We start from the raw sequence: 57671 nt of genomic DNA, 5'->3' as shown, positions 1-57671 counted from the left end.
TCGCGAGCCTCAACTGGATTAATAACATACTTCTTAATCGCAGCAATATCAGCGTCACTCAAGTCACCCTCGAGCGCGTAGATACGAGCCGAACGCACAAGCGGACGCTCACCCTGAGAAATAAGCTGAATACACTCACTCGCAGAGTCGGCACGCTGATCAAACTGGCCCGGCAAAAACTCAACGGCGAACAGATGAGCGTCACCAAAGTCAGGCAGCTCAGTGCTGACCGTATCGACCTGCGGCTCACTCAGCACAGTCGGCACAATGCGTTCGAACAGCTCAGCAGAAATGCCGTCGACATCATAGCGGTTGAGCATGCGCACATTCGTCAGCGCGTCAATGCTAAGGATTGTTTTCAATTCATGAGTGAGCTGCTGCGCCTCAACATCAAAACCGGGACGCTTTTGCACATGCACACGAAAAACCATGTGTAGTTCTCTCTTTGTAACTCGGTGGTTGGTAACTCGTACGTTGACTAATCGGGTTAGGGGATGGGAACTGCATGACTGCAGGGAACGAACTCATCGATGCTGAGCTTAGGAACGCTCAATGCCTTCGACTTCGGCAAGCTGCTCCAGGCGTTCAAGAATCTGTTCGTATGCAGGAATAATGTCGCCCAAATCGCGGCGGAACAAATCCTTGTCGAGATGCTCAACAGTCTGACCATCGTCGGCAATATGCCACAGACGGCACGTATCTGGCGTAATCTCGTCGGCGAGCAGAATGTGGCCTTGGCTGTCGCGACCTTCTTCAATTTTGAAGTCGACAAGCTGAATGCCGATTTTCGAGAAGATATCGAGCAGGGCAGCGTTCACGGCACGAGCTTGCGCGGAAATCTCAGCGAGCTCGTCTTCGGTAACAATGTCAAGCGCGAGCAGACCATCGTTATTAATAAACGGATCGCCAAGCGCATCGTCTTTTACACAGAACTCGAGAATCGGCTGCTTAAGCGGCGTACCCTCGGTCACGCCGTAACGCTTGGCGAATGAGCCAGCAGCCGTGTTACGCATAATGATCTCCAGCGGGAACATATCCATACGGCGCACGAGCTGCTCAGTTTCAGAAACTGGCTTAATAAAATGCGAGTCCACGCCACGAGCCTTGAGCAGATCAAAAATCACAGCAGTTATGCGATTATTGAGGCTACCTTTACCACTAATTTGTGCCTTCTTAGCACCATTACCTGCGGTTGCCTGGTTCATATATTCAACCCAGAGCACGTCAGGATCATCAGTTGCGAACAGTTTCTTGGCCTTGCCCTCGTAGAGCTTCTCGAGTTTCTGCATGGACGTTGGATCTCACCTTCTATCAATGCCGAATCTAGCGATTACTAGCAGTACAAAGTGGGGCTGGCCGTGGAGTTCGGTGTGCGGCAAACCCCGGTTGACAACCCCCAGCGTAACAATTTCTTCTCCCAAGGGGGAGTAGAAAACGGCCGTTTTCCCACTATGTGTCAGATTCGGTAATTATTCGGTATTTTTCAGTATTTTTCGTCAAATTAGTGAAGTCTCAGAAGCGTTGTGTAGGTGGCGCCATATCTTTACACCACTTCAATATCAAGTGATTGCACAACTTGAGCTGCACTGACTCGAGCTTCATCGGAGTTTGCGCCAGTTGCCAGTGCTACAGCCATACGACGATGCCCATTGACTTCTGGCTTCGCAAAAATACGCAAGTCGGTATTAGCAGCTGAGAGCGCGACGTCCAAATTATTGAACAGTGCTTGACCGCGCCCCTCAACAACAATGGCGTGACTTGCAGCTGCCGTATGTGGCGGAATCTGCAGTGCCACATGATCAGCCGTAATTGGCAATCCCAAAATGGCTCGCGCATGTAAATCGAATTCGCTCAAACGCTGACTCATCATCGTGACCATGCCTGTATCGTGCGGACGCGGCGACACTTCGTTAAACAGCACCGTGCCATCGCCAAGCACAAACAGCTCCACGCCATACACGCCCCAGCCGTGTTCGCCATGTTCTTGTGAAACAGCGACCAAACCTTGCACCACTTGCATAGCAAGGCGTCGAGCCTCCTCAAGTACAGCCGACTGCGTATCAGCAGGCTGCCAAGACTCACGATAATCGCCATGTTCCTGGCGCTGTCCAATCGGCTCACACGTCACGATTCCTGCCGACGATGCCACAGTCAGCATCGTCAACTCAGCTGCTAAATCGACGAGTTTTTCAACAATGACGCGGCTTGTATCACCCTCACCAGCCGCACGACGACCGACCTGGGCTTCTCGCCAAGCAGCTTCAATCTGCTCAGCCTCTCGTACGACCGACTGTCCGTGACCCGACGAGCTCATCACAGGCTTGACTACACAAGGGAATCCGATTCGCTTGGCCGCCGCCTTGAGTTCATCCAACGTTCCAGCAAATTCATACGGCGTCGTCGGCAGTCCCAGATCCTGCGCTGCGAGCGTGCGCAGCTGTTCTCGATCCATACAGATTTGTGCAACTCGAGCGCTCGGCACCACCTGAATACCGCGCTCAGCTGCTGCGCTCAACTCGCTCGTCGCAATCGCCTCAATTTCCGGCACAATAATATCCGGATTTATTTCTGCAATAAGCGACCTGAGCTGCGAGGCATTGGCCATATCAACAACCATGTTTCTATGAGCAACTTGGTGTGCTGGTGCTCCCGTGTATGAGTCGACAGCAACAACGTACACGCCTAAACGTTGCAGGGCGATGGTGACTTCTTTGCCTAATTCTCCTGAACCCAACAACAGCACGCGGGTGGCATGCGTACCCAGTGGTGCGCCTACGGTTCGGTTGGCTTTGAACCCTACGTTTTGCTCTGTTGGTGATACTGTGTTTGGTCCTGTTTGTGGCTCTATTTGGTGACGAGTCGATTCAGTCATGCGCTTTAGTGTAACGAAGCGAAAAGGGGAATGTGCTCAAATGATTACTATGGGAATCATGACTGAAGTATCACAGGCCTCTGCAGCTACCAATCCGCGACCATTAACGATTGTGCTTGTACTTGATGCCGCAGGTAATCGTGGCAATGGTACTTCAAATTCAGCATTGCAATGGGCTGCAGCATTAAAGCAGCAAGGACATCATGTTCGTCTTGTTGGTATTGGTGCACCAAACTATCCAGCACAAGAAAATCTGATTCCATTTGTTTCTTGGATTGCACGTAAGCAGCAAATGCATTTTGCGAAGCCATCTGATGCACTATTCCGTCGCGCATTTGAAGGTGCTGATGTAGTGCATTTGTATATGCCATTTAGCTTCTGCCGCCATGCCATGCGTGTGGCTCAGTCAATGGGCATTCCAGTAACAGCTGGCTACCATGTACAGCCAGAAAACATAACGTACTCCGCAGGTCCGCTGCGTCATATTCCTGGCATTGATTCGTTTATTTATCGTTTATTCCGCCATTGGATCTTTGACCACGTGAATGCAATTCATGTGCCAACACAGCTTGGTGCAACGCTATTGCGTAAGCACCATTATCATGAGCCGATTTACGTTATTTCCAATGGCTATGAACCACGTTTTACACCAAGTGTTAAGCCAGATTTCACTGCGCTTGCTGCAGCGACAGCTGCTCAAGAGTCCGACAGCGCAGTGCCAATTCCTACGCCGTTGAGCAATGAACTCACTAACGCGATGATTAATACGGCCAGCCTAATGGCTGCACAGGCAGCACCAGAAGCTGACTTGCCTTGGTCTCCAGAACATCCAATGCACATCATTGCATCTGGTCGTTTGACCAATGAGAAGAACCACACGATGCTCATCGAAGCAATCGCTCAGAGTCGTCACGCAGACTCGATTAAGCTCACGATTGCAGGCACCGGTCCACTGGCAAAGAAGCTGCGTAAGCAAGCTCAAACCTCACTGCCAATTCCAGCAGAAATAGGATTCCATAAGAATTCTGATATGCCAGCATTACTGCGTTCAGGTGATATTTTGGTACATCCATCTATTGCAGACCTCGAATCAATCTCCGTACTCGAAGGTATGGCATGTGGACTCGTGCCAATCATTGCAGATTCACCGCTAAGTGCCGCAGGCCAATTCTCGCTTGATGAGCACTGCTCATTCCCAGTCGACAGCGTCGAAACATTGACAGAACGCATCGATTGGTGGTTCGAGCATCCAACACAAATTGCTCAATGGAGTGGCATTTACGCCGCATATACCAAAGAGCATTATTCAGTAGCAGAATCCGTCAAGGAATTTGCCGACATGGAGTACAACGTCATTGCCTCTGCATAGTTGCATCCGACTTTGGAAGGTTGGAATTGACGTTCCTCAGGGCACTTAAGCCGTTCGGCCAAGCTCACGCCTGAGTAGCGTCAATCCCAACCTTTTTATATGCACGGATTGGCTGCTATACGGCAAATCCTCGCCGCAGAAGAGTCTTCGTGTGCAATTTCATCAGGTATGCGGTAGATCTGCACTTGAACGATACCTTTGCGTGCAATTTAGACGGGTAACCGAAAATTCTGCACTTAAAGCGTTGAAATCCTCAGTTTTTGATGCTTCGTGTGCCGTTTGAACGGATACCTGTCAGAACTGCACTTGAACGATACCTTTGTGTGCAATTCTGTCGGGTACCCGGCAAATCTGCACTTGAAGCTATGAAATTAAGGATTTTTACCCCTTCTCGTGCATTTCTACCAGGTATGCGACGGAATTGCACTCGAAGGTGGTCTTCGCGTGCTGTTTTACCGGGTAACCGACAATTCTGCACTTGAACAGCACTGAGCTAACAAGTATTGAGGTTTATGCCTAGCTTCTCGCATTTGCTGGCGTGATTCTTTCTACAATGAACGTCAGAAGAAGAAAGAAGCACTGTATGGTGGACAAATATACGAACGGATGTAATAGGTTCTATGGCAAGCGAACCGCAGGATTTACTGCAGGTAAGAGCGTAACGAGTGATCTGCCGCTTAAGGGCAAGCGGGAATTCCTGAACTGTACGGTTAGCTTGGAAGCACAGCCAAATAAAAACTTGAAGCCGCATGCTGTTGTGCGTGATCCAGAAGGCAAAGTCATTTTAGATGTTGGTGCTCGCTCATCATCGTTGTATCCAGAACTGAAGGATTTGGCTGGAGAAACCATTGCTTCGCTGCAGTGGAAGAGGGAAGTAGGATATTCTGACGATCCATACTTCTCGGTCACCATTCAAGAGCAGATGAGTTCAGCAAACCATCTCAAAACAATTCCACAGGTATTTCTTGACACAGAAACCACTGGTCTAAATCCATATGAAGATGAAATTCTGCAAGTTGGCATGATCGATGGTGATGGCAATGTGCTGTTTAGCAGGAAGTTCAAGCCACAACATGTGAAGGCATGGAGTGAAGCACAACGTATTCACCGTATTACAAAGCATGATGTTGCCAACTGTGGTCCAATTGAAGATTCGTTGGCTGAGATGCAGCAAATCCTCGATAGTGCAGAAGCTATTTACGCATTCAATGCACCATTTGATTTTGGATTCCTCGGCATGATTGGTCTTCATGCAGAAGAACATCGCACTCATGACACGATGCGCTTATATGCAAAGAAGTTCCACAACCGCCAGTACATCAAGCTCACTGTTGCTGCTCAAGAATCGGGCTATTATTACAAGCCTCATGATGCATTAGCTGATTGCCTTGCTACGTTGCAGGTTCAACGGCGAGTAGATGGTTTGGAATCACTGCGTCTTAAGCATCCAATTTCTCCAACCATGCAGCATAGTAAAGCAACACTTGTTGCAGGAGCAATGAAGGCAGAAGAAGCTATTGGTAATTCTGCTCACCTCAGTGGCCTGCAGAAGTATATGTTCCAACTGCACAAGGGCGCTCCACATCGTGCCCTGGCAGTTTGGACACTGTGTCTAGGAATCTTCGCCATTCTTGGCATTCTAGCCTCGTTTGGTGATGCAAGCACCGTGCCAGGAACACTGTTCGCAATCATCGTATTCCTAGTGCTCTTCGCTGTACTGCACTTCAAACTCAAGCGCGACGCAGCATTCGAAGATCCAGAATCCCCAGAAGAGGCACTCGAATAATCGCCTTACGTGTGTGGATAGATAAATGAAAGCGCTCGCAATCAGAACAGCTGATAAGCGTATAAATCGCACAGATGGATGCGCGCGAACGAAAGGTGAGTATCCGCGAACGTAAGTGATGCAATAAAAAGGGTTTGGGATTATCCAATCTCGAGCGTTAGCTTGGCCGAACGGCCTTGAGTGTCTCGAGGTTGGATAATCCCAAACCCGCCCACGTTGCAGAATGCGAAGTATGGAGTAGGGCTCACAGCAGAGCGATGAGCGCATCCACCTGCTCATCAGTAGTTGCCCAGCTTGTGCAAATCCTCAGTACGACGTGATCCTTATCCAGTCGCTCAATAAAGCTCAGTCGTACTTGCTTGATCAGTGCATCAGCCTGCTCATTCGTCACCGTAATCATGATCTGATTGGTTGGTGAATCAAACGTCAGCGTATAGCCCTTGCTCAGCAGTGCAGTGCGAATACGTTCTGCTGCATCATCGGCATGCTTGGCCAGCCTGAAGTAGAGGTTATCGGTAAACAACGTATCGAACTGCAGACCGAGCAAGAAGCCTTTGGCAAGTAGTGCGCCATGCTGCTTAATGAGTGTTAAGAAATGGCTTGGCGTATTGTGCTTCGTAAATACAACGGCTTCGCCAAACAGTGCACCTTGTTTCGTGCCACCAATCGTAAATACATCGGCGATCATGGCCATATCGGCTAACGTCATATCGCATTCAGAGGATTCGAGTGCATAGCCGAGACGAGCACCATCGACATAAAGTGGCATGCCATGGTCATGTGCAACCTGAGCTAAAGCAGCAAGTTCATCACGTGAATACACAGTGCCGTATTCCGTAGATTGCGATACATACACCGAGCCTGGATACACCATGTGCGTATGGTTAGCATCGCCTTCGAACTGGCTGCAATAATCGTCAACGTCAGCGGCAACCAGCTTTCCGTTCTTACCTGGGATAGTAAGAACCTTATGGCCAGTAGCTTCTACGGCACCAGCTTCGTGCACATTAATATGGCCGCTATCGGCACAGACAATACCGGCATAAGCTGGCGTAATCGTATCCAGTACCGTGGCATTGGTCTGTGTGCCACCAGTTAAGAACCAAACATCAGCCTCTGGATTCTGACAAGCTTGGCGAATCTTCTCAGTTGCCATCTGGCAGTATTGATCCGATCCATAACCAGGATGCTGTTCAGCAGCAATGTGCTGTAAACGATCAAGAATTTGTGGAGCAGCAGCGCTCGAATAGTCATTTTCAAAAGACAACATGGTGTAAATCCTACAGTCGTATGAACAGAAATAACAAAGAATGAAAAACGGTACTGAAGCGGTGAACTTCAGTACCGTAGGAACGCAACGTCAGTGGTGAGTAGACGTGCCCTTGTTATCAACGCTCTTGGAGAGTGGATGCTCACGAATGAACAGCGTCAAGATCGTTGCGAACGCAAGCATTGGCACGAACACACGGAAGATTGGCGTCAGTGCCTGTGCGTAATCCTGAGCAACAATCGTGTGCAGTGCGGCAGGCAACTTGTTGAGCATCTGTGGCGTCATATCGTTCAGGTTGACGTGCACGCCAGCTGGAACGCTCGACGAAACCTGTGAAACCAGACGCGACGTGAAGACGCTGCCGACTACTGCGGTGCCGAGCGTCATGCCAATCTGGCGGAAGAAGTTGTTGGAAGCTGTTGCTGTACCAACGATGCGGTGAGGGAACTCGTTCTGCACAATCAGCACGAGGATCTGCGTGCCCAAGCCTTGACCGAAGCCAATGATGAAGAAGTAGAACATGAGCAGCATAATTGGCGTGCTGACACCGATGCTGGCAAGCAGCACATAGCCGCCCGTCAACACAGCGCACATGGCGATTGGCATCCACTTGTAACGGCCCGTGATGGTGGCGAGGAAACCGGTGACTGTTGATGTGATCAGAGCACCGGCCATCATTGGAGTCATCATAAGGCCTGCAATAGTAGGCGACTTATCGTCAACAATCTGCAGGAACGTTGGCAGATAATTCATGGCACCAGACATCGCGCCGTACACGAGCATGCCGGCAATCGTAACGAGCACAAAGTTACGGTTGGCAAACAAGCGCAGTGGAATAATTGGTTCGTCGGCCTTGTGCTCGGCGTAGACGAACAGGCCTGCGGCGACAAGAGCGAGAATAAACAGGCAGATAATTTCCCAAGAATCCCAAGCGTAGGTGTTGCCACCCCACGATGCGGCGAGGACGATCGAGACCGTGAAAATGGTGGCGAATGCCAGACCCCAGTAATCAACGGTGTGAGTCTTGTCGGTGTGCGCATCGTGACGTAGGAAGATGCCGGTCAGAATAATAGCGATAACGTCCAGTGGAATCGTGCACCAGAAGATCATGCGCCAACCGAAGTCCTGCACAATCCAACCACCCAGCACAGGGCCGAGAATTGTAGAGACGGCGAACACAGCGCCAATAGCACCCATGTACTTACCACGGGCACGAGCGGAAACGACATCAGCCAAAATTGCCTGCGACAGAATAATGACGCCGCCACCGCCGAGGCCAGAAATACCGCGGCCCGTCAGCAGCAGGGCCATATTTGGTGCGAGTGCGCAAATAATCTTGCCGAGTGCATAGAGGCCCATAGCAACAAGCACCAGATACTTACGACCAATGCGATCGCCGAGGCGGCCGTACAGTGGCATAACCACAGTGCTCGTCAGAATATACATGGTGGAAACCCACTGCATGATTTCAACGCCGCCCAAATCACCAACAATGGTTGGTAGGGCAGTAGCAGCAATGGTTTCTGACAGCGAGCCAACGAACATGGCCAAGGCCAGTGCAATGAAGACGAGTGCGAGCTTGGCACCATGCATTGCGCCATCATGTGGTGGCGTCGTCGGTTGTGCGGTTTTATGATGAGCCGATTTATGTACGGCTTGAGAAGCGGTTGTGGAGGCAGAGCCGTCTACAGCTGCAGTAGAGGATTCTGAAGATGCGTTCATAGGGCACACTGTATGACGCAAACTTAAAGGTATGCGAACAGTGAAAAAGCCGCTCTACTGCCGTAGAAAACGGCGGAATAGAGCGGCTTATGAGGTCTTGTAAAGCGCCTTTGGAGACATGTGTGAGCGGAGTTTCCTGAGAATTTCGTCAGCAATCTGTTGGCAATTAGCTAGAGGCGTAGGCCGTCAGCTGGTGCTCAGTGCTCAGTGCTCAGTGCAGCGCGTTCGGAAATCAGTACTCAGAATTCTGCACGTGGCACTTAGTCGAGTGGAAGCTCCGGCGTCATCTCATCGAGCCAATCGCGAAGATCCTCTTCAGTGTTGGTTTCGGTGAAGCGACGGCCCTTGTGCCACAGCGCATTTGGAGCACTGCGGTGCAAACGATGACCATCGGAACCACGCGTTGACGAGCTCGACGTTACGAAGTTAGCAACGTGTACGCCTTCAAAATCCTGCGATTCAAGGAACGTGCGGATAATGCGTGGCGCAGTTTCCCACCATAATGGGTAACCAATGAACACGGTGCTGTATCCCGTCGTATCAATTGGCTGAGCCATAGCAGGACGCGTTGCCTCATTCGTTTTCTCAATGCTGGAGCGGCTTTCTGGATTCGTCCAATCCAGATCCTCTTTGGTATAAGGCACTGCAGGCTTGATCTCGACAAGATCAGCGCCAGTTATGCGAGCAAGCTTCTCAGCTACACGACGCGTATGCCCAGTCAGGCTAAAGTAAGCGACGAGTGTGTTGGCCATAAATAGTGGTCCTTTCAACGACTGCCACTTACTTTACCTGACTATTCACGACCGAAACAGGGCAAAGCCTGACAATCGTCCGAAGGAATATCGCTAAATCCCACATAAATGTTGGCATTCCATTGCACATGGGAGTCCTCAGGGTGCCAGCAAGTAGTGCGGAGCGGAATACCTCCTTCAACGGTGGTGTCATCAAAGTATTCGGTGCAATTGCCATCGCAAGCGCGCGGATATGTGTCATCAAAAATGTCGCTGTTGATGGTGTTTATATTGCTGAGAGTATTGCTATCGTCTTGAGTTTCGTCGTACTGTTCGCCCTGTACTTCGTTGTACGGTTCGTTGACGTACGGATCGTTGGTGTACTGGTCACAGTCGTCGTAAGCGTCGTTGCGTACGGCAGGACTGTTGTCACAGATGAAGCTGTTATGCTCTACGATCGCGGTTCCTGTTGCACGGTCAAGCCGGAGCGGATCGCAATCTTCCACTAATACAAACGTATTGTGATGGATCCAAGCATCAGGATTTTTTGGAATATCAATAGCGCCCATATGATCGCCAACGGCAGTGTTATAGGCGAATTCAGAGTGCACGGCTTTGTCTTCGCAGAACATCACTGTGCCGCCTGAGTTACCGCATGAGTAGTTGTAGCGGTAGAGCGTGCCATCGCCGAAATCAGCATCCCAGGCTTGCCCGTCGCCATTGCCGCAGTCTGCATTTAAGGTGTCATAGGCTTCGTTGTATTCGAATAATGCGTTCTTGCATCGCCATGGCCAAATTGCAGCGGCAACACGATCATTCGTTGTTTCGCAATACAAATCCGAACGAATATACTGTGCTGCTCGTCGCGATACATTGTGGTCCACATACGGCTTCAGCGCATACATAACTGTTATGGCATCACCGCCCGCATCTTCCACAATATTGTGATCAATGCGCACATTCGTAGCACCATATTGTTGCAGCACAGCATCGGCAATAGAGCCGTCGCCATAGTTGAATGTATTCGTCCAATGACCCTGTGCATCGCGCTTGCCTCGATCAATAACATTGAGCCAAGCCGTGTAGCCGACGGCAATACCCCAACGGCGCGTGCGCTGCACAAAGCATTCAGTAATACGAATGTCATTGAATCGGGAAACAGGAACTTCAGCAGGCAGCTTGGTCAGAGCGCCAGTTTTAGTAACGGTTGCAGTGCCAGCTTTGGTACCAGCTTTTGTACCAGCTTTAACACCATTCCGTCCGCTACGATTCACCGCTCCATCGCGCAATTGCGTTGGCATATGCGCAAGAATCTGAATACCGCCATTGGCCATGTGCTTGTTATAAATATTGCCTTCCACATCATGAATATTGAGTTGCTGTAACACAATGTGATTCACGGTGCCAGCATCTTGTGCAATCACAGCCACACCGGTGCGATCCATAGCCGCAAGACTATTGAAGGCGCATCCTTGAGCATCAAGTCCGTTGTCATCTTCAATGCGACGATTTGTAATTTCAAGATTGCTGACCTCTACATAAGACATATCCATCAGCAGCAGTGCCGTAGAAACAGGACCTGAATTCTTGTGTGGCGCACCGCCAATAGGAGCGCCGTAGTCTTGCTGCCAGACGCCATAACCGTTGACGGCAATACAAGGTAATGGCAATGATTCATCGCCATAGCAGCTAATGCGAATTGGATGGCCCTCTGAGCCAGAGCCATGAAGATGGAGGAACTCGTTTTCGAACACTGATCCGCGCTGTAGCAGCACTGCATCATCAGGCCCGAGTGTGAGCTCGTTTATACGTAACAGACTAGAAAAGGGCGTTTGTTCTGAGAGCCCATCTGCAGCGCCATTGCTGCGCGTATTCGCAACGTAATAGATGGTCATGCTGTTTATTGTAATGTACGTTTACGAATAAGCGTATTACCAATGAATTAACTGAGGAAATACACTCAAAAATCGTTGATATTACAAGCGACACACTATATTGTAAACTAAGTTGACATAAAGTTTCACAATTTCTACACTTGTCATAGTTACCACAACGATGTGGTAGCAATTCACGAGGAGAAAAGCACATGGTTTCACTGAACAAGCGCATCTTCGCAAGTGTGGCCGCAGTAGCAGCCCTATCTATGGGGTTAGCCGGTTGTGGCTCTTCTGGATCTGACAGTAATGCTTCGTCTGATCCAAACGAAAAGGTCGAGATCACGTACATGCATCGTCTTCCAGACAATGCGGGCATGACCACGGTCGATTCCATCGTTAAGCAGTGGAATAAAGAACATCCAAATATTCACGTCAAGGCCACGAAGTTCAACGGCAACGCCTCTGACATGATCAAGAAGCTCGAAACTGACGTCAAGTCGGGCAATGCTCCAGATCTCGCTCAGGTTGGCTACTCCGAGCTGCCAGAGGTCTACACGAAGGGCATGCTCGAGGACGTCACGCAGTACGCCGAGCAGTATAAGAGTGACTTCGCATCCGGCCCATTCAACCTGATGCAGGTTGGTGGCAAGTACTACGGCCTGCCACAGGATACGGGCCCACTCGTTTACTTCTACAACAAGAAGGCATTCGACGATCTCGGTATTAGCGTGCCAAAGACGCAGTCTGAGCTGCTCGATGCAGCAAAGAAGGCTGCTGCTGCAGGCAAGTACATTATGTCGTTCCAGGCTGATGAAGCCGGCAACATGCTGACTGGTCTGGCTGGCGCTTCGGGCGAGTGGTACACGATTAAGGATGACGCTTGGGTTGTGAACACGATGACCAAGGGCTCCAAGTCGGTCGCTAAGGTCTTCCAGGATCTGCTCGATTCGAAGGCTGTTGCAACGAACCCACGTTGGGATCCTTCGTTCGATGCTTCACTGCAGAAGGAACAGCTTATCGGCACCGTTGGTGCAGCATGGGAAGCTCCACTGCTCATGCAGTCCATTGGTGAATCCGGCAAGGGCAACTGGGCAGTCGCTCAGCTCGGCGATTGGTTCGACAACGCTGGCAAGACTGGCCCTGACGGTGGTTCCGGTGTAGCCGTGCTCAAGGGTTGCAAGCATAGCAAGGAAGCTATGGAGTTCCTCGACTGGTTCAACACTCAGGTCGACGCACTGATCAGCCAGGGCCTTGTCGTCGCAGCCAACAGCAAGGATGCCAAGACTCCTGAAGAATGGAAGACCTACTACGACGGTCAGGACATTATGCAGGAGTTCATCAAGGCCAACGAGAACATGGGTCAGTTCACCTACATCCCAGGCTTCTCGGCAGTTGCTACGGCAATGACCGATGCTGCATCGAAGGCTTCGACCGGATCGCAGAGCATGCTCAGCATTTTCGAAGCTGCTCAATCAACGTCGATTGACACGCTCAAGGATTACGGCCTCTCGATCGCAGAGTAAATCCACACTGCAGTAGTTGCACAGTACTGCAGCTTCGTGAGCCTCATTTCACGACATTCGTTCCCTGTGCACCCTCGGAATCGGTAAGGCTGGAGCACCCCAGACTTCTCTCCAGCCTTACTGGTTTCACTCCCACGATTTGACTACTTTTTCGGGGCTACACAAGGTGGCTTAGCCTCGCTATACCCAAAATCAAGTCTTATGACCCCTGCTCATAGCCGAACCAACGTGGCATATACACAGCAGAAAGGTTGATCCCATGTCAGCTACAACACAAACCGCGGTAAAGAGGCGCGGCTCATCTACGAAGCGGTCGAAAGCCTTCCGGCGCGAGGAGCGTACTGGCTGGGCATTTATGGCACCGTTCTGCATCCTCTTCCTAGTCGTTTTCGTCATCCCAATTATTTGGGCAATTTATCAAAGCTTCTTCCAGCAGGTTGCCACAGGCGGTGGTGCATACGGCGGCGGCTCTCTGGAAAATAAGTTCGTCGGTTTCGCGAATTTCCAGTATGTAGTGACGTCGAGTGCGTTCTGGCAAGGCATCGGCCGCGTCCTGATTTATACCGTTATTCAGGTGCCGCTGATGATTATTGTTGCGTTGGCCTTGGCTATGCTGCTCGACTCACTGATCGTCAAACATGTGTCTGGTTTTAGGCTTCTTTATTTCTTGCCATACGCAATTCCAGGCGTCGTTGCTTCGATCATCTGGGTCTTCCTGTACAACGATCAAATCTCACCAATTGTTAAATTCCTCGAGATGTTCGGCGTACATCCAGACTTCTTCGCCAGCAACGCAGTTATCGCCTCTATGGCCAACATCACGACTTGGACGTTCACGGGCTATAACATGCTGATCTTCCTGGCAGCACTGCAGGCCATTCCTCACGAGCTCTATGAAGCAGCACGCATCGATGGCGCTAACGGTTGGCAAATTGCTTGGCGTATCAAGCTGCCAAACGTGCGCGGTGCTGCACTGCTCGCCATGCTGCTCTCGATTGTTGGCACGATCCAGCTGTTCAACGAGCCACAGGTTATGCAAACGGCCGATCCAAGTATTTCTGATTCGTTCACACCAATGATGATGGCCCTGAACACTTCGCGTGGATCGCTGACACCAAAGGGTGACGGCCCAGCTTCGGCAATCGCCATTGTTATGGCACTGATCGCAGGTTTGCTTGCAGCAGCCTACGCCATTGTGGAAAGGAAGGTGAACGAATCATGACCTCGGAACTCGCATCAGTAGACCGTCGTCTTATTCGTGCCCAGCAGCGCAAAGCCGATAAGATGCGCGAAAAGGCCGCTAATGATTTGCCACCATCGCTGCAGCCAAAGAAGCCAGTCAAAGTCCTGACGATTATTGTGCTCGTCCTTGCAGCAATTTACTTCATGTTCCCAATTTATTGGGCACTGATTGCATCGACGAAGTCACCATCGCAGCTCACCGATAGCAATGGCGTATGGTTCGCTGTTGGTCTCGATAAGTTGCCAGATGCAATTGCTGCAAACTATGCAACACTGCTTGGCTGGACCAAGGGCTACTTCTGGCGCTGGGTGCTGAACTCGCTGATCTACTCCGGTGTTTCTGCCATTATCGGCACGGTTGTTGCTGTTATGGCTGGTTATGCAACAGCTAAGTTCCAGTTCCGCGGCAAGGGCGTTGCCATTGGCATTGTTATGGGATCCATGCTGATGCCAGCAGCACTGCTGACCATTCCTCAGTACTCGATTTTCAACGCCATCGGTATGGATAACACGATGCTCTCGGTTATCATCCCGTGCTGCGTATCGCCATTCGGCTTCTTCCTGGGCAGTGTCTATGCACAGAACTCTGTGCCAGATGAGCTGCTCGAAGCTGCGCGTATTGATGGTGCAGGGGAAGCACGAATCTTCTTTACGATTGTGCTGCGCATTCTGGCTCCAGCAATGGTCACGATTTTCCTGTTCCTGTTCGTGGCCACCTGGAACAACTTCCTGCTGCCATTGATGATGCTGTCGAGCACCGATCTGCAACCAGTGACACTGGGCCTGTATGGCATGGTTTCGCTTGCAACATTCACCGATCGTGGTGCTCTGATGATGGGCGCACTACTTGGCGTGCTGCCAGTAATTGTGCTGTTCCTGTTCTTGCAGCGCTACTGGAAGGCCGGACTGGCCGCAGGTGCTGTCAAGGGCTGACAGCACACAACAAGCACGGAGTTGCACTGCTGGCCTCTTGCCGCACATAAGCCAGTTGCAACTGCAATATCTACACAGAGTTACGTTGTGGCTTCCAACGGCGAAGCTGCCATGGAAGCCACAACAGAACTCAATACATCTTTGAAACCCCTCTGTTGAAGAAAGAGAACGAAATGACGACGCAAGGACGATTCACCCTGCCAAGCGAAGAAAACTTTGCTGCACAGACCGCACGTCTCGCAGAACTGTGGGGCGCCGATGCTATTCGTAACTCGGACGGCACGCACCTTGATGAAGAAGTCAAAGCACTTGGCAAGCGTATCTATAGCGCGTATTTCCCAAGCCGAGCACACAACGAGTGGATCAGCCAGCATATGGACGAGACGCCACAGGTGTATTTGCTGACGCAACGCGTGCTGGCACAAGGTGATCCGATAAGCCCGGAAGACGTCACCATTGATCTGATGGCTTCGTTCTATGCAGAGCAGTTGCAGCCAAATTGGGATGCTGATCCAAAGCGCTACTGGGAAGTCGTCGATCGTACAACAGGTGATGTTGTTGATCCAGCAGTCTGGGACTTCAATAAGGATGCAGGAACTGTAACCGTGCATAACGCAGCATTTATGCATGAATATACAGTGTCGTTCTTGGCCTACATTATTTGGGATCCCGTCGAAATGTACAACCATTTGACGAACGACTGGGGTGACAAAGAGCACGAAATCCCATTCGATATTTATCACGAGCGCACACGCGAATTCGTCATGAATACGTTTCGCCAGTGGCTGCTCGACAATCCAGAAACCGATGTCGTTCGTTTCACAACGTTCTTCTACCAGTTCACGCTGCTGTTCGATCAGAAGCATCGCGAGAAGGTTGTCGACTGGTTCGGCAGCGGTTGCGCAGTAAGCCCACAGGCTCTGGATGATTTCGAGAAGGTCTACGGATACCGTCTGCGTCCAGAAGATTTCGTGGATGGCGGTTGCTACAACTCGGCCTGGCGCGTACCTCGTCAAGCACAGCGCGACTGGATTGACTTCCTCTCAACATTCGTGCGCCGCAACGTCAAGAAGATGGTTGATATGACGCACGAGGCAGGCAAAGAAGCCATGATGTTCCTCGGCGATCAGTGGATCGGCACCGAACCATATAAGGAAGGCTTCGGCGATCTTGGTCTTGATGCTGTTGTCGGTTCGATTGGCGACGGTACGACCACGCGCATGATTAGCGATATTCCTGGTGTTAAGTACACCGAAGGTCGCTTCCTGCCATACTTCTTCCCAGATACGTTCTATGAGGGCAATGATCCAAGCATTGAAGCATGGGATAACTGGCGTAAGGCAAGGCGTGCAATTCTGCGCAGCCCAGTAGCTCGTATGGGTTATGGCGGCTACCTGTCGCTGGCTGCAAAGTTCCCAAAGTTCGTAGATGCAGTCACACAAATTGCTGATCAGTTCCGTGAGCTGCACGACAAGACGGATGGCAAGGGAGCAGAAGGCAAGCTCAATGTGGCTGTGCTCAATTGCTGGGGTCGTATGCGCTCGTGGATGGCATACACCGTGGCACATGCTCTGCCAAACCAGCAGACAGCACAGTATTACGGCATTCTTGAAGCACTGTCGGGCATGCGTGTCAACGTACGCTTCATTAGCTTCGATGATGTGCTCGAACACGGCATCGACGACGATCTCGATGTCATTATTACGGGCGGCCCAGTGGATACGGCCTTCTCGGGCGGTGACGTGTGGAATGATCCAAAGCTTGTCGCAACTATTCGCGCCTGGGTACGCGATGGCGGTGGCTTAATCGGCGTGGGCGAACCAGCAGCAGTAGCCCGTCGTGGCGATCGCTTCATGCAGATTGCCGACATTTTCGGTGTTGATGAAGAGCGCTTCCAGACGCTGTCGGTGGATAAGTACTTCCCAGCAGTAACTACAAAGCACTTCATTACTGATGATGTGCCAGCAGGGGAGTCGATTGACTTCGGTGAACCAATTGAGAACACATACCCGCTGAACGAACAGGTCACGTTGTTGAGTGCTAAGCACGGCATGGTGCAGCTCGCTACCAACGATTATGGCGAAGGTCGCGGCATTTATGTGTCTGGCCTGCCATACTCGGCAGCCAATGCACGACTGCTCGAACGTGCACTGTTCTATGCAAGCCATCGCGAAGACGATTACGCAGCATTCAGCTCCACTAACCCAGAGTGCGAAGTGGCTTGCTTCCCAGAAACCGGCTGGTACTGCGTTATTAACAACACTGATCGCGAGCAGAGCACCGTCGTCACGCTGTCCGATGGCACCACGCGTGAATTCGCGCTGGCAGCCAGCGGTATTGCATGGCAGCAACTCTAAATTTCGGTTGACTATTGGAAGGAGATGCTATGGCCAGCCCAGCCATGCAAGCAGCCTCGCTGTTCCAACTCGACGGGCATATCCAGTCAGTTGAGCCCTATGGCGACGGACACATCAACACCACGTATCTGATCACCACCGATCAAGCACGCTACATTCTGCAGCACATGAATACACATGTGTTCCCAGATACGCGTGCACTGATGCGCAATATTGAACTCGTCACTCAGTTCCTGCGCGATCGCGGCCAGGAGACGCTTGACCTCGTGCCAACGCAAGAAGGTACAAGCTATGCCGAGCTCAACGGTCACCCATGGCGCGTGTACCGCTTCATCGAAGGTACGCGTTCCTACAATCTGACCGATGATCCCGCAATTTTCGGCGCAACAGGAGAGGCCTTTGGTAAGTTCCAGCGTGATCTCGCCGAGTTCGACGCCAGCCAATTAACCGAAACTATTTCTGACTTCCATAACACACCAAAGCGTTTTGCCGACTTCAAACAGTCCGTAGAACTCGACCGTGCTGGTCGTGCCGCTCAAGTGCAATCAGAAATTGAGTTCTACTTAAGTCGCGAAGCCGACGCTCCGATTATTGTGGACGCGCTCGCCGAAGGTACCGTGCCGTTACGTGTGACTCATAACGACACGAAGCTCAACAACATTTTGATGGACGCCGAGACCGGTGCAGCCCGCGCTGTTATCGATCTTGACACCGTTATGCCAGGCAGTATGCTCTACGATTTCGGTGATTCGATCCGCTTTGGTGCGTCCACGGCTCTTGAAGACGAGCCTGACGTCAGCAAAGTTGCATTTAGCCCGCTGCTGTTCACTGCATATGCTCAAGGATTTCTGAAACCACTTCGCAATAGTGTGACACCTGCCGAAGTGGAACTGTTCGCTCGAGGCGCTCGCATGATGACGTTCGAATGCGGTATGCGATTCCTTGCGGACTACTTAGACGGCGATACCTATTTCGCCACGAAGTATCCAGAGCACAACTTGGTACGTGCGCATACGCAAATTGCATTACTTGCCGATATGGAACGACACCAGGCATTTATGCAAGACACCGTTGCTCAGATTGTCAATCAAAGGATGTGACAAGATGATCCAGCACAACGAATCAGTAAGCGCCAGCATTGACGCATTCATAACCTATGCGCGTCAGCACCTCTATCTCGATGCATCCGATGAAGACTACACGCGTAATCGCCTCATCGAACTCATCGGCTTCTCTGGCTATATCCCATCATCTGCACGTACAGCAGACATGGGTGATGCGAGTACTCCCGCACGTAAGGCAGGCACAGCGTACCCTGCATCTTCCGCACATAAGGTAGATGCAACGAATAATGTATTTCCCGCACGTAAGGAAGATGCACAGAAGCCTAGTGATAGTGCAGTTGCTTGTAAGCATGGGGCACAGTGCCATAGTGATGCTGGTAATGATGTTGATGCGTTGCTGCGCAATGCCATTACGTCAATTCGTTGTGCTGGATTAGCGGAACATTATGACGATGCGGCGCTCGCTGATGCATTGTTGAACACTGTAAGCCCTGTGCCATCGCGTGTGCAGCAGCTGTTTGCTGAACAAGAGCAGCAGCATTCTGCTATGGAGGCCATGCATTGGTTGTATGACTTCGGTTTACACAACGGTTATGTGCATGGTGGCCAGTTGGCGAAGAATCCTCGCTTTGGATCGCATGGGCTGATTGTGACAATTAATGCCGCAAAGCCTGAATTCAAAACAATGGCTAGTGCCGGTCAAGGCAATAGTGTGCAAGGTGGATATCCCGCATGCACGATTTGCCATGCCAATGAAGGCTTTGCTGCACGCAATAAGCGCACGCTGCGCACGATTCCTGTTGAGCTCGATGGTGAACCATGGTTCTGGCAGTACTCGCCATATGGGTATTTCCATGAGCATGGTATTTGCGTCAATATGCAGCACACGCCAATGCATGTTGATCGTTCAACGTTCAGAAAGCTGCTTGATTTTGTTGATCGATTCCCAGATTTCTTCTTGGGATGCAATGCAGCATTGCCTCGTATTGGCGGCTCCGTACTTGCGCATGACCATTACCAAGGTGGCGGCGAACAGATGCCAATGCACCATGCGGCAGCAGTTCATGAACGTGCATCAGCCGTTGATTCGCGAGTCTCGATTGCTGTACTGGATTGGCCTGGAACGGCTATGCGATTGACCTCAACGGATCGTGATGCACTCGTTGCTATTGCTGATCGTATTCGTTTGGCTTGGGAACAGTATGATAACGCAGCCCTGCATATTGCAAGCCATGATGCACAGGGCAATCGTCAATCCGCTGTCTCGCCAACGGTAATCGCCACCGATCATGGGTATGAACTGAGTTTGATTCTGCGTAATAACGCGGTTTCTGAGGAACATCCGCAAGGCATTTTCCATGCACATGAAGAGTTCTGGCCAATTAAGCAAGAGCCAATTGGCTTAATTGAGGCACAAGGATTATTCGTGTTGCCAGGCCGACTTATTACGCAACTTGGTGAACTGGAACAAGCGCTGTGTCAAGGTGCAGCACTACCACAGCATTTGGCTGAATTCCATATGGTTTTTGAAGAAACACAACAACTCCTTCAGGGTGCAACTGATGAGCAATCGGTGCGCGTTGCCATGCGTGACGAGCTCGGTTCCATCTGCACACGCATTCTGCGCAACACAGCCGTGTTCCCAGATGTGCGTGAAACTGAGGCGTTCCTACAACAAGCGGAGGTGTAATGATGCAATCACAGCAATACAACTCAGCAGCAAACGCAAACCCTACGCAGCGCTACATGATTGGCGTTGATGTTGGCGGCACCAAAATAGAAGCCGTATTACTTGACGACGCGGCACAAGTGCTGGCCATAGCACGCGTGCCTGCACGCAGGGGAGCGGATCTTGTTGTAGAAGATATTGCAACATTGGCACGCACCGTTGGCGCCGATCACTGGGACGACGTTGCGCAAGTGGGCATCGGTATTCCAGGACAAGTCGACTGGAAAACCGGTCAGGTCGGACACGTTGTCAACTTAGACATTGTTGAACTTGATTTAGCCGACCAAGTCAGCGCACAACTTGGCGGCATTCCAGTGCACGTAGAAAACGATGTGAACGCTGCAGCAGTTGGAGCGGCGGCAGTTTTGCACGAGGATGAAGAAGCCATTGCTTTCTTGAACCTCGGCACGGGACTGGCTGTTGGACTTATTAATAACGGTCGTATTATGCACGGCGCAAGCGGATCAGCTGGAGAAATTGGCCATATTCCAATCGATCCAAACCGCTTCGAATGCCCATGCGGTCAGCGTGGCTGCCTTGAAACAGTGTGCTCGGGATCGGCTGTAGCACAACTGTGGCCAACCGACGATGGCCGACCACCAATGCCAGACCTGATTGCGCGTGCTCGAGCAGGAGAACCTGCAGCACAACGCGTACTCGCCAAAGTAAAGCATGCTTTGGGCGATGCGGTACAAATTGTGGCCCAAGCCGTTGATCCGAACACGATTATTGTGGGCGGTGGCATGGCACGAACGGGTCAACCATTACTTGACGCCATGAGTGAGGAATTAAGTGCGCGTGCGGCGAATTGTGCATTCCTCGAAAGTCTGCAGTTACCAGCGCGACTGAAGCTCGCACCTGCAGACGAACCAACTGGTGCCATAGGAGCAGCACTGGCTGCTCGAGTCTAGAAAGGAGAAGTACAGTAAGCAGAGTTGCTTAATCCTGTGCAAGGTCAACAACCAAGTTGGGCGTACACCTCGGTGATGAGATGTACGCCCAACTGCTGTTTGTAACGAAGTGTTGTATGAGTGCACTGTTTATGAGTGCGTTATGGCATTACTGCACTGCTGCATTAATACATTGCTGTATTAGTGCACAATATATGCGCGAACGGCTTCAATGGCGGCACCGCGCAAGCTGATATCGGCACCGAGCTGGCAGCGACGAATTACAGTGCGTGCATGGAACTGCGAACGAGCCATAGCGTCGAACTGTTCCTGCGCAGTCTCGAGGAACGTGGTGTTAATAATGTCGGCTGGGCCATACACGCATACATCGCTAATATCGAGCAAACCAATTGGCATAGCCAGCGCCGATGCGAATTGGCGGCCAGCATCAGCAACAATTTGCGTGCGCTGCTGAATCGAATCGAGATCGTGCAATTGCTCACGTAATGCACTTGCCGAGAGCAGCATCTCCATACAGCCACGCTTACCACAAGGGCAGAGTGGACCATTGACAGGATCAAGCGAAATATGGCCAATCTCACCAGCGGCATGATTATCGCCAATAACGGCTTCATCATTAATAAGCACCGCTGAGCCAATACCTTTGTCATTCTTAACGAACAGCAAATTAGGTCCAGCTTGGCCGAAATAGCGTTCAGCCGTCATAGCAGCAACCGAATCGTTCACCAGTGTTACTGGAATATGGAAACGGCTCTCCAGCAACGCTGCTAAATCAACGTTTTTCCAACCTAGCTGCGTTGACTCGAGCACAACGCCATCCTTGAGGGCACCAGGGCAGGCAACACCAATGCCGATAATGTCATGATCATCAGGCAGCTCAGCGCGCATTTGCTCAACGAGCTGCACAATCGCATCAAGGTTGACTTTGTTATCAGGGCCAAGCGTGACTTCCATGCGATGAGAAGGACGACCCAGAATGTCAGTCGCAGCACATTGAATGAGCTGATCTTGCGATAAATCAATGCTGATTGTGCGCGTGCGCGTGGTATCCAGCACTAACAGTGTGGCTGGCTTACCCTTACCGGAAGCGCTGCTTTCGGTGCCACCTTCTACAACAAGACCCTCATCAATCATGTCACTAATCACGTCAGAAACAGCAACACGACTCAATCCAGTTAAGCGACCGAGCTCAGCTCGCGAATACTGATGATCAGGGAAGAGCAATGAAAAAATAAGTGCACGATTCTTGCGACGAACATCCGAGGGACTGGCCTTCACTGCATTGCTCATCACAATTGGCAGTGACGCGCGTGGAGCTAGTGCGGACATAGATTCCCCTTTACCTAGAACGATAACGTACTTTTCATTATAGGGTATGACTATGTCTTAGGGTGTATCAAAACGCCGAAAAGTGGCGCTAATCTATTTATGTAAGTATTATTAACAAATAGAGCGAATGTAAGGCGATGGAGCCTTGGAATTCGCATAATACAAGCGCACTAACAACGACGTGAGTCTTGCGCAGCAGCCGCAGAAGCTGCATTGCATTGCATACCAATTGCATACGAAAGGACCGGCTATGACCGAAGTCATTATTGTCCAAAATGAGCACGAGGCTGCACAAATCTACGCCAACTGTGTGGCCCAGCTTATTGCACGCAAACCAGATGCAGTTTTAGGTTTGGCAACGGGTTCGAGCCCATTGGCTGCCTATGGTGCACTCGCTGAGCGTGTTCGCGAGCAGCAGCTCGATATGAGCCAAGTGCAAGGCTTTGCTCTGGATGAATATATCGGTTTGCCACTCGATCATCCAGAGTCGTATCACAGCACGATCCACCGCACGGTAACTGAGCCGCTCGGACTTGATCCTGCCAAGGTGCATGTGCCGGGGGATGTACTGCATGGCATGGCCTTGAATGATAACGGCGAAGCTATGGCTGCAGCCGGCCCTAACTATGACCAGATGATTGCCGATGCTGGTGGTATTGATGTGCAAATTCTTGGCATCGGTACCGACGGTCATGTTGGTTTTAATGAGCCAGGTTCAAGCTTGGTTAGTGGCACTCGTATTAAAACGCTTGCCGAGCAAACGCGTATCGATAACGCGCGCTTCTTCAATAACGATGTTGAACAAGTGCCAACGCATTGCATTACGCAGGGTATTGGCACCATTCTTAAAGCGCGCCATCTGATTCTGTTGGCATTCGGCGATGCCAAGGCTGAAGCGATTGAAGAAACCGTTGAACGTGGTGTCTCGTCGTTCTGCCCAGCATCGGCACTGCAAATGCATCCGCATGCCACGGTTATTGTTGACGAAGCCGCTGCTTCGAGGCTGCGTCACAAGGATTACTACCGCTATGCATTCGAGCACAAGCCAGCATGGCAGGGAATCTGAGGTGCATAATGACTGAGCAATATCAGGCAGAGTCACCGGCAGCAATTCTGGCACAGCGTCAACAGCTCGCCCAGGCTATTGATCACACCTTGCAAGAAGAGGCACAGCCGTTTGCCATAGTCAATGCGCGCAAAATCGATGCCAATGGCGTCACGGATCACGCATGGCTCGTCAGCGATGGTACTTCGATTACGGCTGTTGGCACACTGAACGAACAGGCGAGTGCTGAAACAACAGTGGAGCGCATGATCGCCGCCGATCACGAGCTTGCAGTCGCTATTGCAACAGCACATGTTCAGCCAGATCAGATTATTGATGCTCAGATGCGCATTATGACGCCTGGCTACATCGATATTCATGCGCATGGCTCATGGGGTAACTCGTTTGATGATGGTGATCAAGGCATTGTTATGGCCCGTGCAGGCCATATGGTGCATGGCACAACGCGCCAGGTACTGAGCCTGATTACGAATCCGCTCGACGTTATGTGCCGCAATCTGCAAACCGTGCACAGCGTAATGCAGCGCCGTGCTGATGTGCTTGGCTCGCATTTGGAAGGCCCATTCCTGGCGCTGTCGCGTAAGGGTGCGCATGATCCAAACTGCTTAATTGATTCCACGCCAGAAGCCGTGCAAAAGCTGCTCGACGCCGCGCAGGGGAGCCTGCGTCAGATCACTATTGCGCCAGAGTTACCACATGGCTTGCTTGCTATTTATCAGCTTGCTAATGCCGGTGTTGTGCCAGCCGTGGGCCACTGTGACGCCGATTATGCAACTGCTGTACGCGCATTCGACGCCGGCGCCCGCATTATGACGCACATGTTCGATGCTATGAACGGCATTCATCATCGCGAACCTGGGCCAATTCCTGCGGCCGTTGAAGATGAACGCGTTTCAATTGAGCTCATTAACGACGGCTTCCACGTGCAAAATCCTGTGATCCGCATGGGCTGGAATTTCGCGCCGCATCGCATCGTATTCGTCACTGACGCTATGGCTGCCACGGATTGCCCAGACGGCCAGTACAAGCTCGGCGAGCTCGACGTCAACGTTGTAGACGGTCATGCCCGACTTGTATCGAACGGTGCAATTGCCGGTTCGACATTGTTACTTGAGCATGCCGTGCAACGAGCCGTGCTTGAGCTTGGTTTCAACGCTGCGCATGCTGTGGAGGCGGCCACGCTCGCTCCTGCACGTGCGCTGGGCCTTGATAAGCCGAACAGTATTACGAAGCAGCCGCTGGGTTTGCTGCGTCCTTCATACGCTGCGGACGTGCTACTGCTGAATGCTGCCACGTGGCAGGTTGAACAAGTGTGGTGCGCGGGTCACTCCATACCGCGCGCCTAATAATCGCGGGCGCAAGCTGTTATGTGGTTGACTTGCGTCCGCGGGGTTCTACAGATCGGGCTGCAGAATATCTAACAATTGTTGGGTGTTCTGCAGTCCGTTTCTTTTTTCGAAATATTGATCTGCAGTAGTAGAGGATTTGTATTTCTGCTCTTGCGATCTGAAGAAAAGAACAACAACAGTGGGTTCACCATACTGTGTCTAGATACAACAAAACCCGCTTTAACAGCGGGTTTTCGATGGGGTGGATAACGCGGCTCGAACGCGCGACCTCCTGAACCACAATCAGGTGCTCTACCAACTGAGCTATATCCACCATGTGTTTCAAATCATTGCTGACTTGCGACAACAAACGATGACTATACACCACTTCTTGCGTACGTGTGTCATCGGCGTGTCGCGTACGGGGGTTTATTTCTCAGGTGTTCGATGGTTTAGCAATAAGTAGGGGGTATAGAGCAAAACCTGTTCATGTGAACATGAAATGTGCTCATTAGTGCGGAATCTCAAGAAAAATGATGCGTGTTGTTATTTGGCATATGGTTTGAAGTGGTTATACTAGGGGGTGTAGAGCAAAGGCGCATTACATAAAGGCTCACCATGTGGGTGAGGGAATTAATAAGTAGTAATACCGAAGTTGAGCTGTGAGGTAGCTCACAATAGAAGTGAAATAGCAATAATCGAACAGGTTATGTAATGCAACGCATCCACAGGTGGTGGTTAATCAATGTGTGCATGATGTGGATGCGATAGAAAAAGATAGTGATGGAGCGGATGAATGATGTAGCTGCACAACAGCAGCTAGCTAGCGTCAGTTGCTAGATATCAACTCAGGGGGACTGGTAGATCATAAACATCCCTCAAATAATTCAAGAGGTTTCTTATAGAGGCAATCGTGCGGCGGCAATTACCTCTTGAAGAAACTGCTACAGCAGAAGCTGATGAGAGACGAGGTTGGAAGGGCGCTATTTGAAGAATTGAATTATGTGAATGGTGAATTCAAATAGCGCGCTCCCCGAGGCAGGTAGTCCGAGGAGAGTAAGACGAGAGGGCGATCCGGAACATCCTAGACACTCCGGATCGCCCTCTTTTTATGCAACGAACTAATTTTTAGTAAGAACGACTAGTATTAACGATGACAATGACTGGTCATTACAGCAGCAATAGCGCTGCATAGAGCGGAAGGCATTATGGCACGCAGGCAAATTTCTCAGGCAACGCTCTCAGAACACAACCGTTCTCGTGTATTGCATTACCTATTCCGTAATGGCACTGTGTCACGCGCCAATATTGCAAAAGCTCTTGAATTAACGCCTGCAGCCATTACCAAAATTACTGCCAAGCTTCTTGAATCTGGTCTGATTGAAGAAACAGGCGATCTTGAAGGTAAGGATCGTCGCCGTTCAATTGGTATTCGTCTGAATACGCATGCATTCCATATTGCTAGCGTTAAATTCGCACGTACGCTTATTCGTATTGGTTTGTTTGATCTGGCTGGCAATGAACTCGAGATGTCAGAAATAACAGCTATCGATCACCGACAGATCCCAGAAGCGGTGGAATCAGTGCGTGCCAAGCTCAACGCCATGATTCGCGCCGATGCTCGTATTGCTGCAATCGGCATGGCAGTGCCAGGTCCATATCTACGTCGAACGGGTCGCACGGCTATGGTCTCGTCCATGCAGGAATGGCGTTCGGTGAACTTCATTGATGAGTTCTCGCATGCATTCCGTGTACCAGTCGTCATTGAACAGGACGCTCGTGCTGGCGCATTAGCCTTCCGTCTGTTTGATTCCGAGCATACGAACCGTCATCTTGCGTACTACCTGATCGGCGAAGGTGTTGGCCTCGGCGTTATTGATGGCGATGACACGATTAATGGCGAGCTCGGTGCTGCAACCGAAATTGGTCACGTCAGCATTGATTACGATGGTCCGCTGTGTGAATGCGGTAACCATGGTTGCCTCGAGTGCTATTGCTCAGCAGTTGCTATTCATAATGAAGTGAACAAGCTTGGTCTTATTGAGGATTCTGAGAATCTGACACATCGTGCTGTATGTGAAATGCTGTTCCACCTGGCATTCTCGGGTAATAGTGAGGCCATTGATTTAGTGCAGCGTATTGGTACGTATGTGGGCTATGGCGCTGTTTCGATTATTAATGCATTCAATCCTAAGCGCATTATGATCGGCGACATTGTGGCCGGTGGTGGTGATTTATTGCTATCCGCTGTACAGAAGGTAGTCAATGAACGTGTTCTACCGGAATTAGCTGCAGCCACAGAAATCCAAATAACTGGTCCAGAGAACGATGCAACCGCAAGAGGCGCCGCTGCAGTGGCCATAGAACAGCTACTTTCCAACCCTTCTGAGTTTGTGGACGTCCTGTAGTTTTTGAAACCAACGACTTGACGACACGCCGTTTCTTACGTTAATGCATTAACGGTGTTAATGTATGAATTAACTTAACGAAACCACACAAGGAGGTGCGGTCCATTGATGAACCAAGCTGAAACCCCACAGAACGCAGCAGATGCTACCCAAACTTCTACAGACTGCAAATGCGAAACTGCTGAGCACACGCCAAACGTGCTGGCTCTCGGCGAGCTGCTCTGGGACATGCTGCCATCGGGCAAGCGTGCTGGTGGTGCTCCAGTAAACTTCGCATACCACGCCATGAAGAACGGCACGAAGTCGACGGCAATTAGTGCAGTCGGCGAGGACGAGCTCGGTGATGAGCTGGTGTGCCGCGCAAAGAATGCTGGCATTCACACGATTGTGCAGCGCAACGCATGGCCAACCGGCACGGTGGAAGTGGCCCTCAAGGAAGGTATTCCTGAGTACACGATCGTGCGCGGCGTAGCTTGGGATCATCTGCTGTACACGAAGGAACTGATTAACGCTGTGCGCGAGGCAGATGCCATTTGCTACGGCACGCTCGCACTGCGTTCCCCAGAATCGCACGACACGATTGTTGAGCTGCTCAAGCAGTCCAAGGAAACGGCAATGCGCTTCTTCGATATCAACCTGCGTGGTGATCACTACTCGAAGGAACTGATTGAAGAGCTGCTGGGCTACGCAACCGTGTTCAAGATTAATGATGCTGAGCTGCTGTTGCTGCGCGATCTGTTCAACATTCGTAACGCTTCGGATGCTGAGGCTTGCAACTGGTTCATGAAGCAGTACGACCTTGACTACGTCATTCTGACGGCAGGTGCTTCGTTCTCGACGATCTTCTCGCGTTCGGGCGAGACTTCAACACTGAAGACCCCTCACGTTGAAGTTGCTGATACGGTCGGCGCAGGAGATTCGTTCTCGGGTACGTTCACAGCACGTACGCTGCTCGGCGACTCGCTTGCCGAAGCTCACGCTAAGGCAGTGAACACCGCAGCTTATGTCTGCACGCAGAATGGCGCCTGGCCTGCATACCCAACCGAGATCCCAAACTACTTGGCTGAGTAACACAAGACTTACCCTCGTGCAAACTTGCGTCAGCTTTTCCGTCCCTCTTGGCTGGCGCAAGTTTCTCCTCAACTTTTATCAATCAGTTCAGTTTCAGGTTCGGAACTGAACAACCACAACTGCATACTTCATTCCTATAACTTCATACTTCATTGTTGAACATCGATGAATACATCAAAGGAGATTGACATCATGAGTACAAGTTCGCAAGAGCCTGTAGCTGCCGCCTCATCGGCAAAGTCGAAGATGAGCCTGGCACGCATTGCACCAGTTATGCTGGCCTTCTTCGTTATGGGCTTCGTTGACCTCGTTGGTACGGCAACGAACTACGTGCAAGGCGAGTTCAGCCTTTCTAACGGAACGGCCAACTTGTTCACCACAATGGTGTTCTTCTGGTTCCTGATTCTGTCAGTGCCAACGGGCGTGCTCATGAACAAGATCGGTCGTCGTCGTACCGTTCTGATTTCTATTCTTGTCACGCTTGTGGCAATGGCACTGCCAATTATTGGCTACACGCTGTGCACTGGCGGTGTGCGACTCGGCTTCATCGTGGCTTCGTTCGCATTCCTCGGCATTGGTAACACGTTCATGCAGGTTTCGCTGAACCCATTGATGACTGTGTTTGTCACCGGTGACCGCCTCGCTTCCACACTGACGACTGGCCAGTTCGTCAAGGCTTTCGCTTCGCTGTTCGCACCATATATTGCTGCCTGGGGCTTTAGCCACCTGAACGGTATGTGGTGGATTCTGTTCGTCATCTACCTGATCGTCGGCATTATCTCTTACGTGTGGCTCGCATTCGATCGCATTGAAGAACCAGCTCCAGATAACGGTTCCACGACTATCGGTCGCTGCTTCAAGCTGCTGTTCTCGGATCGTATTGTGTTCCTGTGCTTCCTCGGTATTATGGCTCACGTTGGCGTTGATGTTGGTATTAATGCCCAGGCTCCACGTATTTTGATGGAGCACACCGATATCGCTCTGACCGTGGCAACTTCGGCAACGATGGTCTACTTCGTGGCTCGTATGGTCGGCTGCTTCGTTGGTAGCTTCGCACTGTCCCGCATCAGCAACAAGCTTGGCCTGCGTATTTGCGGTGTCATTATGGTGCTGTCCGCTCTGTCGTTCGCTATCTTCGCCATGTCGCCATCGAACCCTCCAGTTTGGCTGTTCTGGGTTGCAGTTGTGCTCGTCGGTTTCGGTAACTCGAACGTCTTCTCGCTGTTCCTGTCTCACGCTCTGATGTACCGTCCAGATCGCCAGAACGAGGTTTCTGGTCTGATGCTGATGGGCCTCATCGGTGGCGCAATCTTCCCTCCAATTATGGGTGCTGCAGCAGATGCCATGGGCCAGCTTGGTGCCGTGCTCGTTATGGCAGTCGGCTGCCTGTACGTGCTCGTTATGGGCTTCGCTTACCGCGCTCTGGAGCATCACAAGGCTTGAGAATCTCCCTCTTGGGTTTCTCAATAATTTCTGATTTCTGATCTATTTCTCATGACAGAACAGAATCCCATTGCTGATTCGTAACTCACACGAATAGCAATGGGATTCTTGTTTTTGCACACATAACAGGGTTACAGAAAGTGTCCTTATATATAGGGAACAGATAGAGGATTAGACAGGGGAGAGAACTCAGTAGTTCCTTGATCTTTTTGCGTACATATTTACGCACATAAGTCAGTTGATAAGACTCTGAATTTCTCCAACACAAAACTGTTGCCAATGTCCTGCGCATGCGTATACTAGTAATTCGTGTGTGCCAGCGGCGCATCTTATGTAACAGAAGCGCGCGTTGGGATATCCTTCAAGCCGTTTGAAGCACGGGCAGTAATGCTGCAGTGTTAGGTGAGGAGGCCATCGGGCCGGTGGACAGTGGCTTATTGTTTTTCTTTCTTGAGAGGCAACATGCGGGAATAACCGCGTGGCTGATTCAGTTGGGAACGGTAGCTGCAGTGCGGCGGCTCCACTAAAGAGAATAGAAACCACTGAATCGGAGAATTCAAGTTGCCTACTATTGAACAGCTTGTCCGTAAAGGACGCAAGGCAAAGCCAAAGAAGTCTAAGACTTTGGCTCTTAAGGGCAGCCCGCTGCGCCGCGGCGTTTGCACCCGTGTTTACACCACCACCCCAAAGAAGCCAAACTCGGCTCTGCGTAAGGTGGCTCGTGTTCGCCTGAGCTCCGGCGTCGAAGTGACCGCTTACATCCCAGGTGAGGGCCACAACCTGCAGGAGCACTCCATCGTGCTCGTGCGCGGCGGCCGTGTTAAGGATCTGCCAGGTGTGCGTTACCACATCGTTCGTGGCGCACTCGATACCCAGGGCGTTAAGGACCGTAAGCAGGGTCGTTCCCTGTATGGAGCAAAGAAGGCGAAGTAAGAGATATGTCACGCAAGGGACCCGCAAAGAAACACCAGCTGCTGCCGGATCCAATCTACGGTTCGACCGTGGTGGCACAGCTCATCAACAAGATTCTGCTTGACGGCAAGAAGTCGATCGCTGAGGACATCGTTTACTCGGCTCTCGATATGGTCAAGGAGAAGACGGATCAGGAACCAGTGGCCGTGCTGAAGCGCGCACTGGACAACATTCGTCCATCGCTCGAGGTTCGTTCCCGCCGCGTCGGTGGCGCAACCTACCAGGTGCCAGTCGAGGTTAAGCCAAACCGCGCAAACACTCTGTCGCTGCGCTGGCTGACCGACTTCTCGCGCGCTCGTCGTGAGAAGACGATGGCTGAGCGTCTCGCTAACGAGATTCTCGACGCATCCAACGGCCTGGGCGCTTCTGTGAAGCGTCGCGAGGACACCCACAAGATGGCTGAGGCTAACAAGGCCTTCGCTCACTACCGCTGGTAATTAACAGCGGGAAATTACTCGCACTAAAGAGCTAAGGATAAAGTAATGGCACAGGACGTGCTTACGGACCTCCACCAGGTTCGCAATATCGGCATCATGGCTCACATCGATGCTGGTAAGACCACTACTACCGAGCGTATTCTGTACTACACCGGTAAGAACTACAAGATCGGCGAAACGCACGATGGCGCTTCGACGATGGACTTCATGGCTCAGGAGCAGGAGCGCGGTATTACTATTCAGTCCGCTGCTACGACCTGCTTCTGGAACCGTCAGACCCACGATGTGGACGACAAGTACCAGATCAACATCATCGATACGCCAGGCCACGTGGACTTCACGGCTGAGGTCGAGCGTTCGCTGCGTGTGCTTGATGGCGCTGTCGCAGTGTTCGATGGTAAGGAAGGCGTGGAGCCACAGTCTGAGACCGTGTGGCGCCAGGCTGATAAGTACGGCGTTCCACGTATCTGCTTCATCAACAAGATGGATAAGCTCGGCGCTGACTTCTACTACTCGGTCGACACGATCAAGCAGAAGCTCGGTGCAACGCCACTCGTCGTCCAGCTGCCAATCGGCGCTGAGAACGAGTTCGCTGGCGTTGTGGATCTGATCCGCATGAAGGCATACGTCTGGAACGACGTCAAGGACGATATGGGTGCTCACTACGACACCGTCGAGATCCCAGAGGATCTCAAGGATCGTGCTGAGGAGTACCGTTCGCAGCTGCTTGATCAGGTTGCAGAATCTGACGAAGAGCTGCTCGAGAAGTACCTCGAGTCCGGTGAACTGACTGAGAACGAGATCCGCAACGGTATCCGTACTCTGACGATCACCCGCCAGGCATACCCAGTTCTGTGCGGTTCGGCATTCAAGGATAAGGGTGTTCAGCCAATGCTGGATGCTGTTGTCGATTACCTGCCATCCCCAGAGGACGTGCCTTCGATCAAGGGCTTCGACCCATCTGATGAGTCGATCGAAATCGATCGTAAGCCAACTATGGATGATCCATTCTCGGCACTCGTCTTCAAGATCTCGACCCACCCATTCTATGGCAAGCTCGTGTTCGTGCGCGTTTACTCCGGCGCTGTCAAGCCAGGCGACAACGTGCTCGATTCCACGAAGGGCAAGAAGGAACGCGTCGGCAAGATCTTCCAGATGCACGCTGACAAGGAGAACCCAGTCGAGTCCGCTGAAGCCGGCAACATCTACACGTTCGTCGGTCTGAAGAACGTGACCACGGGTGACACGCTGTGCGACGAAAAGCACCCAATCTCGCTTGAGTCCATGACGTTCCCAGATCCTGTGATCGAGGTGGCTGTGGAGCCAAAGACCAAGGCTGATCAGGAGAAGATGAGCCTTGCACTGGCTAAGCTGTCCGACGAGGATCCAACGTTCCAGGTCAAGACCGATGAAGAGTCCGGCCAGACGCTGATCTCCGGCATGGGCGAGCTGCAGCTCGACATCATCGTTGACCGTATGCGCCGTGAGTTCAAGGTGGATTGCAACGTTGGTAAGCCACAGGTGGCATACCGCGAGACGATCCGCAAGGCCGTCATGGGTCAGGAATACACGCACAAGAAGCAGACCGGTGGTTCCGGCCAGTTCGCAAAGGTTCTCATGAACTTCGAGCCACTCGATACCGAGGACGGCGAAGTTTACGAGTTCGCAAACGAGGTCACCGGCGGCCACATCACGAAGGAATTCATCCCTTCGATCGATGCTGGTGTGCAGGAAGCAATGGAATCCGGTATTCTCGCAGGCTTCCCTGTGGTTGGCGTCAAGGCTACCGTCGTCGACGGTCAGGTCCACGATGTCGATTCCTCGGAAATGGCCTTCAAGATCGCTGGCTCCATGGCCTTCAAGGAGGCTGCTCCAAAGGCAAAGCCTGTTATCCTCGAGCCAATCATGGCTGTCGAGGTCCGTACTCCAGAAGAGTACATGGGCGATGTCATGGGCGACCTCAACTCCCGCCGTGGTTCCATCCAGTCGATGAACGACGCTACCGGCGTTAAGGTCATCGACGCTAAGGTCCCACTGAGCGAAATGTTCGGCTACATTGGCGATCTGCGTTCCAAGACTCAGGGTCGTGCAATGTTCACGATGCAGATGGATTCCTACGCAGAGGTTCCAAAGGCAGTGGCCGACGAGATCATCAAGGCTCAGCGCGGCGAGTGATCACGTGCGTCGCCCCGCATAAGCCCTTTAGTCGGGGGTTTATGTGAATGTGTCTTCACAGACACATAGATGAAGTAGACAACGTCTCCAGTCAGCGCTACTATTCTGAAGCGCTGACTGGGTTCGGGCTCTTCAAGTGGCGACAACCCAGAAACCCAGTAATTATGTAGCAATAGCTTCAGGACTGCGCAAGCAGCGACGAAGCTCCAACTACACGAGAAACGTCCAGGAGGACAGAAACACATGGCAAAGGAAAAGTACGAGCGTACTAAGCCGCACGTTAACATTGGTACCATCGGCCACGTCGATCACGGTAAGACGACCCTGACCGCAGCCATCTCCAAGGTGCTCCACGAGGAATACCCTGACATCAACCCTGCATACGACTTCAACCAGATCGATGCCGCTCCAGAAGAGCAGCAGCGTGGTATCACGATCAACATTGCTCACATCGAGTACCAGACCGAGAAGCGTCACTACGCACACGTCGACTGCCCAGGCCACGCCGACTTCGTGAAGAACATGATCACCGGTGCTGCACAGATGGATGGCGCTATCCTCGTTGTGGCTGCTACCGACGGTCCTATGGCTCAGACCCGCGAGCACGTTCTGCTCGCTCGTCAGGTGGGCGTTCCAAAGATCCTCGTCGCTCTGAACAAGTGCGATATGGTCGAGGATGAGGAGCTCATCGAGCTCGTCGAAGAAGAGGTCCGCGACCTCCTCGACGAGAACGGCTTCGATCGTGACTGCCCAGTCGTGCACACTTCCGCTTACGGCGCTCTGCACGATGACGCTCCAGATCACGAGAAGTGGGTTGAGTCCGTCAAGGAACTCATGAACTACGTTGATGAGTACATCCCAACCCCAACGCACGATCTCGACAAGCCATTCTTGATGCCAATCGAGGATGTCTTCACGATCTCCGGTCGTGGTACGGTTGTCACCGGCCGTGTTGAGCGTGGCCGTCTGCCTATCAACACCGCTGTGGAAATCGTTGGTATTCGTCCAACCCAGTCCACCACCGTCACCTCCATCGAGACCTTCCACAAGCAGATGGATGAGTGCGAGGCTGGCGATAACACCGGTCTGCTGCTCCGCGGTCTTGGCCGTACGGATGTCGAGCGTGGCCAGGTCGTCGCAGCTCCAGGCTCCGTGACGCCTCACACCAAGTTCGAAGGCGAAGTCTACGTCCTGACGAAGGACGAAGGCGGCCGTCACTCGCCATTCTTCTCGAACTACCGTCCACAGTTCTACTTCCGCACCACCGACGTCACCGGCGTTATCACGCTGCCAGAAGGCGTCGAGATGGTCCAGCCTGGCGATCACGCAACCTTCTCGGTTGAGCTGATCCAGCCAATCGCTATGGAAGAGGGCCTGACCTTCGCAGTCCGCGAGGGTGGCCACACCGTCGGCTCGGGCCGTGTCACCAAGATCATTGCCTGATTTCATTCAGACAAGTCTGACACGCTAGAGTAGCGCTGTACAAAAGCTCCTGAACCCGTTTGGGTTTGGGAGCTTTTTGTTGTTCTACCGAACCGTTTCGAGATCTGGTTTTGAGATCTGTTCATTTGACCTGAATTGCTGATTCGATTCAGGTTTCGTTCTGTTCTGCTGCTGTTTTCTTGTAATACTCTTGATTTCTGAAAAGTGCCTCTTTCGCACTTCAATATTCCATAGGTTGATTGCTCTCTGATAAGAGTCTTGTGCGAGCCGAGTTGGTTTTATTAGAGTGAGTGGTAGCTGTTTATTACAGCGGCATTATTTCCAACGATGGAAATACATACAATGCATAACCACAACGCAGACGATAGCAAAGGAGCATCGCCACATGGTATATCGTATGATTTTTAACCAGACTGCATATTTCGGCAGGGGAGCGATTCAAAAAATTGCTGATGAAGCGCTGTCCCGAGGCTTTACCAAAGCATTTATTGTGACCGATCCAGTACTTGTTGAGAACGGCACCGTGAATCGTGTGACCGATGTACTTGATGCAGCTGGCATTCCATACACGATTTACGACGACGTTCAGCCAAACCCACCGGTGGAAAATATTCAGCATGGTGTTGAAGAGTTCAAGGCCTCTGGTGCTGATTTCTTAATTGGTCTTGGCGGCGGTAGCCCACAGGATACGTGCAAGGGTATTGGCATTATTGTGGCCAATCCTGAGTTTGCAGACGTATTATCGCTCGAAGGCGTAGCTGATACGAAGCATCCAAGCGTGCCAATTTTCGGTGTACCAACCACGGCTGGAACCGCATCGGAGACCACGATTAATTATGTGGTGACTGATACGGCAAATAAGCGCAAGTTCGTAGCCGTTGATCCACATGATATTCCAGTAGTAGCGTTTGTTGATCCAGATCTGACCGATAGCATGCCACGCAGCCTGAAGGTGGCTACGGGTCTGGATGCGTTAACACATGCTATTGAAAGTGTGATTACACCAGGCGCATGGAGTCTTTCTGATGCGTTGTCAATGCAGACCATTCGCATGATTGCACAGAACCTCGCGAAAAGCGTGGAAGGTGATAAAGATGCAGGTGAGCAGATGGCATATGCTTCGTACATTACGGGTATGAGCTATTCCAATGTGGGTCTTGGTCTGGTACATGGTATGGCTCATCCATTGGGTGGCCAGCTTGGTGTGGCTCATGGTGTTGCGAACGGTATTCTGCTTGCTCCTGTTATGGAATTCAATAAGGATTATAGCGGTGAGAAGTATCGCGATATTGCCGATGCGTTTGGTGTAGCTGATGCATATACGGGTGATCTGGAACATGTTCGCGACGAAGCCGTTGCAGCAGTAGCTCAGCTGACACGAAATCTTGGCAATCCAACGAAGATTAGCGAAGTTGGTGCAACAGAAAGCGATCTGCCAGCACTTGCTCATGATGCATTCCATGATGTCTGCACACCGGGAAATCCGCGTCAAGCCACTGAAGAAGAAATCTTCGAACTGTATAAATCATTGATGTAGTACACAGACTGTAATGGCATACGGCGTAAGAGCCTTGAAAGTGAATTCTTCTAGAAGTGGATTGGTTTTTAAGGCTCTTGCGGTGACGATGACCATGCAGCATACTGTGCAAACTCATTGCACCCCAATTCTGATACAGCATTGGGGTGCATTGTTATTGATACTTACGTTGAGAATTCTAAACCCCCTACACGGTAGATAATCCGTGCAATAGTGCCATTTATCCCGTATTGCGGTTTTCTTGGGAGTAGCACAATCGAGAGCTGTTATCATGGCGAGCAATCTACTGACAAAGGAGTAGTATGACCAACTATTTTGATCTGAGCGGACAGACCGCTATCGTTACTGGTTGCTCGACCGGTCTTGGCGTGCAAATGGCTAACGCACTCGCTTCGCAGGGCGCCAATATTGTGGCACTCGCACGTCGTAAGCAACTGATTGATGAAGTAGCAGCAGACATCGCAAGCAAGCATAATGTTAAGGCGATTGGTGTTGCTTGCGATATCACCGATACTGCAGCAGTTGAAGCAGCAGTACAGACCGTGATGGATGAATTCGGTCGCATTGACATTCTGATTAACAATGCAGGCACTGGCGCTGTTGCACCAGCAGAAGATATTACCGATGCACAGTTCGAAAACGAGATGCAAATTGATCTGTTCGGTACCTTCCGTATGGCACGTGAAGTGGCTAAGCAGGCCATGATTCCTGTAGGCTATGGTCGTATTATTAACATCGCTTCGATGTATGGCTTGGTGGGTAATAAGATCGCTCCAGCATCGCCATACCATGCAGCCAAGGGTGGTGTCGTTAATCTGACGCGTGCTCTGGCTTCGGAATGGGGCGACAAGGGTATTACGGTGAACGCTATCTGCCCAGGTTATTTCTACACGCCATTGACGCAGGAAACACTGGATTCTGACTTCTTCCAGCAGTATGCGAAGCAGATGATTCCTGAAGCTCGCTATGGCAAAGAAGGCGAACTCGATTCGGCAGCAATTTTCCTTGCAGCACCTGCAAGCACCTATGTGAACGGTGTTATTCTGCCAGTTGATGGTGGCTACACGGCCATGTAATAAACGTGAGTAGTACTACAGATTCGGTCAGATAACGATTCGTGTGGTACTACAGAAAATCCCTCCAGTTCTTACTGATTAACCAGTACAGAAGTGGAGGGATTTGTTTATAGAACAGTGTGATTAATACGTAGCAAGCACACGAGCTTTCACTGCATGCTTAGCAATACTGTGGTCAATCGCCATCAGTACATAGCCCAAAACAATGAAACCGACCAACAGCACGCCAATCCATGTCAGGATGCCATTGACTCCTTGCTGCGAAGGGTCAAGGAAGAAATACGGAAATAAATTTTGAGCAGACGGGAACAGTGCTGCACGGATAAAGACGAATGCCACATAGGCGAGTGGGAATACCGCGGAAATAAGCGGGGTAGCCCACGTGACGGCGCCGTGGCGGAAGAACAGCAGCCAGTCGAGCGTGAACAGAATAGGTAGTACCGTGTGGAACAGGATGCTCGTGACTTCGTAGTTACTCATCGGATCGCGATCGGGTGCGCCAGCGAGAATGAAGTTGTAGACGAGGCCCGTCAACAAAATGGCGACAACGCAAATGAATTTGAACTTCGGTGAGAAGGTGACGTAACCGTCGGATTTACTACGAGCCGTGCGCACCAGCTCCACGAACATAACGATCAAGCATAAGTAGTTCGAAAGATTCGTGAAATACGTGTAGAACGTGGCATCGAATGAAGCTTTGTAGAGGCCGAGGCTGCCGAGTGTGGCAATAATTCCCAGCGATACATAAGCACTTTGCACAATAAGCTGTGCAGTGCGGCTCGTGGACATAAGAGTCCTTTCTTGAGTGGATGTTTCGTTCGTCATCGTACGGGGTCGGTATGGGTGCTGCATTGGAGCTTCATACAAAAATCGTGTGTGGTTGTTGGATAAGCTGTCAGTTTTGTGTATTTGCACGATTCGAAAGTCATAACGGGGTTACATGCCGCAGTGCACTACTTAGTTGTGCTGCAGCGATAATATGGCCTCGAGTTCATGAGAGAGATATTCAAAATCTCTTTGCGCAACGGAGCGCATTTCATGGTTAAGAGAGGAAAAGTATGAGTACTACTAATCCTAATGAGGAACAACCTGAACTGAACAGTTCTGAGCCATCTCAGGTCGACAACAATGTGCAGCAAACAACGCCGCTGCCACCAGTTACTGAACAGCAAACACAGGTGCAACAACCATCGCAACCGACTATGCCAATGCAGCCGCAACTGCAGCAGCAGCCAACGGTGCAGCAGCCGGTACCTCAGCAAGCAATGCCTCAGCCGACACAAGTGCAGCAACCGTCAGTTACACAGCAGCCTTCAGTTACACAGCAACCGTCAGTCCAACAAACTATGGGACAACAACCTGCAAACCAGCAGACACCAGCATCGACGATGCCGAATGTAACGCAGCCTGTTCAGCCTGATATGAACGCTTATGCACAGCAGAATATGCCGCAGATGCAACAGCCTGAGCATCCAAGTAAAAACAAGGCACTGCTGAAGCAACTTCTGAAAATATGGCAAACCTATGTAGCCCTTGTGGTTGCTTTAGCCCTTGGTATTGCTTGCGGTTACGGAATCGGATGGGAAGCTAAGTCGAGGAGTGATGAGCGGGCACTCGACTCGTTGTCACAGCAATTGAATAAATACCTGCAGGGCTATGGATCAGATCAAGGTGAGGATTCTGATAGTGATAGCTCGGGCCAGTCTGATGATCAGCAGCAGGATGATGCCTCGCATAATGAGGTGGATGGTCTGAATAAAACAGCTGTTTCCGGGTCTATCTCTATGAAGGTCTTGAAGGCCGGTGATGAGCCAACCATCAAGTTTGAAGGCGAATGGGATATGAATGCTGGTGGCAACACGTACGTTGATAAGCAGCCTGATCCAGGTACGAAGTACTGGGTTGCTCAAGTTGAGGTCAAGAATGATTCTAAGGCCTCGATCGATATCACTTGCAGTTTGCCGTACACGATTCATGCACTGAATGCAAAGAATCAGCAGTTCGATCCAATTGATGATCTCTACAAGGTTGAAGGTAACCCAGAATGCAATGCTGGGTTGCAGCCAGGAATGAGCACAACGGTGACATACCCATTCCAAATTCCTGATTCCACGGAGATTATTGCACTTGAATTCCAAGACACTACATATCTGGAACAAGGCGGCGATCGATCTGATTCAGCATGGATCATCCTGAAAGAGGGATATCACGTGTCCTCTGAGTGATGCGTAACCGGTAGAAGCTATCATCGCTCTGATATGAGCGGAAGTAAGCGGCGTTACCTCTGGTGCGATTTTACTTCCGCTTATTTCTTTATATCCGCTTTCTTTATATCCGCTTATTTCTGTTTATTTCTTAAGTGGATACTTGATGGCGTTCTTCTTGAGCTTGTTGGCGATAATCGTTGGAATATCGGCATCAATGGAGTCGGCAAACTGCATGCAATAAATGATGACGTCAGCCAGCTCGTCGAGCATTTCTTGGCGCTTAGCTTCGTTATCGGTGTGCTCACCAGTCCACTGGAACAGCTCGAGCAGCTCAGCAGCTTCAAGATTAATAGAGATGGCGAGATCCTTTGGATTATGAAAAGGCTTCCAGTTGCGGTCGTCCCTGAACTTGCGAACTTGTGCGTATGCTTCATTGAAATCCATGGCTGCCATATTACTTCTCCTTCGGCTAAGGCTCAGTGAATTCTATGGATGAGCTCATTAGATAGAGGCCAGTGAACTTGACGACGTAGTGATCAGCTTGTTGATGAACAAGACTGATTGGCTTGAGGAGGTCTGGCATGAAGATTGTGATGCTGCAGGATATTAATGCGCAACCTGCATTCATTGAGCAGCAGCGTGCAAAGTTAGCAGCGCAAGGGCATACGCTGACTATTGCCTATGACGAGAGCGGTGTGGTATCGCAGAATGCGCTCGCCGATGCCTTGCGTGAGGCTGATGCTGCAATTGTGGCCAATATGGATGTTCCAGCTGCTGCCGTTGAACAGGCTCAACAGCTGAAGTTTATTGATGTGGCCTTCACTGGCGTAGACCGTATTCCCATGGACGTGTGTAACAAGCGTGGCATTGTGGTGTCTAATGCAGCAGGGTATGCAACACAATCAGTCGTGGAATTAGTGCTGGAGAATGCGCTATCCATGTTGCGTCATGTTGATGAGGAACAACAACGCGTGCGCAGCGGCCAGACCGCAAACCCACAAATGGGCCATACGGTGAGCGGCAAGACTGTGGGAATTATTGGTGCTGGTCATATTGGTAGGGCAGTGGCCCATATGTTCAAAGCACTGGGCTGCCACGTGCTTGCATTTAATCATTCTGCTGTGCAATGCGCTGATATCGATGAGCAAGTAGATCTTGATGAACTGCTGCGCCGCTCTGATATTGTGACAATTCATTTACCATTAACTGAGCAGACGATGGGACTTATTGATGCCAGTAAGCTTGCTCTGATGAAGCCAACTGCAGTGTTGATTAATGCTGCACGCGGCCCAATTGTGAATACGCAGGATCTTGCAGCAGCTTTACGTACTGGCACGATTGCGCAGGCTGCTGTGGATGTATTCGATGAAGAGCCGCCACTGTCTGCCGATAATCCATTACTGCATGCTCCTCATACATTGCTCACGCCACATATTGGGTATCGCACCGCAGAAGCTATGACGATTCGCGCACAGATTGCGTTTGATAATCTTCAAGCTTGGCTGGCGGGCCAGCCTCAGCATGTGTGCCATTAAGCCATGCGCTACTGGGCAGCTTGGAAATTGACGTCTGAGGATTGGAATAGTTACCTATTTCTTCAAGCGATGTCGATTAAGCTGTAAAGCCATCCATACGTACTGGCATAATGGCTAAGGCTCGTTTTATAGCTTTGTCGGAGAGCTGGCGATGTGCTGGCCCGCCGAACGAATAGACAATCGGAATAGGTGAAGAACATTGGCACAGACCACTAACGACATCAAGAATGGTTCCGTCCTCAACCTCGACGGCCAGCTTTGGCAGGTCCTGAAGTTCCAGCACGTCAAGCCAGGCAAGGGCCCTGCTTTCGTGCGTACGACGATTAAGAACGTGCTGTCGGGCAAGATCGTTGATAAGACGTTCAACGCCGGTATGAAGATGGAGTTCGAGACCGTCGACAACCGTACGCTGCAGTACTCCTACGACGATGGCGACAACTACGTGTTCATGGATATGACCACCTACGATCAGATCATGATCCCTAAGACGCTCGTTGGCGATCAGTCGAAGTACCTGCTCGAAGGCACCGACTGCATCGTGTCCTTCCACGACGGCCAGCCACTGTCCGTCGAGCTGCCAGCATCCGTCGTGCTGACCGTGACGCACACGGAGCCAGGCCTGCAGGGCAACCGTTCGAACGCTGGTACGAAGCCAGCAACCGTGGAGACCGGCGCTGAGATCCAGGTCCCACTGTTCATCTCCGAAGGTGAAAAGGTTAAGATCAGCACCGAAGACGGCTCCTACCTGGGTCGCGAGAACTGATCGTAGCTGCGCAACTACGCAACTAGTAAATTCTGTTGAGGCCGCGAACTAAGTACAAGAACTTTGGTTCGCGGCCTTGATAGACCGCAGCGCAGTCATCAAGCGTTGCATTGTATTGACGAGTTGTTGAAGAGAGGGAAGCACCCCAACATGTCACGGTCACGCTCCACAGCACGTAAGAGGGCTCTGAACACACTGTACGAAGCAGACGAAAAGGGTCAGGATATTCGTTCGCTGCTTCAGGAACGCATTGCTGAGCCAGGCGCTCAGACTCCACTGCCTGAATACGCTATTCAAATCGTTGAAGGTGTGGCAGAACATCGTAAAGAAATCGATCATTTGCTCAATGACCATTCCACAGGGTGGAAGGTTTGGCGCATGCATGTGATCGACCGTAATATTCTTCGTATCGCGGCATGGGAAATCATGTACAACGATGATGTCCCAGATAAGGTTGCGATTGACGAGGCTTTGAGTCTTGCCAAGACCCTGTGCGATGAAGAAGCTCCATCCTTCATCCACGGTCTGCTGAGCGCAATTAGCGCTGACAAAGCAAAGGATGCAGAAGCTGCATCCGAAGCAGAAAGCGCAGCTGAAACCAACGCGTGAATGAGTTGATTATGGCTCGTTAATACGCCAGACACAGCCTCGCAACTGTGGGTCACCAATCCACGACTCTCAGAGCGGCCGCCAACCTGCATAAAGGGATTGACAACCGACGAATGGGGGTTTGGAGTGAGCCAGATCGATTTGGATCTCACGTATGACCTTGATGATGCCGTCCTCGTATTAGAGGACGGCCAAATTTATATTGGCAGACCTTTTGGTGCAACCGGATCTACGACTGCAGAAATCGTATTTACTACCGGTATGACGGGCTACCAAGAAACATTGACGGACCCGAGTTATGACCGACAGATAGTGGTGCAAACTTTCCCACATATTGGCGATACGGGCGTTAACGATGAAGATAACGAATCGAGCCGCATATGGGTTGCAGGGTATGTGGTTCGAGATCCAAGTCCAACGGTCAGTAACTGGCGAGCCACAGGCTCATTAGATGATGCGCTTATTCAGCAACAGATTGTTGGCATTTCCGATATTGATACGCGTAGCCTTGTGCGTCATTTGCGCACCGCGGGCGTGATGCGTGCTGGCATTTTCTCTGGTGCTGCTTTACGAGCAGAGCACGCACAGGAAGGCCAGAACACAGGCATTGGCCCAGCTGCAGCAGCAAACGACACTGTTGCACTGAAAACTGTTGATGAACTGCTAGAAGAGGTACGTGCTACAGCACCAATGCAGGGTATGCGCCTCTATGACGAAGTCAGCACCAACGAAGCCTATGTTGTTGAACCAACAGGCGCGTATGCAGGCCAAGAACCGCGCTACACCGTAGCAGCAATTGATCTGGGCATTAAGGGCATGACGCCACATCGTATGGCAGAGCGCGGTGCTCGCGTCCATGTACTGCCATCGACGACCACACTGGAACAGATTCAAGCGTTGCACCCTGATGGTGTGTTCTTCTCCAATGGTCCAGGTGACCCTGAGCAGGCACCGCAAATGATTGAGCTGCTACGTCAAGTACTCGAAGCAGGACTGCCATTCTTCGGCATTTGCTTCGGTAATCAGCTGCTCGGCCGTGCACTTGGCTTTGGCACATATAAGCTCAAGTTCGGCCACCGCGGCGTCAACCAGCCAGTGATGGACGTCACTACAGGCAAAGTCGAAATCACTGCACAGAACCATGGCTTCGCAGTGGACGCCCCAATCGGCAGCATTGTGGAAACTCCATATAACGATGGCCAATTCGGCAAAGCATTCGTATCTCATGTAGGCCTGAACGATGATGTTGTTGAAGGTCTGCAATGCATTGACATCCCAGCATTCTCGGTGCAGTACCATCCAGAAGCCGCAGCAGGACCGCACGATGCAGCCTATCTGTTCGACCGATTTATGGACATGATGGCTTCGCAGCAGCCAGTTCCAGCACCAGCTTCAGTCAGCTACACCTCTTCGATGAATACGTCATCCGCAACTGCAACCAAGGAGGCTTCGGCACATGCCTAAGCGCAACGACATTACGTCAGTTATGGTTATTGGCTCTGGTCCAATCGTTATTGGCCAGGCAGCAGAGTTCGATTATTCGGGCACACAGGCATGCCGAGTGCTGCGAGATGAAGGTATTCGCGTTATCCTCGTCAACTCGAATCCAGCCACGATTATGACTGATCCAGAAATGGCCGATGCCACATACATTGAGCCAATTGAAGTGCCCATTCTGGAACAGATTATTGCTAAAGAACGTCCTGATGCAATTCTGCCAACGCTGGGCGGTCAGACAGCATTGAATGCTGCTGTAGCACTGGGCGAGGCAGGCATCCTCGATAAATACAATGTGGAACTCATTGGTGCCTCACTCGAAGCTATTGATCGTGGCGAAGACCGCGAATCCTTCAAGAAAGTTGTAGAAGCAGCAGGTGCCGAATCAGCTCGTTCTGATATTGCACATACGCTGGAAGAAGCCGATGCTATTGCAGCAGAATTCGGGTTCCCACTCGTAGTACGCCCAAGCTTCACGATGGGCGGTCTTGGCTCCGGTATTGCCCACAACACCGAAGAACTCCACCGCATTGCAGGAGCAGGCATTCACTATTCACCAACCGACGAAGTGCTTATTGAAGAAGGCATAGAAGGTTGGAAAGAATACGAGCTCGAGCTTATGCGCGACCGCAACGATAATGTGGTCGTCATCTGCCCAATCGAAAACGTTGATCCAGTAGGCGTGCATACGGGCGACTCCATTACCGTTGCACCAGTGTTCACGCTGACTGATCGCGAATATCAGAAGCTGCGTGACATTGGCATTGCCATTATTCGCGGCGTAGGCGTTGATACCGGTGGTTGCAATATTCAGTTCGCCGTGCATCCAGAAACCGGCCGCATCATTGTCATTGAGATGAACCCACGTGTTTCGCGCTCCTCGGCATTGGCATCCAAAGCAACTGGTTTCCCAATTGCCAAAATTGCAACGAAGCTTGCTCTGGGTTACACGCTCGATGAGATTCGTAACGATATTACGCAGTCCACGCCAGCCAGCTTTGAGCCAACGATTGACTACGTGGTCACGAAGGTGCCAAGGTTTGCATTCGAAAAGTTCCCTGGCGCTGACCCAACGCTGACAACATCCATGAAGTCAGTAGGCGAGGCCATGGCCCTTGCTGGTAACTTCCAAGAATCACTGGGCAAGGCCATGCGCTCCATTGACAAGCGCGATATGGGCTTCAGCTGGGATGGAGAGCGTCCATCAGCACAAGAAGTCACTGAGCTCATTACCGCGGCTCATAAGCCAACAGAACATCGCTATTTGCAGCTGATGCGAGCAATCTGGGGCGGCGCCACCGAACAGCAGATTTTTGAAGCAACGAAAATTGATCCATGGTTCATTCGCCAGCTCATGCTGATTAACAGCACGGCCATGGAAGTGCAAGAAGCAGCAACGCTGACGCGCAAGCTACTGCGCAAAGCCAAGAAAGCAGGCCTATCCGATCTGCAAATTGCTCATCTGCGCAACCTTGGTGACGAAGGTGAGAACACGATTCGCGAACTGCGCTGGACCTATGGTCTGCATCCAGTGTTCAAAACTGTGGACACATGCGCAGCTGAGTTCGATGCCGTTACGCCGTATTACTACTCGTGCTATGCCGACGAATCTGAGCTGAAAACCCGCGAACGCGAAGCCATTATTATTCTGGGCTCTGGTCCAAATCGCATTGGCCAAGGTATTGAGTTCGACTACACGTGCGTGCACGCCGTGCAGGAACTCGGCAAAGACTATGACACGATTATGGTCAACTGCAATCCAGAAACCGTGTCCACTGATTACGACATGTCAGATCGTCTCTACTTCGAGCCGCTAACGTTCGAAGACGTTATCGAGATTTACGAGGCAGAAAAGCAGCAGGGTCCAGTTAAGGGCGTTATTGTGCAGCTCGGCGGTCAAACGCCACTCTCACTTGCCGCTCGACTCAATGCCGCAGGCGTGCCAATTCTCGGTACGACGCCTGAGTCCATTGATTTGGCTGAGAACCGTGAGCTGTTCGGCGAAGTGCTGCGCAAGGAGCATATGAATGCGCCTCGATTTGGTACGGCACTGAGCCTTGAAGAAGCGCTCGAAGCTGCACACACCATTGGATATCCAGTGCTGGTGCGCCCAAGCTACGTGCTCGGCGGCCGCGGCATGGAAATTGTGTACGACAACCAGCAGCTCGAAAAGTATGTGAACCGCGCCTTGAGCGAGGCCATGGCCGATACGGTGGTTTCTGGCCGTCTGCCATCGCCTCTGCTAATTGACAAGTTCCTGCAAGACGCCATCGAAATAGACGTCGACGCACTCTATGACGGCGAAGAGCTCTACATCGGCGGCATTATGGAGCATATTGAAGAGGCCGGCGTGCACTCGGGTGATGCCGCTTGCGCACTGCCACCAAGTACGCTGTCTGACGACCAGATCCGTCGTCTGCGTGAGGGCACACGCGCCATTGCCGACGGTTGCGGCGTGCGCGGTTTGATTAATGTGCAGTATGCGTTTATGGCCAACACGTTGTACGTTATTGAGGCCAATCCTCGTGCATCTCGTACAGTGCCATTTGCATCGAAGGCAACGGGCGTAGCGCTCGCCAAGGCCGCGGCTCGCATTATGGCAGGGGAGTCAATTGCCGAGCAGCGTGAGCGTGGTCTGCTCCTGCCGAATGGTGATGGCGGCGATATTCGCCCTGGTCAGCAGGTTGCCATTAAGGAATCGGTGCTTCCGTTCAGGCGCTTCCGTACGCCAGTTGGCAAGACAGTTGACGTGCTGCTTGGTCCAGAAATGCGTTCGACGGGTGAGGTTATGGGCTTTGACCGTGACTTCCCGCACGCATTCGCCAAGAGCCAGTTGGCTGCGTATACGGGCGGTCTGCCAACGAGCGGTACGGCATTCTTGTCGATTAATGACACTGACAAGCGTCAGCTGCCATTGTTCGCAATCCGTCTCGTCGAGCTCGGCTTCAACCTCATTGCTACGGAGGGTACGGCTTCTGTACTGCGTCGTTACGGCATCGCCTGCAAGATCGTCGACAAAATCACGTCTCGCGTAGACAGCGATCTCGACGGTTCAGACACGATCGAGAAGGCCCCTGGTTCCATCGGCAAGAACGTGGTGCAGCTTATTGAAGAGGGCAAAGTTGATTTGATTTTGAACACGCCTAATTCGCGCGGCTCCCGTTCTGACGGCTACTCGATTCGTGCGGCCGCCATTGCCGCCGACCTCCCTCATTTCACTACGATGACTGAGTTCTCGGCTGTGCTGCTCGCAATTGACGCCGTGAAGGCGCAGGATTACGAGATTATGAGCATTCAGGAGCATTCTGAGCGTTTGTTTGCCTCCTGATCTGAGGTCAGTAATAATGGAGCTGGAAGGGCACGGTACGTGTCGTCCGGCTCCATTTTTTATTGATATTTTATTTTTGTGATGCTCACAGAGTATTGCACCGTTGAAGCCGAGACGGTTACGATAACAACCGGGTTGAAGAGTTAGAAGACAATAGGGCGAAAGCGGTCCATGGAAAGGAATCAGCGAAATGAACCATAAGCCCACTGCTGAGGAACTCAAAGCATTGCGCAGTGATTTTGGTTTGCGTCTGAGCAAAGCAATGGAGGAGAATGGCCCGCTGTGCATTGGTATTGATCCGCACCGTGCACTACTTGACGAATGGGGATACAACATTGATGCTGATGGTGCAGAAATGTTCTCCATGCGTATGTTGCAGGCCGCCGCAACACACACAGCAGCCGTGAAATTCCAAATGGCCATGTTCGAACGCTATGGATCCAAAGGTTTCGCAGCACTAGAACGCGTGCTGTATGCAGCTCGCCAGCTTGGCATGATCACTATTGTTGATGGTCTTCAAGGTGGATTAAGCACAACAGTGTCCGCCTTAACCGATGCTTACTTCACACCAGGTGCACCATTGTTGTGTGACGCAGTAACGCTGATGCCATATTATGGCGCTCGCTCATTAGGCGGCATTATTGATGATGCACTCAATAATGGTCGTGGTGTATTTATTGCGTCATTAACGTCGAACTCCGAAGGTGAAAGTCTACAAACTGCTATTCGCCAGTCGGGCGAGTTTAAGGGCCATACGGTGGCCTATGGCATTGCCCATACCGCGCAAAAATACAATCGCGATGTACCAGGTCTTGGCTCGGTCGGTCTGATTGTGGGAGCCACGATTGGCCAGTGGCTGCATGATTCAGGATTCTCCCCATCAAGCTTCACTGGACCAATTCTCTCGCCTGGCTATGGCTACCAAGGCGCCGATGCAAAAGATCTGACTTCGGTGTTCCGCGGCACCCAAGGAAACGTACTGGTTACGGTCTCTCGTGAAATTGCTCAGCATGGTCCAGATATTGCCAAATTACGCGCTGCGACCATTGCTGTTGCCGAAGACGTTAAGAACGCTCTGGAGAAGGCAGAAAGCGAACAAAATCAACAAAAAATTGTGAAAAAGGGCGCGCGTTATGCATCGCCATCCATCATGGCTCGTACTATGTGACGGAGAGACCTCCAGCATAGTGGACCTATGTGTGGTGAGCAGAAATAGATAAAACAGCAGAAGAAGAGGCAGAACAGATGGCAGTTGTGCAGGAACCACGCGGACGACTCATGGTACTGACGGGCCCAACAGCAGTAGGCAAGGGCACCGTGGAGGCCGCGCTGCGAGCTGCACATCCACGCGTGTGGGTGTCGGTGTCGGCAACGACTCGTGCACCACGTCCAGGTGAGATTGACGGCGTGAACTACTACTTCATGACCGAAGAGCAGTTCACGGAAGCTGAGCAGCGCGGCGAATTCCTTGAAACGGCACTCGTGCACGGCATGGCACACTACGGTACGCCACTCGAGCCAGTGGAAAAGCACCTGGCTGTTGGCATCCCAACGATTCTGGAAATCGATCTGCAGGGCGCTCGCCGTGTGAAGGAGCGCGCTGCTGAACTTGGTCTTGAAGTGCTGTATGTGTTTGTGGCTCCACCAAGCTTCGACGAACTCAAGCGCCGCCTTATCGGACGTGGTACGGAGACGCCAGAGCAGCAGGCTCGCCGTCTCGAAACGGCTAAGGTTGAACTGGCTTCTGAAGATGAGTTCGATGTGACGATCGTCAACAACACGGTGAACGAGTGTGCTGAAGAGCTGTGGAAGCTGATCGCTGACGAGTACGGCATCGAAGAGTGACTAAACATCTGCAAGATATGACGCTCGAGGAGCTCTGGCAATTATTTCCTATTGAGCTCGTCGAGCATCAGGCTGCATGGACTGTGCAATATGAGTGCATGCGCGAGCATATGGCTGCGGCACTGGAACAAGCAGATATACAGCAGGTGCGCATCCACCATATTGGCAGTACAACAGTGCCGGGCATTATGGCAAAGCCTATTGTCGATATGCTTGTAGAAGTGGCCGATGAACAGCAGCTCACAGCTGTGCAAACGGTGCTTGAACAGATGGACATGCTCACTATGTATGCCGATCAAACGCATATAGATCTCAACTATGGCTATACCGAACAGGGCTTTGCCGATCAGGTATTCCATGTGCACGTGCGATGTGCTGGTGATCACGATGAATTGTATTTTCGTGATTATTTGCTCGATCATGCCGATGTAGCCAAACAATATGAACAACTCAAAATTGCACTATGGCATCGTTTTGAACATAATCGTGATGCCTATACGAATGCAAAAACAGCGTTCGTGCGCTCGACTACAGCTGTGGCAAAGCAGGCCTATGGCCCGCGTTATGAACAATAGTCAAAATGGCTAAGGCTTTGCGGCGTACTGAAGTTTAGGTATTGAGCACAGCTGTTAAATCTCATACAAAACTCCTCCATCAAGCCGGAGCCCGATAGAGGAGTCTTTTCTCACGATGTGCGAGCTAGGAAACTGCACGTTGTTTGGAGCTATGAATTACATACAGGCAAATTATTTTTTATCCAACGTTGCTGCAGTTTTAATTTCATAGTCGGTCATACGGCGTGTTTCGGTATTCAAAATTTTGGCTCTACTCATCACATGGATTGCTGGATGGTAGTAATCCACGGAAATCTTTTTCCTAGAGACATCACTGGTGTTCAAACGAATGAATTTCTCAGTGTTGCTCAACTCGTGAACGTATTGTGGATAGTTAGCAGACTTGAAAATTGTGCCAGAGCTATAGGCTATTTGTTCATTTTGAATAGTCATATCTCCTATAGGTTGTATATGTTCGTCAAGGTATGAAGGGCTGCTCTGCACATACCAATGTGCCAGATCTGGCTGTGCCACTTCGGCGTAAATTGGGACATCAACATATACCTCAAATTGGGAATACTGGAGTCCGCCAAGGCCAAAGTAAACAGCGGCTGCATCTACTTGCCATATATAGTCTGCGCGGTTATCCCTATCGCGTATAAGCACTATTTCTATTGCTGCGCATACGCTAATCTGGCCACCGCTTGGAAACTTTTCTTGTTTAATAGAACGTGTCACATATTTAGCGTCGGTGAGGTTCTTCTTGCCGCATCCAACTGGATCATCACGAAACTTTTCGCCAGTCTGGATGGTTGCTGGAGCATCAATATCAGTTGCTGATACCACTGAAGGAAGCATGGTATTGCAGAACAATATTGCGAGGCCGGCCGCGAGTCCAGCTGTTAATCCGCGTCGTATCTTGTTCATCATAGGTCCTCTACAATATGGCTACGAAGGCGTAGCGATCGATCGTTTTGGTTCTGTTTGAGTACGCGCTGCGGTTGTGTTGCAAAATACCATTAGGCCAGAGAGCCCAACGGTTTTGTTTGAGTCCGCGTTAACCATTTGTTTAGCGGCTCTATACCTAGTATAGCAATTGATGAAGGGGTGCTGCTGCAAGTAGAGCACATCAGATGAAGAAGAATACCAATTGCTCAAACTGTGGAATTGAGGAACCTAGAGAGCACTGCCTCGTATTGCTGATACTGCATAGCAGCTCGTCTTTGGGCAGAGCATGACTATGCATGAGCTACACCATAGGCAATACGAGGCAGCATGATGATATGAAGGAAATTTGCGTGGTAAGAGGATACGGATTGTATGCATACCGTTCAAATAATAATGTGTTATACGTCTTGTGCTACGGCCTCCAAATCAAAGGTTTTCATCCATCCACTGGAGTTCTTAACAACTGATCTACTACGCACATGCAACCTTGCGTGAACATAGTCGACTGCAGTGAGTTTTCTACTAATGTCATGAGTCGTTAGACGCCAGAACTTTTCTGCTGTAGTCAGTTCATGCACAGTAACGTTATGATCTCCGGTTCTGGAAATAGGGAATGAGTTATACATAAGCTGCGGCTGCTCAATGTAGAAGTCATCGCCGCCGATAACGTGTGTTGGATTGTAGCTGCATGTATCTTGCATATACCACTGCGCTAGATCAAGACCCGGAATTGTGCGGTAAATTGGTACGTCAAGATACACTTCGAATTCGCTATATTGCAGACCGGGAACTGCTGTATAGAGCACAGCAGCATCGACTTGCCAGAAATGGTTTAAATCGTTTCCATGAGGGTCACGAACAAAACCAGGTTCTAGCGCTGCACAAACGGCAATCATGCCTCCTTCAAACTGTTTTGTAGCAAATTCGCGTATAGCTCCTTTCGAAAGGTTTTTCTTGCCGCAACCATATGGATCTCCTCGGAAATCGACTTGTACAGGAGGCATTAGGTTAGCGGCATGTGCTGTTGCTGGCAGCATGGCGCAGCAGCATATCAGTGTGAGTCCGGCTGCGAGGGCAGCTGTGAGACTATGTCTTGTGCCCTTCATATTGGCTCCTTTTAAGTTGTGACTGCATCATTGCAGCTAGTGATTGGTATTGCGTAGAGTCCGCATGAGATGAGTACAGAGCGGCTCTAATTTCAGTGTAAATTCGTTCATTCGATGATGGTTCGAGAATCGTGAGACCTACACGCAATACGCACTTGCACATTAACAATTGTTTATGTTGAGGAACAAAGTAATGCCCTCTAAACCTTGATAGAGTAAGGCTAGAGGGCATAAAAGTGTTTGACTGAGGTTGTATTACATATATGGTTCCGCATAAGTCGTATGGGTATAGGTGTGCATGGTGCCATCTGCAGCTTTCACAGTGATAGTGCTATCTATGCATAGGCGGCCACGTTCTGCATCTATACGGAACGTTTCATTACTTGCACCACCAACCCAGGCACGCCAGTAACTTTCATTTTTACCGAGGCCTAGTTCGCGAGTTGTATAGGTGCCGTATTTCGTTAACCTGAGTGATTCATACCAAGTATGACCTTTGATCACACGGAATTCTTCACCTTTGGTGTAGGACGATGGTTTCTCAGAAGTGCTGTTTTGTAAATACCAACAACCGATGGATGTTGAAGTCGTGATGCTATAGATTGGAACTTGGAGATAGATTCGTATTTTACTGTGCTGTAAACCGTCGATGTTCTTATATACGACTCCTGCGTCATAGTGCCACGTTGCTTGTCCTATCGTTGGTCCGGTTGTTTTCATTGGATGTTCGGTTGCAGCACAAAGGGACACAGTACCGCCAGCAACTGGTACCTCTATTATTCTTCGTTTTGCACTGGTATACAGTACTTTCTTGCCGCATCCGTACTTATCTTTACGGAAATACACGGCGTTTGATGCTTCTTGATCTTGTCGATGCAGAGGGGATGCTTGTGCAGGTGCGGTGATACCGCAGCACAATACGAGTAGGCTAGTTACGAAAGTAGCGCCTATAGTATGCCGTTTGGTAGTCATCATCGTCTCCTTTTACTCCATACTCACAGTGCTCTCGTAGAAATATGGTTCGGGATCAAGCTTTTTCGTTTTCTTGACTATGCGTAATTGTGCGTGTGCTGTGGCATGCTTAAGATCCACAATTGATCCTGATTGGCCTCGTTTTCCTGCGCGCAAACGCCAATACTCATAATCTTTTGGAAGACCGAAACTGTAGTCTTGTGGATTTAAATAGTTATAAATAGATGGTGACTCGAAGACCTCTTGATTCATATTGATATAAAAGAGATCACCAGCCATTTGGCGTTTTGGAGTACTGGACGGTGTATCTTGCATAAACCATTGACCTACATCATCAATGTCTCCTTCGAATTTGATAGGAGCCTCAAGAAATACCTCGAGCGTGGTGGTTTCTATGACTTGCTTGGAACTTAATATTGCTCCTGCATCAAAATGCCAGAAATAGCTGGTGAAATTATATTCCGCCTCCCATGTGAATGCAGGTTCCATAGCAATGCAAATACGAATTGGGTATCCTTCTTCACTTTGCGCTTCTGTTATGACGCGTTTAGCGCTGGCCTTGAGAATTTTTCTGCCACATCCGTAAGGGTCTTTTCTAAATTCCCCTTCGGTAACAGGTGGGCCATCGGTAACAGGTGAACTAGTAGTGTCATTCAGTGCTGTTGCTTGTGTGGGAAGCGTTGCTGTACAACACAACATGGTGAGTACTGCTGTAACAGCGGTCCATGCATATGATCTTCGCATAATATGTCCTCGACAATCATGACTGCAGCGTGCAGTTCGCGTTGTAATAGTGTTTGTATAAGGCTGAGCTCATTCTCAGCAGTGTGGTGAGTCCGCGGTTGTTTGTTGATTGCGGCTGTATCTCCAGTGTATCAAGATTGCAATGAAGACTTATGCAGGTTACGGTGAATCGATACTGGGCAGCATACAAAACGGTGGTTGTTTATCTATGCTATAAACAACCACCGCATAAATGAGTATTGCTAACAATACCGTTTAATCCTCTAACAATACTGTTTAATCCCAATCAGTATGGTATGGAGAAATGTATGGGCTTGTTACACTTACTGTTTTATTAAACGTGGAGTTAGGTATAGTGAGCGTTGCTGTAGCTTTGAACCGTTGCTCCGTGTAGCGCACACGCGTATTGTACTGTGCCGAACGTTTAGTAACGTGTAGCCTGACGAACATCGTATCTTTATCTCGTGTAGTGTGGTCAGGAATATCTACATGCCCGTCGATATTAGTCGTGTGATTATATGTATGATATATGGTTTTATCGGTATTATCGATTTTGAATCCTGCTGAAGGCCAGTCGTGGTCGAATTTGTCAAAGGTCTCTGACGCTGAATCTTGCAAACGCCAGTCACCAGTACCAGCTACCCAACGGCCTGATTTCTTTTCTAGTGGAACCTCCATATTGCTCACGAGCTGAAGAGACTCCGGCATAACTCGAAAATGGTTAACCTGATCTTCACCAATGAACTGGGCACCACTATCAACCATCCAATAATAGTAGGCATGGTACGCTCTGATATCTGTGACTACTGGTGCAATTGCTGCACAAGTGATGAGCATGCCCCTAAACTCATGCTCTTCGCCATTGTATTTATATATGCCACCGACTTCGTTGAACCCCAATTTTCGAACTGCTAGTTCATCCATGTTGTTATTACCACATCCATGGGTATCACCTAGGAAAACGGAGTCTATTGAGTTTGCAATACGCTCATACTCTGCCAAATTTTTTCCAGTTAAGAACCCTGGCGCAGAGGCCTGAACAGGCAGGGCAGACCCACAGATAAGTAGTGCTGTTCCTCCAGCTAGAGCAGCCAAAGTTATTTTCTTAGTACGTCTCATGACTATTCCTTCATTCAATTGCTTATATAATGGTCCCTCTATAAAAAATGCATATGAAGGCCATCGAATTGTTGTAATCATACTGAGTTATTTGCCAACTTTGGCGATTGCAGAGCTTGAAACCTTCTGTCCATCTTGCAAAACAACTTCGGCTGCAGTAGTAAATTGCCTGCTGTCATTGTCAATAGTCATGTGACCTGGATAGTGAAGTGTGTTTTCTAGGTATTTAAAGCCTGGGTAGAGGAGGATCGCAGACTCATATTCTGATGCTTCCCTATAAACGTTATTAGAATAAACATCCGTATAAGCGCCTTTATCAAGTTTCTTAGTTCCACTTTGTTCGCCAAAAACTCGAGGTTTAGATATATCACTTTGGAATTTTGTGGTCAGTCGGCCATGAACCCATTTACCTGAGTTGGTGTGTGCCCGCTGGAAATACTGAGTTCGAATGGCAATACGTTCTACCTCAACTGGGTTTTCTATACCCGGATTTGGTTCAAAATAAGCACCAGCATCGATTGGGAAGTATTGATATTCATAGCCGTTGGCCGTTTTGATGCTCGGCTTTGTAATTGCAGAACATACATAGAGAACGCCTACTTCTGGTATCTCCGCACTTGTTATGGTACGGCTGGCACCTTCATTTAACCATCTATGGCCACAGCCGTGATCATCCTCAAGAAAAAGGTCGTTAGACATTGATGCAGAAGATGAAGCTGTGCATATGCTGAAACATAGTAGGACTGCTGTTAGGGCAGATAGCCCAGCAATCCTCGGTTTTTTGATACGCATGAGAACCTCTCTCACTTGTCATGTATTTCAACTCGACGCCGCACAAATATAAAAAGCTCCATTGCTACTGAACGCACTTATATTTATGAAGTAAACCTTGATGGCATAAGGCTCATCAGGTTGTATCTCGATCTGTTGAGATGGCTTCAGTCTAACATATATTCACAGAATCATTACATATGTTATGGAAACTCTACCTGTACAACATGTGAAGAAAAGCGCAGCTGCATTGGTTTGTGTTAGCAGTACGTTTCCTTGCGTTTGCCTGTTCTTGGGTTTATGACGACTACAGTATGGAGTTCTTCAGATGCATACCATGTGTCTATAGAACGTTAAGATTCAGCGTACCCCCATATACTATGACCACTCAGCAGTACCACATGTCATCAGTGAGGAGATCTTACAACAAGCGTTAACGCTATGTGACAATGGCAGAGCAACTACTGAGTGGCCAAGGCTTTATTGATGGCTCGTAGAGCAGATGCTGTTCCTGAGCCGATAATACAGCAGCACGGTTATGCTAATCCGCTCAGTTTATTGATCAGATCAGGATCTCGCGTAGCTCCCTTATCTGCAGAGCGGGCGAAAGCAGCAAATGCCTTTAATGCTTGACTGACAGGTCGTGTTCGATGTGCTACATAGCCGTCGCCAGCTTCGAGCGCAGCACGGCGTGCGGCGAGATCAGCTTCTGTGAGTTCCACGTTGATTGTGCGGTTTGGAATGTCAATATCAATGATGTCGCCATCTTGAATCAGTGCAATTGGACCGCCTGATGCAGCTTCTGGTGCTACATGGCCAATAGACAAGCCTGAAGAACCGCCTGAATAGCGGCCGTCAGTAATCAGTGCGACATCTTTGCCGATGCCTTTACCCTTAACGAATGAAGTAGGGTAGAGCATTTCTTGCATACCAGGGCCACCCTTAGGTCCTTCGTATCGAATAATCAGAGCTTGGCCTGGCTTTAATGTGTCATTGAGAATAACTTCAATGGCCTGTTCTTGAGATTCCACAACAAGAGCTGGCCCATGGAACTTCCAAATCTCTTTTGGTACACCAGCTGTTTTAACAACGCAACCATCTGGTGCAATATTGCCGCGCAGCACAGCGAGACCGCCTTCGGTAACAGCAGGGTGCTCAATATCGTGAATGGCACCATTCACACGGTCACGATCCAACGACTCAAACTTCGTATTATGCGTCCATGGCTCGGGCGACTGAATACCGCCAGGTGCATCTAAGAACATATCCTTAGCCTGCTCGGTGCAGGTATCGCGCATAATATCCCAGTCGGCAAGCTTAGCTTCGAGACTTGGGTAATCAATCGAGTGTACATTACGGTTCAACTTGCCCGCACGGTCGAGTTCACCCAAAATACCAGTAATGCCGCCGGCACGGTGTACATCGGAAATCTCCCATTCACCAGAAGGGGAGGCCTTGCAAATACAAGGTACTGTATGGGAAATACGCTCAATATCATCCAGCGTAAAGTCAACATCAGCGCTCTGCGCCATAGCGAGAATATGCAGTACGGTGTTCGTGGAACCGCCCATAGCCACATCCATAGTCATAGCATTCTCGAATGCTGCTTTTGTGGCAATTGAGCGAGGCAACACGGATGCATCATCCTCGTCGTAGTAGCGATGTGCAATATCGACAACGGTTTTTGCAGCGCGCTCGAACAGTGCTTTACGATCAGCATGTGAGGCCAGAATGGTGCCGTTACCAGGCAGGGCTAAACCGATTGCTTCATTCAAGCAGTTCATCGAATTTGCTGTGAACATGCCAGCACAAGAGCCACAGGTAGGACACACTGACTGTTCATAGGCGAGTAAATCTTCATCGCTTAAATTGTCATCGGCCGACGCATACATAACGTCAATAAGATCAGTGTTCTCTTTGACTGTGCCATCAGACAGTACGGTGCGGCCAGCTTCCATAGGGCCACCAGAAACAAACACAGTTGGAATATTCAAACGCAGTG

At 50.6% G+C, this 57671-nt stretch carries 46 protein-coding genes and 1 tRNA gene (2 of these 47 cut by a window edge); 29 read left to right on the top strand and 18 right to left on the bottom strand.

The window, feature by feature from the left end; all coding sequences use genetic code 11:
* From D2E26_RS04380 to purT, 3 genes are all read right to left on the bottom strand, one after another.
* Nucleotides 1–431, bottom strand: the 5' end (the start) of a protein-coding gene (locus D2E26_RS04380; protein WP_125963500.1) for a phosphoribosylformylglycinamidine synthase. The gene continues 3319 nt to the left of window position 1, outside the view; 431 of the gene's 3750 nt are visible here — the first part of the coding sequence; the start codon lies at nt 429–431; the stop codon falls past the left edge of the window.
* A 108-nt stretch (nt 432–539) separates the two neighbouring features.
* Complete coding sequence (gene purC, locus D2E26_RS04375; protein WP_125963499.1) at nt 540–1289, bottom strand: phosphoribosylaminoimidazolesuccinocarboxamide synthase; 750 nt, start codon at nt 1287–1289, stop codon at nt 540–542.
* A 254-nt stretch (nt 1290–1543) separates the two neighbouring features.
* Nucleotides 1544–2872, bottom strand: coding sequence for a formate-dependent phosphoribosylglycinamide formyltransferase (gene purT / locus D2E26_RS04370; protein WP_125963498.1), 1329 nt, complete (start codon nt 2870–2872; stop codon nt 1544–1546).
* 49 nt (nt 2873–2921) lie between these two features.
* On the opposite strand from purT, the gene D2E26_RS04365 reads away from it, so the two are divergent.
* Both D2E26_RS04365 and D2E26_RS04360 read left to right on the top strand, forming a co-directional pair.
* The gene (locus D2E26_RS04365; protein WP_420897208.1) at nt 2922–4241 is read left to right on the top strand and encodes a glycosyltransferase; all 1320 of its coding nucleotides are present in this window, start codon (nt 2922–2924) and stop codon (nt 4239–4241) included.
* 583 nt (nt 4242–4824) lie between these two features.
* Entirely contained in the window at nt 4825–6027 is a 1203-nt protein-coding gene (locus D2E26_RS04360) for a 3'-5' exonuclease (RefSeq protein WP_164515873.1), read from the top strand.
* A gap of 244 nt (nt 6028–6271) precedes the next feature.
* On the opposite strand, the gene D2E26_RS04355 is transcribed toward D2E26_RS04360, so the two are convergent.
* The 4 genes from D2E26_RS04355 to D2E26_RS04340 form a co-directional block, all read right to left on the bottom strand.
* A complete protein-coding gene (locus D2E26_RS04355) occupies nt 6272–7297 on the bottom strand; it encodes a threonine aldolase family protein (protein ID WP_125963495.1) in 1026 nt (341 codons plus the stop codon).
* Nucleotides 7298–7387: 90 nt separating this feature from the next.
* Entirely contained in the window at nt 7388–9019 is a 1632-nt protein-coding gene (locus D2E26_RS04350; protein WP_241218869.1) for an MFS transporter, read from the bottom strand.
* 260 nt (nt 9020–9279) lie between these two features.
* Nucleotides 9280–9771: a flavodoxin gene (locus D2E26_RS04345; RefSeq protein WP_125963494.1), complete on the bottom strand. Its 492-nt coding sequence runs from the start codon at nt 9769–9771 to the stop codon at nt 9280–9282.
* A 41-nt stretch (nt 9772–9812) separates the two neighbouring features.
* Nucleotides 9813–11645 carry a hypothetical protein gene (locus D2E26_RS04340; protein ID WP_125963493.1) on the bottom strand — a complete coding sequence of 611 codons (1833 nt, stop codon included), beginning with the start codon at nt 11643–11645 and terminating at the stop codon, nt 9813–9815.
* Nucleotides 11646–11836: 191 nt separating this feature from the next.
* Here D2E26_RS04340 and D2E26_RS04335 point away from each other — a divergent pair, with 191 nt between their 5' ends.
* The 7 genes from D2E26_RS04335 to D2E26_RS04305 all read left to right on the top strand — a co-directional run bounded on the left by D2E26_RS04335 (nt 11837) and on the right by D2E26_RS04305 (nt 21386).
* Nucleotides 11837–13150: an ABC transporter substrate-binding protein gene (locus tag D2E26_RS04335; RefSeq protein ID WP_125963492.1), complete on the top strand. Its 1314-nt coding sequence runs from the start codon at nt 11837–11839 to the stop codon at nt 13148–13150.
* 259 nt (nt 13151–13409) lie between these two features.
* Nucleotides 13410–14372, top strand: a complete 963-nt coding sequence (locus D2E26_RS04330; protein WP_125963491.1) for a carbohydrate ABC transporter permease — start codon at nt 13410–13412, stop codon at nt 14370–14372.
* Nucleotides 14369–15325 carry a carbohydrate ABC transporter permease gene (locus tag D2E26_RS04325; protein ID WP_125963490.1) on the top strand — a complete coding sequence of 319 codons (957 nt, stop codon included), beginning with the start codon at nt 14369–14371 and terminating at the stop codon, nt 15323–15325. The genes D2E26_RS04330 and D2E26_RS04325 overlap by 4 nt, the downstream gene beginning before the upstream one ends.
* 173 nt (nt 15326–15498) lie before the next feature.
* The gene (gene gnpA / locus D2E26_RS04320) at nt 15499–17682 is read left to right on the top strand and encodes a 1,3-beta-galactosyl-N-acetylhexosamine phosphorylase (RefSeq protein WP_125963489.1); all 2184 of its coding nucleotides are present in this window, start codon (nt 15499–15501) and stop codon (nt 17680–17682) included.
* Nucleotides 17683–17711: 29 nt separating this feature from the next.
* Entirely contained in the window at nt 17712–18782 is a 1071-nt protein-coding gene (locus tag D2E26_RS04315; RefSeq protein ID WP_125963488.1) for a phosphotransferase enzyme family protein, read from the top strand.
* Nucleotides 18783–18786: 4 nt separating this feature from the next.
* The gene (locus D2E26_RS04310; RefSeq protein WP_125963487.1) at nt 18787–20436 is read left to right on the top strand and encodes a galactose-1-phosphate uridylyltransferase; all 1650 of its coding nucleotides are present in this window, start codon (nt 18787–18789) and stop codon (nt 20434–20436) included.
* A gap of 2 nt (nt 20437–20438) precedes the next feature.
* Entirely contained in the window at nt 20439–21386 is a 948-nt protein-coding gene (locus D2E26_RS04305) for an ROK family protein (RefSeq protein ID WP_125963905.1), read from the top strand.
* A 180-nt stretch (nt 21387–21566) separates the two neighbouring features.
* Here the strand turns inward: D2E26_RS04305 and D2E26_RS04300 are convergent, their stop codons facing one another.
* On the bottom strand, nt 21567–22715 hold the full coding sequence (locus D2E26_RS04300) for an ROK family transcriptional regulator (protein ID WP_125963486.1): 1149 nt from the start codon (nt 22713–22715) through the stop codon (nt 21567–21569).
* A 250-nt stretch (nt 22716–22965) separates the two neighbouring features.
* Here D2E26_RS04300 and nagB point away from each other — a divergent pair, with 250 nt between their 5' ends.
* Both nagB and D2E26_RS04290 read left to right on the top strand, forming a co-directional pair.
* Nucleotides 22966–23781 carry a glucosamine-6-phosphate deaminase gene (gene nagB / locus D2E26_RS04295; RefSeq protein ID WP_125963485.1) on the top strand — a complete coding sequence of 272 codons (816 nt, stop codon included), beginning with the start codon at nt 22966–22968 and terminating at the stop codon, nt 23779–23781.
* Between the two features lie 8 nt (nt 23782–23789).
* Complete coding sequence (locus tag D2E26_RS04290) at nt 23790–25127, top strand: N-acetylglucosamine-6-phosphate deacetylase (RefSeq protein WP_125963484.1); 1338 nt, start codon at nt 23790–23792, stop codon at nt 25125–25127.
* A gap of 240 nt (nt 25128–25367) precedes the next feature.
* On the opposite strand, the gene D2E26_RS04285 is transcribed toward D2E26_RS04290, so the two are convergent.
* A tRNA-His gene (locus D2E26_RS04285) sits at nt 25368–25443 on the bottom strand.
* Between the two features lie 874 nt (nt 25444–26317).
* On the opposite strand from D2E26_RS04285, the gene D2E26_RS04280 reads away from it, so the two are divergent.
* The 9 genes from D2E26_RS04280 (at nt 26318) to D2E26_RS04240 (ending at nt 37671) form a co-directional block, all read left to right on the top strand.
* Nucleotides 26318–27517, top strand: coding sequence for an ROK family transcriptional regulator (locus D2E26_RS04280; RefSeq protein WP_125963483.1), 1200 nt, complete (start codon nt 26318–26320; stop codon nt 27515–27517).
* A 228-nt stretch (nt 27518–27745) separates the two neighbouring features.
* Nucleotides 27746–28588, top strand: a complete 843-nt coding sequence (locus tag D2E26_RS04275) for a carbohydrate kinase family protein (RefSeq protein ID WP_241218897.1) — start codon at nt 27746–27748, stop codon at nt 28586–28588.
* 192 nt (nt 28589–28780) lie between these two features.
* Complete coding sequence (locus D2E26_RS04270) at nt 28781–30031, top strand: MFS transporter (protein WP_125963481.1); 1251 nt, start codon at nt 28781–28783, stop codon at nt 30029–30031.
* Nucleotides 30032–30592: 561 nt separating this feature from the next.
* Nucleotides 30593–30964 carry a 30S ribosomal protein S12 gene (gene rpsL, locus D2E26_RS04265; RefSeq protein WP_006294990.1) on the top strand — a complete coding sequence of 124 codons (372 nt, stop codon included), beginning with the start codon at nt 30593–30595 and terminating at the stop codon, nt 30962–30964.
* Nucleotides 30965–30969: 5 nt separating this feature from the next.
* On the top strand, nt 30970–31440 hold the full coding sequence (gene rpsG / locus D2E26_RS04260) for a 30S ribosomal protein S7 (protein WP_006294989.1): 471 nt from the start codon (nt 30970–30972) through the stop codon (nt 31438–31440).
* Between the two features lie 45 nt (nt 31441–31485).
* Nucleotides 31486–33615 carry an elongation factor G gene (gene fusA / locus D2E26_RS04255; RefSeq protein ID WP_125963480.1) on the top strand — a complete coding sequence of 710 codons (2130 nt, stop codon included), beginning with the start codon at nt 31486–31488 and terminating at the stop codon, nt 33613–33615.
* Nucleotides 33616–33858: 243 nt separating this feature from the next.
* Entirely contained in the window at nt 33859–35058 is a 1200-nt protein-coding gene (gene tuf, locus D2E26_RS04250; protein WP_125963479.1) for an elongation factor Tu, read from the top strand.
* A 385-nt stretch (nt 35059–35443) separates the two neighbouring features.
* On the top strand, nt 35444–36595 hold the full coding sequence (gene fucO / locus D2E26_RS04245; RefSeq protein ID WP_125963478.1) for a lactaldehyde reductase: 1152 nt from the start codon (nt 35444–35446) through the stop codon (nt 36593–36595).
* A 302-nt stretch (nt 36596–36897) separates the two neighbouring features.
* Nucleotides 36898–37671 carry an SDR family oxidoreductase gene (locus D2E26_RS04240; protein WP_125963477.1) on the top strand — a complete coding sequence of 258 codons (774 nt, stop codon included), beginning with the start codon at nt 36898–36900 and terminating at the stop codon, nt 37669–37671.
* Nucleotides 37672–37794: 123 nt separating this feature from the next.
* On the opposite strand, the gene D2E26_RS04235 is transcribed toward D2E26_RS04240, so the two are convergent.
* Nucleotides 37795–38460 carry a Pr6Pr family membrane protein gene (locus tag D2E26_RS04235; RefSeq protein ID WP_125963476.1) on the bottom strand — a complete coding sequence of 222 codons (666 nt, stop codon included), beginning with the start codon at nt 38458–38460 and terminating at the stop codon, nt 37795–37797.
* A gap of 269 nt (nt 38461–38729) precedes the next feature.
* On the opposite strand from D2E26_RS04235, the gene D2E26_RS04230 reads away from it, so the two are divergent.
* Nucleotides 38730–39896 (top strand): DUF4352 domain-containing protein, encoded by a 1167-nt coding sequence (locus D2E26_RS04230; RefSeq protein ID WP_125963475.1) that lies wholly within the window; start codon nt 38730–38732, stop codon nt 39894–39896.
* A 123-nt stretch (nt 39897–40019) separates the two neighbouring features.
* Here D2E26_RS04230 and D2E26_RS04225 read toward each other — a convergent pair whose 3' ends face one another.
* The gene (locus tag D2E26_RS04225) at nt 40020–40331 is read right to left on the bottom strand and encodes a nucleotide pyrophosphohydrolase (protein ID WP_241218868.1); all 312 of its coding nucleotides are present in this window, start codon (nt 40329–40331) and stop codon (nt 40020–40022) included.
* A 128-nt stretch (nt 40332–40459) separates the two neighbouring features.
* Here D2E26_RS04225 and D2E26_RS04220 point away from each other — a divergent pair, with 128 nt between their 5' ends.
* The 8 genes from D2E26_RS04220 to D2E26_RS04185 all read left to right on the top strand — a co-directional run bounded on the left by D2E26_RS04220 (nt 40460) and on the right by D2E26_RS04185 (nt 50030).
* Entirely contained in the window at nt 40460–41413 is a 954-nt protein-coding gene (locus D2E26_RS04220) for an NAD(P)-dependent oxidoreductase (RefSeq protein ID WP_125963474.1), read from the top strand.
* A gap of 199 nt (nt 41414–41612) precedes the next feature.
* The gene (gene efp, locus D2E26_RS04215; RefSeq protein ID WP_125963473.1) at nt 41613–42176 is read left to right on the top strand and encodes an elongation factor P; all 564 of its coding nucleotides are present in this window, start codon (nt 41613–41615) and stop codon (nt 42174–42176) included.
* Nucleotides 42177–42326: 150 nt separating this feature from the next.
* Nucleotides 42327–42785, top strand: a complete 459-nt coding sequence (nusB, locus tag D2E26_RS04210; RefSeq protein WP_125963472.1) for a transcription antitermination factor NusB — start codon at nt 42327–42329, stop codon at nt 42783–42785.
* 126 nt (nt 42786–42911) lie between these two features.
* Nucleotides 42912–44249, top strand: coding sequence for a glutamine-hydrolyzing carbamoyl-phosphate synthase small subunit (gene carA / locus D2E26_RS04205; protein WP_125963471.1), 1338 nt, complete (start codon nt 42912–42914; stop codon nt 44247–44249).
* Nucleotides 44242–47610 carry a carbamoyl-phosphate synthase large subunit gene (gene carB, locus D2E26_RS04200; protein WP_125963470.1) on the top strand — a complete coding sequence of 1123 codons (3369 nt, stop codon included), beginning with the start codon at nt 44242–44244 and terminating at the stop codon, nt 47608–47610. The genes carA and carB overlap by 8 nt, the downstream gene beginning before the upstream one ends.
* Before the next feature lie 190 nt (nt 47611–47800).
* The gene (pyrF, locus tag D2E26_RS04195; protein WP_125963469.1) at nt 47801–48778 is read left to right on the top strand and encodes an orotidine-5'-phosphate decarboxylase; all 978 of its coding nucleotides are present in this window, start codon (nt 47801–47803) and stop codon (nt 48776–48778) included.
* Nucleotides 48779–48855: 77 nt separating this feature from the next.
* Entirely contained in the window at nt 48856–49455 is a 600-nt protein-coding gene (gmk, locus tag D2E26_RS04190; RefSeq protein WP_125963468.1) for a guanylate kinase, read from the top strand.
* A complete protein-coding gene (locus D2E26_RS04185) occupies nt 49452–50030 on the top strand; it encodes a GrpB family protein (protein WP_125963467.1) in 579 nt (192 codons plus the stop codon). Before gmk ends, D2E26_RS04185 begins: the two co-directional genes overlap by 4 nt.
* A gap of 171 nt (nt 50031–50201) precedes the next feature.
* Here the strand turns inward: D2E26_RS04185 and D2E26_RS04180 are convergent, their stop codons facing one another.
* The 7 genes from D2E26_RS04180 to ilvD all read right to left on the bottom strand — a co-directional run.
* Nucleotides 50202–50855: a hypothetical protein gene (locus D2E26_RS04180; RefSeq protein ID WP_125963466.1), complete on the bottom strand. Its 654-nt coding sequence runs from the start codon at nt 50853–50855 to the stop codon at nt 50202–50204.
* Nucleotides 50856–51355: 500 nt separating this feature from the next.
* Complete coding sequence (locus D2E26_RS04175; protein ID WP_125963465.1) at nt 51356–52063, bottom strand: hypothetical protein; 708 nt, start codon at nt 52061–52063, stop codon at nt 51356–51358.
* Nucleotides 52064–52318: 255 nt separating this feature from the next.
* Entirely contained in the window at nt 52319–53035 is a 717-nt protein-coding gene (locus D2E26_RS04170; protein WP_164515871.1) for a hypothetical protein, read from the bottom strand.
* A gap of 12 nt (nt 53036–53047) precedes the next feature.
* Nucleotides 53048–53779, bottom strand: a complete 732-nt coding sequence (locus D2E26_RS04165; protein WP_125963463.1) for a hypothetical protein — start codon at nt 53777–53779, stop codon at nt 53048–53050.
* 276 nt (nt 53780–54055) lie between these two features.
* Complete coding sequence (locus tag D2E26_RS04160; protein ID WP_125963462.1) at nt 54056–54898, bottom strand: hypothetical protein; 843 nt, start codon at nt 54896–54898, stop codon at nt 54056–54058.
* An 87-nt stretch (nt 54899–54985) separates the two neighbouring features.
* A complete protein-coding gene (locus D2E26_RS04155; protein WP_125963461.1) occupies nt 54986–55597 on the bottom strand; it encodes a hypothetical protein in 612 nt (203 codons plus the stop codon).
* Between the two features lie 608 nt (nt 55598–56205).
* Nucleotides 56206–57671, bottom strand: partial view of a dihydroxy-acid dehydratase gene (gene ilvD, locus D2E26_RS04150; RefSeq protein WP_125963460.1) — the 3' portion only. It continues 394 nt past the right edge of the window; the window shows 1466 of its 1860 coding nt (coding positions 395–1860); the start codon falls outside the window, past its right edge — the gene reads right to left on this strand; its stop codon occupies nt 56206–56208.

The organism is Bifidobacterium dolichotidis (assembly GCF_003951975.1).
Lineage (GTDB): Bacteria > Actinomycetota > Actinomycetes > Actinomycetales > Bifidobacteriaceae > Bifidobacterium > Bifidobacterium dolichotidis.
This window is presented reverse-complemented; position numbering and strand designations above follow the sequence as displayed.

Excerpts from the sequence above, each read along its gene's own strand:
- purC (WP_125963499.1), bottom strand. The coding sequence starts at position 1,289 with ATGCAGAAACTCGAGAAGCTCTACGAGGGCAAGGCCAAGAAACTGTTC.
- purT (WP_125963498.1), bottom strand. The coding sequence starts at position 2,872 with ATGACTGAATCGACTCGTCACCAAATAGAGCCACAAACAGGACCAAAC.
- D2E26_RS04365 (WP_420897208.1), top strand. The coding sequence starts at position 2,922 with ATGGGAATCATGACTGAAGTATCACAGGCCTCTGCAGCTACCAATCCG.
- D2E26_RS04360 (WP_164515873.1), top strand. The coding sequence starts at position 4,825 with ATGGTGGACAAATATACGAACGGATGTAATAGGTTCTATGGCAAGCGA.
- D2E26_RS04355 (WP_125963495.1), bottom strand. The coding sequence starts at position 7,297 with ATGTTGTCTTTTGAAAATGACTATTCGAGCGCTGCTGCTCCACAAATT.
- D2E26_RS04350 (WP_241218869.1), bottom strand. The coding sequence starts at position 9,019 with ATGAACGCATCTTCAGAATCCTCTACTGCAGCTGTAGACGGCTCTGCC.
- D2E26_RS04345 (WP_125963494.1), bottom strand. The coding sequence starts at position 9,771 with ATGGCCAACACACTCGTCGCTTACTTTAGCCTGACTGGGCATACGCGT.
- D2E26_RS04340 (WP_125963493.1), bottom strand. The coding sequence starts at position 11,645 with ATGACCATCTATTACGTTGCGAATACGCGCAGCAATGGCGCTGCAGAT.
- D2E26_RS04335 (WP_125963492.1), top strand. The coding sequence starts at position 11,837 with ATGGTTTCACTGAACAAGCGCATCTTCGCAAGTGTGGCCGCAGTAGCA.
- D2E26_RS04330 (WP_125963491.1), top strand. The coding sequence starts at position 13,410 with ATGTCAGCTACAACACAAACCGCGGTAAAGAGGCGCGGCTCATCTACG.
- D2E26_RS04325 (WP_125963490.1), top strand. The coding sequence starts at position 14,369 with ATGACCTCGGAACTCGCATCAGTAGACCGTCGTCTTATTCGTGCCCAG.
- gnpA (WP_125963489.1), top strand. The coding sequence starts at position 15,499 with ATGACGACGCAAGGACGATTCACCCTGCCAAGCGAAGAAAACTTTGCT.
- D2E26_RS04315 (WP_125963488.1), top strand. The coding sequence starts at position 17,712 with ATGGCCAGCCCAGCCATGCAAGCAGCCTCGCTGTTCCAACTCGACGGG.
- D2E26_RS04310 (WP_125963487.1), top strand. The coding sequence starts at position 18,787 with ATGATCCAGCACAACGAATCAGTAAGCGCCAGCATTGACGCATTCATA.
- D2E26_RS04305 (WP_125963905.1), top strand. The coding sequence starts at position 20,439 with ATGCAATCACAGCAATACAACTCAGCAGCAAACGCAAACCCTACGCAG.
- D2E26_RS04300 (WP_125963486.1), bottom strand. The coding sequence starts at position 22,715 with ATGTCCGCACTAGCTCCACGCGCGTCACTGCCAATTGTGATGAGCAAT.
- nagB (WP_125963485.1), top strand. The coding sequence starts at position 22,966 with ATGACCGAAGTCATTATTGTCCAAAATGAGCACGAGGCTGCACAAATC.
- D2E26_RS04290 (WP_125963484.1), top strand. The coding sequence starts at position 23,790 with ATGACTGAGCAATATCAGGCAGAGTCACCGGCAGCAATTCTGGCACAG.
- D2E26_RS04280 (WP_125963483.1), top strand. The coding sequence starts at position 26,318 with ATGGCACGCAGGCAAATTTCTCAGGCAACGCTCTCAGAACACAACCGT.
- D2E26_RS04275 (WP_241218897.1), top strand. The coding sequence starts at position 27,746 with ATGCTGCCATCGGGCAAGCGTGCTGGTGGTGCTCCAGTAAACTTCGCA.
- D2E26_RS04270 (WP_125963481.1), top strand. The coding sequence starts at position 28,781 with ATGAGTACAAGTTCGCAAGAGCCTGTAGCTGCCGCCTCATCGGCAAAG.
- rpsG (WP_006294989.1), top strand. The coding sequence starts at position 30,970 with ATGTCACGCAAGGGACCCGCAAAGAAACACCAGCTGCTGCCGGATCCA.
- fusA (WP_125963480.1), top strand. The coding sequence starts at position 31,486 with ATGGCACAGGACGTGCTTACGGACCTCCACCAGGTTCGCAATATCGGC.
- tuf (WP_125963479.1), top strand. The coding sequence starts at position 33,859 with ATGGCAAAGGAAAAGTACGAGCGTACTAAGCCGCACGTTAACATTGGT.
- fucO (WP_125963478.1), top strand. The coding sequence starts at position 35,444 with ATGGTATATCGTATGATTTTTAACCAGACTGCATATTTCGGCAGGGGA.
- D2E26_RS04240 (WP_125963477.1), top strand. The coding sequence starts at position 36,898 with ATGACCAACTATTTTGATCTGAGCGGACAGACCGCTATCGTTACTGGT.
- D2E26_RS04235 (WP_125963476.1), bottom strand. The coding sequence starts at position 38,460 with ATGTCCACGAGCCGCACTGCACAGCTTATTGTGCAAAGTGCTTATGTA.
- D2E26_RS04230 (WP_125963475.1), top strand. The coding sequence starts at position 38,730 with ATGAGTACTACTAATCCTAATGAGGAACAACCTGAACTGAACAGTTCT.
- D2E26_RS04225 (WP_241218868.1), bottom strand. The coding sequence starts at position 40,331 with ATGGCAGCCATGGATTTCAATGAAGCATACGCACAAGTTCGCAAGTTC.
- D2E26_RS04220 (WP_125963474.1), top strand. The coding sequence starts at position 40,460 with ATGAAGATTGTGATGCTGCAGGATATTAATGCGCAACCTGCATTCATT.
- nusB (WP_125963472.1), top strand. The coding sequence starts at position 42,327 with ATGTCACGGTCACGCTCCACAGCACGTAAGAGGGCTCTGAACACACTG.
- carB (WP_125963470.1), top strand. The coding sequence starts at position 44,242 with ATGCCTAAGCGCAACGACATTACGTCAGTTATGGTTATTGGCTCTGGT.
- pyrF (WP_125963469.1), top strand. The coding sequence starts at position 47,801 with ATGAACCATAAGCCCACTGCTGAGGAACTCAAAGCATTGCGCAGTGAT.
- gmk (WP_125963468.1), top strand. The coding sequence starts at position 48,856 with ATGGCAGTTGTGCAGGAACCACGCGGACGACTCATGGTACTGACGGGC.
- D2E26_RS04175 (WP_125963465.1), bottom strand. The coding sequence starts at position 52,063 with ATGAAGGGCACAAGACATAGTCTCACAGCTGCCCTCGCAGCCGGACTC.
- D2E26_RS04170 (WP_164515871.1), bottom strand. The coding sequence starts at position 53,035 with ATGACTACCAAACGGCATACTATAGGCGCTACTTTCGTAACTAGCCTA.
- D2E26_RS04165 (WP_125963463.1), bottom strand. The coding sequence starts at position 53,779 with ATGCGAAGATCATATGCATGGACCGCTGTTACAGCAGTACTCACCATG.
- D2E26_RS04160 (WP_125963462.1), bottom strand. The coding sequence starts at position 54,898 with ATGAGACGTACTAAGAAAATAACTTTGGCTGCTCTAGCTGGAGGAACA.
- D2E26_RS04155 (WP_125963461.1), bottom strand. The coding sequence starts at position 55,597 with ATGTCTAACGACCTTTTTCTTGAGGATGATCACGGCTGTGGCCATAGA.